Below are 57671 nucleotides of genomic sequence, written 5' to 3' on the forward strand. Positions count from 1 at the left end.
GGGCCAGCCGCGCCAGGCCGGGTGCGAGGGACACGCCGACCCCGATGACGAGGCTGGTGGTGCCCGGTCCGGCTGCGGCGACCAGCAGGATGACCAGAAGGATCGACGGGAAGGCCAGGGCCAGGTCGACGACGCGCATCAGTACCTGTTCGACGATGCCGCCCGCGTAGCCGGCGAGCAGGCCGATGCCGGTGCCGAGCACGGCGGCCAGCGCGGTGGAGGCGAACGCCACGAACAGCAGTGGCCGTGCCCCGTGCACCAGCCGGGCCAGTTCGTCCCGGCCCAGGTCGTCCGTGCCGAGGAGATGGCCGGGCGAGCCGAAGGGCAGCATCGCCGAGGAGGTCTGCCGGACCGGGTCGGCGGAGATCAGCAGCGGCCCGACGAGCGCGACGAGGACGATCGCGACCAGGAACACCCAGGACACCCGCGCGGGCCAGGAGGTGCCGATCCCGCGCTGCCTCAGCCTCGCCATCCGGCCCGGGCGGGCGGGGGCCGCCGTGGGGCCGCCGCCCGGGCCCGTGACGGCCCCCGCGTGGGCCCCGGCGTGGGCCCCCGCGTGATCAGACACTGGCTTTCTCCATGAAGCAGCGGTGGTTTCCGAGGGCCGCGGTGTTGATGCCCTTCACCTTGGCTCCGCTGACGACCAGGTTGGTGGAGCAGGCCAGCATGGCGATCACCATGTACTCCTCCGCCCAGCGCCGCTGGATCTTCGAGTAGGCGGCGGTGCGCTTCTTGCCGACGGGGAGGTTCTTGGCCGTCAGCAGGTCCTCGGCCAGGGTGTCGACGCCGTCCAGCGTGTCCAGGCCGGTGATGGTGCTGCCGTAGAGACCGGCGGGGTTGGCCATGGCGCCGACCATGTTGTTGGGGTCGGGGACGTAGGAGTTGCGTTCCCAGATCATCAGGTCGTGGTGGTCGTCCTTGCCGTCGCTGAGGCGGCTGAAGTACGAGGCGGGGTCGACGGAGGTGGTCTTCACCTTGAAGCCGGCGTCCTCCAGGTTCTGCTTGACGATCTGCGCGGCCTTGGGGTGCCAGGAGTCGCTGGCCGCCATCAGCCCCAGCTCGCGGCCGACCGCCCCGGCCTCCTTGAGGAGTTTCTTCGCCTGGGCGAGGTTCTTGGTGCTGAGGTCGGCGAGGCCGGCGTCGTACCCGTCCTGGGCCGGCGGGACCGCGTAGCCGTCGGGCTCGCTGGCGACGCCGAAGAAGGCCTGCTGGACGATCGCCTTGCGGTCGATGGCCAGGTTGATGGCCTTGCGCACCTTCAGTTCGGGAATCCGCCGCGCGTCGATCATCAGGATGGCGTCGAAGCCCTCCTTGGTGTCGTGGACGGTGACCGACGGGTCCGACTTCAGCTGTGCGACGGCCGAGTAGGGGGTGAACTGGGTCGCGGACACGTCCCCGCTGAGCAGGGAGCTGACGATCGCCGAGGGGTCCTGCACCTGACGCAGCACCAGACGGTCGATCGGCGGCCGGCCGAGCCGGAAGTCGTCGAAGGCCTCAAGGGTGATGGACTGGCCGGAGGTGGCCGAGGCGAACTTGAAGGGGCCCGTCCCGACGAGGTGCTTGCCTATGGCGTCCCCGTACTTGTCGAGGGCGGCCTTGGAGATGATGCGGCCGCCGATGTCGGAGAGCTGGGCGAGGACGGTCCGGTCGGGTGCCTTGAGCACCAGCTTGACCGTGAGGTCGTCCTCGGCGGTCAGCGAGGCCACGTTGTTGCCGAGGGAGGCGAGCGGTCTGGAGGCGCCCTTCGGCAGGGTCTTGTTCTCGGGGTCGAACTGCCGGTTCAGAGTGGCCAGCACATCGGCCGAGGACAGCGTCGTACCGTCGTGGAACTTCACGCCGTCCCGGAGGGTGAAGGTGTACGTGAGCCGGTCGTCGGAGATCTTCCAGCTCTTGGCCAGGTCCGGTGTGGGTTCGTTGGACTCGAAGGAGATGAAGGTCAGACCGCGGCAGACGCAGTCCACCGCCATCCAGTCCCCCAGCGTGGTGTAGAAGGCGGGGTCGTTGACCGCGCTGGTGGAGTCGATCGCGAGGGTGAGGGTGCCCCCCTTGCCGGATCCGCCGCCGGACTCCCCGGACCCGTCGTCGGCCACCCCGCAGGCGGCGAGCAGCGGGGTCAGCCCGAAGCCCACTCCGACCCCGAGGACGCTTGCGCCGCGCAGCACGGTCCGGCGGGCGACCTGCGGTTCGGCCGGGCGGGGTGCGGGCGTTCCCTGCGACTGATCCGGCATGAGGGCCTCCTTGGGGCGCCGTTCCTCTGAGAAATCTGATGACTCTTGAGACTCTGAAAACTCTGGGGGAATGGATCTAATCTCGTACTGATTGGATCCAAAATCATCGTGTCCGGCTCGCGAGTCCGAGCCGTGTCCCGTGTGTTACGAGCACATGAAACCGGGATCTTGGGTGTTATCTGCCTACATCTCTTGACAGACAGGTTCCATGACGGGGTGTTCCATGACCGGCGGTCAGGTCCCGCAGCAGTGGTCGGCGCCGGCCGACGGGTCGGGGATGTCCATGGCCGGGTTGCGGTCGAAGAAGCCGTCGGGTTCGAAGACCAGCCGCACCCGGTCGACCGGCATGACGGGCCACTGCTCGGGCCGGGGGAAGTGGTGGCTGCCCACGACCGGCCACAGCACCAACTCGGCCCCGTCCAGCGAACGGTCCTTGCGCTGCCACACCTGTACGCCGTCCTCGCCGGGCTCCGCCTGGTTCGGGTACTGCCCTCCTACGTAACTCTCGGCGGGGTCGGAGACCGTGGCCCACAGGTGCTGGTGGACGAAGGGCGCCCGGCGGGCCATCACCGACTCGGGCCGCGCGAAGGGCCGGGTGGTGTTGGGCAGCAACAGCCGGTACGCCGTCGGGTCCCCGTAACGGTTCTGCTTGTCGGCGCTCTCCACGCGCCAGTGCCGGGACGTCGCCGGGTTGGTCCGGCGGGCGGCCTGCGACTCCGACAGCAGCGGGGTGCGGACCATACGGACCGCGTTGCCGTACGGGTCGTGGCGCGGGTCGTCCTCCGCCTCGGCGTTCTCCTCCACCAGGCGGTTGAGCGGGCCGTCCACCGCGGCGTCCAGACGCAGGCCGAAGTAGTGCTGGTGGGTGGGCGTCTGGACGTTGGGTGAGACCACCCGGCCGTGCCGCACCTCCTCGCCCTCCTCGATGCCGGAGGCCGACAGCATGCCGGTCAGCTTGATCTCCAGCTCGATCCGGCCGTCCTGGTAGAGCGACCAGTAGAAGCCGTAGTCGTAGTTGGCCACCGTCTGGAAGCTGGAGATGATCAGCCGCCGGGAGCGGCGCACCTCGCTCACCCCGCGGCGCAGGTCGTTGTGCTTCCAGAGGATCCCGTCGTCCTCCTCGTGCATGCAGATCGCCTGCTCGATCTCCTGCGCGGCTCCGTCGCCCCCGAGGTGGGCCGCGTCGAAGTAGTGGATGACGCCCAGGCAGTCGCAGCCCAGCGCGAGCGAGTTGGTCAGCGGTCCGGCGCCGTACTCGCCCCAGTCGAAGAAGTTCTTGCGGAACTGCGTGCTGCTCGGGTCGAGATAGGGGACGTACATCTCGTTGCAGGCGGCCCGCTTGAGGACCGAGCGGCCCAGGAAGCCGAGGTCGTACAGGACCAGGCCCTCGCGGTGGGTGAAGCCGACGCGGAACTCCCAGCCCTGCCAGCTGACCCGGTGTCCGTCGACGGTGAAGCTGGGGCCCTCGGGCTGTACGACCTCCAACGGCTTCAGCCCCTCGCGGTCCGAGCCGAATCCGCCGGTCGCCAGCGGTCCCGGCTCCTCGGAGACCGGCACGACGCCGTGGTCCTCGACCTCCAGCACCTCCATGGTCGCCATGTCGATGATCGGGATGACGCCCTGCACGGGGCGCACATAGGCGTTGTCGTCCTCCTGGACGCGGTGCCAGACCGAGCCCCAGGTGATCCGGCGGTCCTTGTACTTCTCCGGCACGAAGCCGCCGATGGACTCCGCGTCGATCACCGTCAGCGACACGTCGTGGATGCCCCGCTTGGCCAGCGCCGCACGGAACAGCGGGTTCGCCCGGCAGGCCTGGGCCGCCGCGCGTGCCTCCGCCGAGGTGATGCCGGGCCGCCGGATGTCCACCGGCCGCCACTCCAGGCAGCGCGGCTCGGCGCCGAGCTGCACGTCGATCTCCCAGGCGCCGGGCAGATCGTGGTCCATCGCCACCAGGCCCACCCGCACCTCGCCCGCGGGCTGCCGGCCGGCCATCACCTCACGGGCGAAGGTCTCGTCCAGCACCGCGCCCCAGAACCGGGTCCGCTCACCGAGCCGGCCGTCGGCCCGTGCCACGGCGACGGCCGCGTCCATCTCCGCGGGAGACAGCGGGTCTAGGGGATGGGTGCGCGCACGCCGGGCATGGACACGGGTACTGACGCTTCCGGGACTGCCGACGTTCACGGGCGGGTTGTGCATGCTGTGCTCCGCTCATCTGCACGGTCGCGAACCTTGGATCCTGCGACCTTTAGAATGGATACATAAAGCTGTGAGGGGCGGTCACCGCCGGCCCGCGCCGTTGACCTCGCCCTTCCCGACCAGACGGAGACCTCATGGACACCGCCCCGCTCCCCGACGCGGACTCGCCCGCAGGCAAGGGCAAGGCGCTCGTCGACGACACCGCGGCCGCGATCCGCGCGCGGATCCTCTCCGGCGAGATCCCCATCGGGGCGCAACTGCGCCAGGTCGAACTCGCGGAGCTGCTCGGCGTGAGCCGCACTCCCGTGCGGGAGGCTCTGCGTCAGCTCCAGGCGGGCGGCCTCATCGAGGTGCTGCCCAACCGCGGTGCCGTGGTCCGCGTCCCCGCACCCTGGGAGGTCCGCGAGGCCTACGAGATCCGCGCCGAACTCGAAGGGCTCGCCTGCGTCCGCGCGGTCCGCGCGGTCACCCCGGAGGTACTGCGGGAACTGCGCGCGGCGAATGAGACGGTGCGTGCCGTGAGCGGCGGTCAGGCATCGAGTGAGAGCTCCCCGCCTTCCACGAGCGCCTCGCCCGCCCCGAACGCCTCGCCGTCCACCTCCGCGAACGACTGCTTCCACACACTGATCCACACCGTCGCCGGCAACAGGCGTCTCGCCCGGGCCATCAAGGACGTCAACGAGGCGTTTCCCCGTAATGTCTCCGCCCTGGTCCTCCAGGACAATCCCCGTCATCGCGAGGACAACATCCGCGAGCACGAGCGGATCGTCGAGGCGCTGGCCGCCGAGGACGCGGAGCGGGCGCGCAGTGAGATGAAGGCCCATGTCATCAGCGCGGGCGAGCAGTTGGCCCGCTGGTACGAGCAGCGGTCGGCCACGGTCTTCCGCGGCTGACCCGGCAGCCGGGCGGGTGCCGCGGGTCATCGCGTGGCTCCCGGTCCGGGGCGGTCGGTGATGCCCATCGCGGCCGGGGACAGGAAGTCCAGGTCCGGCCGCTCCTTGCCCTCCGTGAGATCCGCGAGCGCGGCGCCCAGCGCGGGCCCGAACTTGAAGCCGTGCCCGGAGCAGGCCGCCGCCACGAACACCCGTTCCTCGCCCGGGAGTCGGCCGACGGCGAAGCGGTTGTTCGGTGCCATGGTGTACCGGCAGGTGATCGTCTCCTCCACCGGTCCGTCGGCCGCCGGAAGGAACCGCGAGGCCAGTCCCAGGAGGCGGTCCCGCTCGGCCTCGGTGACCGGTCCGGCGGTCGTCGAGGGGTCCTCCGGCGGCCCGTGGTCCAAGCCGATCTTGACGCCGGCTCCGCCGAAGGCCGGGATGCCGTACAGCAGCCCGACATCCGGTACGTCGACGGAGAACGCGCCCAGCAGCGGCGGCTCCAGCAGGTGGCGCCGTGAGGAGCCGAGGTGCACGTTCACGATCCGCACCACGCTCAGCGGCCCGGCGAAGGCGGGGAGCAGTTCGCCGGTCCAGGGGCCCGCGCAGACGACCAGCCGGTCCGCGTGCAGGACGCCCTGGTCCGTGTCCACGCGTACGCCCTCACCGTCCCGGTGCCAGGCGAGCACGGTGCGGCCGTCGCGCCGGTCCACGCCGTGCCCGCGGCCGAGTGCCGCCAGTGCGGTGAGCGAGGCCTGGGCGTCGATGACACCGGCGGCCGGATCGTGCACCGCGGTGAAGCCCTCGCACAGGCGCAGCCCGGGGAAGAGTTCGGCGGCACGGGTGTGGTCGACGTTCTCGCAGCCGGGGCCGCGCAGGGTGCCGGGGGCGTCGACCGCCCTGGCGTACAGGCCGCCCGTGGTGGTCACCAGCCGTTGTCCGGCCGCGAGTTCGAGTTCGTCCCAGGCGCTGTAGGCGGTGTCGACCAAGCCGTCCCAGACCTCGGCGGGGTAGGCCCGCCGGATCATCCGCGTCCGGCCGTGCGAGGAGCCCTCGGTGTGTCCCGCGGGGAACCGGTCGAGGTGGATCACGCTCGCTCCGCGCGCCGCCAACTGCCAGGCGGCGGACGAGCCGTGGATGCCGGCCCCGACGACGATCACATCGGCCCTGTCACCGACGGGTCCCGTCGGCCGGGCGGGGGCGGGCCGGGAGACGGCCGCCGGATCGTACGGGGGCTCGGAGGGCGTCGCCGATGCGGGCGCGGGCTCGACGGCGGTCACCGGGGCGTCGGCGGCGGCGCCGGAGATTGCCGGGCCATGGGCCGCCGTCCCGCCGCCCCTGCGCCGGCGTTCCCGTGCGGTCAGCGCCGCGACGAGCGCGTCCACGTCGTCCTCGCTGTTGTAGACGTGCAGCGAGGCGCGCGCGACCCGCTCCAGACCGCGTCTGCCCAGGTCCCACTGGCCGTGCGAGGCGGGCACGGTCGTCAGTCTGAAGCCGGTGGCCCGCAGGTCCCGTACGGTCCGGCGGGGGTCCTCGTCCTCGCGCAGGAAGGTCACGATGCCCGAGGCCGCCGCCGACGGGTCGGTCCGCCGGATGCCCGGTACGTCCGACAGTCCGGCCCGCAACCGCTCGGCCAGCTCCGTCACATGGTCGCGGATACGTGCGACGCCGAGGCCGAGTGCCTCGTCCAGGGCCGTGCCCAGGCCCAGTCGCAGGGCATGGGAGGACTCCCAGGTCTCGTACCGGCGCGCCCCCGGCACCACCTCGTACCCATAGGCCGACGACCACTGGGCACCGCGTACGTCCGGAGCGGCGGGCCGCGCTCTCTCCCGCAGCTCCCGGTCCACGTACAGCAGACCCGTGCCGCGCGGGCCGCGCAGGAACTTGCGGCCGGTGGCGACGACGATGCCGCAGCGCATCTCCTCGACGTCGACCGGGAGTTGGCCCAGCGACTGCGTCGCGTCCAGCAGTAGCGGCACCCCCGCGCGGGCGGCCAGCTCGCCGACGGCGGCCACCGGCTCCACCAGTCCGGAGGACGTGGGGACATGGGCGACGGTCACGAGCGCCGCCGGTTCGCGCAGGGCCGTCTCCAGCGCGCCGAGGTCGACCTGTCCGCTCGCGTCGGCGGGCAGGACCTCCAGCACGATGCCGTGCGAGTCGCGCATCTCCAGCAGGTGCAGGGCGGAGCTGACATAGGTGGAGGGCGAGGCCAGGACGCGATCGCCCGCCTTGAGACGCAGGGCTCCCAGCGCCCGTTGCCAGGCGGTGGAGGCGCTGTCCATCAGGGCGATGTCCTGGGGCGCCGCGCCGATCAGCCGGGCCGCCGAGTGGTACACCGCCTCCGTGCGGTCGGCCAGCGCCTCGGCCGCCTCGTAACCGCCGAGCAGGGACTCCAGGCGCAGATGGTCGGTGACGGCGGCCAGGGTCGCGGCGCTGGGCAGCGCCGATCCGGCCGCGTTCATGTGGTGGGCGTGGCGCATACCGGGGGTGGCGGCGCGCAGTGCCGCGACGTCGAGTGCGGGCCCGCCGGGCCGCGGAGGGGGGACGGTGACCGCGGTCGTGCCGGTGCCGGGGGTCGTGTCGGTACCGGGAGTCATGTCGGTGCCGGAAGTCGTGTCGGTGCTCATAGTGCGACGACCACCGCCTTCCGCTCGCAGTAGGAGTACAGGGCGTCGTCGCCCAGGTCCCGGCCCAGGCCCGAGTCGCCGACGCCGCCGAAGGGCAGCGCCGGGTCGAAGATGTTGTAGGTGTTGATCCAGACCGTTCCGGCGCGCAGCCGCGCGGCCATGCGGTGGGCGCGGGAGAGGTCCCTGGTCCATACGCCGGCGGCGAGCCCGTAGGAGGTGTCGTTGCCGATGGCGACGGCTTCGTCGTCGTCCTCGAAGGGGATCACGCCCACCACGGGGCCGAAGATCTCCTCGCGGGCGATCCGCATGCTGTTGGTGACGTTCGTGAACAGCGCGGGTTCGACGAAGTAGCCCGGCCGGTCCGGTACTTGACCGCCCGTCACCAGTTTCGCGCCTTCGGCGACACCGGCCTCGACGTAGGACAGGACCTGGGTCCGCTGTTCCTCCGAGACCAGTGGGCCGACGGTGATCCCGCCGTCCAGGCCGTTGCCGACGGGGACCTTGCGCACCGCGTCGGCCAGGCGCTCCTCCATCTCCGCCAGGACGGAACGCTGGACGAGCAGCCTGCTGCCGGCCGTACACATCTGTCCGGAGTGGCCGAAGGCGGCGCGCATCGCGGTGACGACGGCGGCGTCCAGGTCGGCGTCGGCGAAGACGATGTGGGGGCTCTTGCCGCCGAGTTCGAGGGTGAGGCGCTTGACGGTGGGGGCGGCGGCGCCCATCACGGTCCGGCCGACCTCGGTGGAGCCGGTGAAGGACACCTTGGCGACCCCCGGGTGCGCGGTGAGCGCGGCACCCACCTCGCCGTCGCCGGTGAGGACGTTGAGCACGCCCGCCGGCAGACCCGCCTCCTCGCACAGGGCGGCGACGCGGAGCATGGTCAGCGGGGTCTGCTCGGCGGGTTTGACCACGACGGTGCAGCCCGCGGCGAGGGCGGGCGCCAGCTTGAAGCAGCCGGTCATGACGGGGAAGTTCCACGGCAGGATCAGCGCGGCCACCCCGACGGGTTCGGGCACGGTGTAGACGTGGTGGCCCTGGTCGAGGGGCACGACCGTGCCGGCCAGCCGGGCGGGGGCGCCCGCGAAGTGCCGGAACGTCCTGGCGCTCATCGCGGTGTCGGCGCGCGAGCGTTCGATCGGTTTGCCGTTGTCGAGGGTCTCCAGCACCGCCAGTTCCTCGGCGTGCTCCTCGATCAGCTCGGCGATCCGGTGCAGTACACGGCTCCGCTCGGCGACGGGCAGAGCGCGCCAGCGGCCGTCCTCGTGCGCCCGGGAGGCCGCGGCCACGGCGTCGTCGACGTCCTGCGGGGTGGCCTGGGCGACCCGGCTCAGGACGGTCTCCGAGGCGGGGTCGACGACGGGGAACGTCCGGCGGTCGCCGGGAGCGATCCACCGTCCGTCGACGAGGAAGGGTTCCAGCGGCGCGGGCCGGGCGTTGAAGGCGGGTCGGGCCTTGATCGTGGTCATGGCGTCTTCCGTGTGGGTCGGCCGGCCACGGAGGACCGGAGTGCGGTGCGGAGGCGGTCGGCGTGCGGCATGTGGCATGCCGCACGCGGCTCAGACGAGGTCGAGGTATTCGCGCTGCTCCCAGTCCGAGACATGCGCCAGGTAGCGCGCGAACTCCGCGCGTTTGATCGTGGTGAGCCAGGAGACGACGTCCTCGCCGAGCGCCTCGGCGAACACCGGGTCCGCGTCGAGCGCGTCCAGCGCCTGGGCGAGCGAACCGGGCAGACCGCGGGCCCCTGGGTCGTACGGATCGGTGGTCGGCGGGCCCGGGTCGAGCCGCCGGGCTATCCCGTCCATCCCGCTGACCACCTGCGAGGCGATGTACAGGTACGGGTTCGCCGCCGGCTCGCCGGATCTGTTCTCCAGCCGGGCGCCTCCCCCTCCCTGTGCGCCGACGACCCGCACCATGGCGCCCTTGTTGTCGATGCCCCACACCACCCGGTCGGGGGCCAGGGACATCGGCAGGTACCGCTTGTAGCCGTTGACGGTGGGCGTGGTGAAGACGGTGGCGGCGGGGGCGTGTTCCAGCAGTCCGGCGAGGTAGTGCCGGCCCACCGGTGACAGCGCTTCCCCCTTCCATGACTCCCCCGGCTGCGGGCCGGGCGCCGGATCGAAGGCGGCCTCGCCGGTCGCCCGGGAGCGCAGCGACTGGTGCAGATGCCAGCCGCTCGACGCGGTCCCCGCCACGGCGGGCCGCGCCATGAACGTCGCGTGGTAGCCGTGCCTGCGGCAGATCTGCCGCACCGCCGCACGGGCCAGCAGCGCGTCGTCCGCCGCCCGCGCCCCGCCCCGCGCGTCGAGAGTCAGCTCCAGCTGACTGGGCCCGAACTCCAACTCCAGGGAACGCAACGGCAGATCGAGTCCCGTGAGCCCCCGGTGGAGCAGGTCCACGATCTCGTCGAGCCGGTCCAGCCCCTCCTCGTGCAGCAGTTGCGAGCCGCCGCTCAGCGGCTCGACCTCCGGTGCGGGGCCGGGGGCGCCCGGCCGTCCCACACCCACCGCCGCGGCCCCCGAAGCACGGGACACGGGGCGGTACACATGGAACTCCAGCTCCACACCGACCGTGAGGTCGTACCCCGTGTCCGCCAGCGCGGCCAGCCTGTCGCGCAGCAGGCCTCGGGAGCAGAACGCCGCCGGGGTGCCGTCGGGGTGGTAGAGGTCGCACAGGATCCACCCCGTGCGCTCGGCCCACGGCAGCACCCGGAACGTCGTCATGTCCGGCACCAGCACGATGTCGCCGGCCCCGGTGAAGCGCCCGCCGGCCAAGCCGTCGCCGCCCGCGAAGACGGGAAAGACCGTCCGGCCGGAGGTGTCCTTCAGCAGCAGGGAGGACGGCGCGGTGACACCCGAGCGCAGGGCGCCGGGCACCGCCTCCCGTGTCAGCGTCTTGCCCCGCAGCACGCCGTGCTGGTCGGCGAAGGAGAAGCGCACCTTGTCCAGGCCGAGTTCGTCGATCACCCGGCGTACGTGTCCGGCGGCCACGTACTGCCGCTCGTCCCACAGGCCGTGCCGCTCGACGAAGCCGCCCGCTCCGGCGGAGGTCAGCGGGCGGGCACCGGGGCCGTCGCCGCCCTGTGCCCGCGGCCGCTCGTCAGCGCTGCGCACGGGGCACCTCCCGCCCGGCCCACGGGGATCTCGCGCGCCGCTCCGACTCCCGTAGCCGCCACGCCTGTTCCCAGCCGTCCGCGGGCGTGATGGTGTCGATGGCCAGGGGCCCGGTCAGTTCCTCGGCCTCCCGCGTGTCGAGCGGCAGACCGGGCACCGGATTGCCGCTCTCGAACGAGGTGATCGCCTTGAGCAGGAGCCTGCGGTTGGCGGTCACGGCGCGGTCGGACACCCCGAGCCGCTCGACGGTCCGGTCCTGGACGGGCCCCATGCTCTCCACGGCCCACTGGTCATGGACGTTGATGTCAAGACCCATACCGGTGTACGTGAGTTCCCGCTGCTCCGCGGGGTCGAAGCCCCAGTCGTTCGTACGGTTGCGCAGCGGCCGGTAGTCGGGGAGCGAGACCTCGGCCAGGCGCTGGGCCAGCAGCGTCTCCTGGTCGGTGACCTCCTCGAAGTCGTAGAGGATCATGAACCAGTAGTGGTTCTCGTCGTCGATCGGGACGTGCCACTGACAGAAGGCCTTGCCGTTGCCGAAGGGCACCACGAAGGCGTTGGGGAACACCAGGTTGGTGATCCGTACGTGCCTGACGTCGTCGGTGAGGTCGCGCAGCGCGAAGACCCGCAGTCCGTGCTCGGCGCTCTCCACCTCGATGTCCGGGCGGAAGCTGTCCCCCACGAGTTCCGAGAGCTTCTTCCCGGTGCCCTCCACCTCCTCGCTGAACTGCTGCCCGTACACCTCGCGCGGGTCCTCGCCCACGAAGCGGTGCAGGAAGGAGACATGGCTCGGGTCGATCCCGCCTTCCACCCCCTGCAGCCAGTTGCACTCCCACCAGCCCTTGAAGGCGAAGGTGTACTCCTCGGGGGCACGGAAGCAGTCGTACGCCGGGAAGGGCGGCGGGTCGCCGGTGCCGAGGTAGGCGAAGACGATGCCGTTGCGCTCCACGCAGGGGTAGCTCGGGATGCGCACCTTGGCGGCGAAGTTGCTGTGCTCCGGCTCCGCGGGCTGTTCGAGGCAGCGGCCGTCCGGCCCGTACAGCCAGCCGTGGTAGAGGCATCGCAGCCCGCCGTTCTCCCGGCGTCCGAAGGAGAGGTCGACGCCCCGGTGGGCGCAGTACCGTCCGACGAGCCCCCACCCGCCGGTCCCGGCCGCCTCCTCCGTGGCGTTCGCGTCGTCCGCGTCGTCCGCGTCGTCCCGGCGGAAGAGGACCAGGTCCTCGCTCATGATGCGGATCGCCTTGACCGGTCGCTCGTCGGACATCTCCGAGACGAGGGCGACCGGCTGCCAGTAGGCGCGCATGAGCTGCCCGAGGGGCGTGCCCGGACCAGTGCGCGTCACGCGCTCGTTGTCCTCGCGTCTCAGCATCGCTCACCTCGTGCATCCGATTGCTTATTGATTGGATCCAATGCTTACACATCGAGATCCAAAGCGACAGGGTCAAATTTTCGAGAGCCACACCGGGTCCGCCTCGATCGGGCGACCGGACCCTCAACTCCGTTGCTATGATGACGACTTGGGCGGGCGGCTCACCGTCTCGCCGACACCGGCGTCAGGGCAGCCCGAGCATGACGGCCATCGCGGTGACCATGAGCGCAGCGCCCGCCTCACCCAGCAGGAGCGCGCGCCTGCCCGGCGGGAGCACGCGCCTGCCCGGCCGGAGCGCGGTGGTCCGGGGCGGCCAGGCCTGCCGGACGAGCACCACGCCCGCCCGCGCCACGCTCCAGCACGCGACGGAGAACAGCACGGGCCCCAGCGCCAGTTCGGCCGGTGCGAGTTCGGCCGACGTGAAATCGGTCGGCGTGAAATCGGCCGACGCGAGGCCGGTGGCACCTGCCCCGCCGTGGTGACTTTGTCCTACAACCGCGGCGGCCGCCGTCAGCAGCGCCATCGCGGCCAGGTTCACCGATTCGGCGGCCCTGCGGAACGCGCACCCCGCCCGCAGCTCCCACAGGGCGGCGCCGACGAGCGCGGCGGCACCCGCCGCCAGAAGTCCCCGGCCGCCGGCTCCCGGAGTCATCGCCGCCATGCAGGCCAGCGCGACCGCGTGCGGCAGCCATTGCCGCACGGGTGACGGCAGATGGCCGGCGAGGCACAGCACCCCGCCCACCAGCCCTGTCACCCACAGCACCTCATGCATGGGGCGCGCACCGGGCGGACCGGTCCACCCCCGCGAGGGCGACGGCGGACTCCGGCCGAGGGAGAGAGATACGCACCCCGGCCCGGGCTTCACTCCCACAGGGAAGTTCGCTGTCGTACCGGAGAAGGAACGAAGGTGATGACGTGCTCACGGCCCTCCTGATGTCACTCGCGCGGGACGACGCCCTCGCAGACACGGACAAACCTGAGCGATACATGTTTCGTACCCGACCGGCTCCTGTTTCTCAGCGGTAACAGCTGTCACCTCGCCTGGGCGAGCCGGACCGCGTCCGGGCCCGCGGGGAAGCGCAGCTGGCCGGTCGTGTCGTGCACGGCCCGCCACACCGTCTCAGCGACGTCGCTCTCCTTGGTGAACACGTCCTGGCTCGTGAAGTCGCCCATGACCTTCTCCGCCCACGGCGCGTAGGGCGCGGGGATCAGTTCGTCCAGTGCCCCGCCGCCGGTCGCCCTGGCCGCGAAGTTCGTCGTCAGGCAGGCGCCCGGCTCGACCGTCTTCGCCTGCACACCGAACGGCGCGAGTTCCAGGGCGAGGGACGCGGTGAATCCCTCGACGGCCATCTTGCTCGCCTTGTAGACGGCCGAGAGCGGCATGTGTCCCAGCACCACGCTGGAGGTCACGTTGACCACCACGCCGGAGCCTCGCTCGCGGAAGCCGGGCAGCACCGCCTGCGTCACGGCCATCACGCCGAACGTGTTGGTCTCGAAGACCTCCCGTACCCGGTCCATGGGCGTGCCCTCGAACACGCCGATCAACGGGACACCCGCGTTGTTGACCAGGACGTCGAGGGGTCCCGCCGCCTCCAGCGCGGCGGTGACGGTCTCGGGCTTCGTCACGTCGAGTTCCACGACCTGGAGGCGGTCCGACGGGGGCAGGACGTCCGTCCTCGGGGTGCGCATCGTGGCGATGACGTTCCACCCCTGTGCGTGGAAGTACCGGGCGGTCTCCCGTCCGTACCCGGATGAGACACCGGTGATCAGTACTGTCCTCATGCTGTGCTCCTTGGGGATGACGGGGCCGCGAGGGAGAGGCATTTTCCTGCTCCCGGCGGAAGAACCGACATTCCCAGTGAAGCGCTGTGAACTGCGAAGACGTTAGAAGTATCCTCGCCTCCTCTTGCACAATCCTCCCGGCGCTCCTCAGCTCCGCCCGCTCAGGGAAGGACGCCCGCGGGAGCGTCCGCCGGAGTGCGTACGGCGTCGCGCAGGCGGGCCGCGTCCTGGCTCGGGGGCGCGCCGAACTGGCGGCGGTACTCACGGCTGAACTGTGACGGGTTGTCGTAGCCGACGCGCCGGCCGACTCCGGTGACCTCGCCCGGGTGGGTGGCGAGCAGCAGCCGGGCCTCCTGCAGCCGGATCTGCTTCTGGAACTGGATGGGACTCAACGCCGTCACCGCCTGGAAGTTGCGGTAGAAGGCGGAGGCGCTCATGCCCGACATCCGTGCCACGTCCTCGACCCGGAAGGGTTCCGCGTAGTGCTCGCGGATCCAGCCGACAGCCCGGGAGACATGGCTCAACCGGCTGTCGGCGAGGCCGAGTTGACGGACCGTCGCACCCTGCTCGCCGGTGATCACGCGCCACAGGATCTCGCGCTTGACGAGCGGGGCCAGTACGGCGCGGTCGCGGGGCTCGTCGAGCAGGCGCACCATCCGGACCACCGCGTCGAGCAGCGCGGGCGAGGCGTCGCTGACGGCCATCGCCGACGGCGCTCCACCGTCCGAGCGGGGGTTGCCTCCGGGACCGGCCCGCAACAGCAGTTCGGCGACGGCGGACGGTTCCAGGGTGAGCCCGAAGCCGAGAGCCGGCTGATCCGGTTCGACCCGGAGGAACTGTCCGGTGACGGGCAGATCGACGGACGCGACAAGATACTGCCCGGCGCCGTACTCGTAGACCCGGTCGCCCAGCGCGAGGCGTTTGGCGCCCTGGGCGATGACGGCGAGCACCGTGCCCGACATGGAGGGCGCCGGCGGATCCGGCCGGTCGACCTTCGAGATCAGGACGCCGTCGATGGCGGTGGTCCAGTCGGGCCGTGCGTGCCGCGCCAGCAGAGTCCGGAGCTCTTCGAAACACATGGGTCCATTGCAGCACCATTCGGCCTCCTCGCTCCGGCCGCCGCGAGGATCGTGCAAGCAGCGACGAGCATCGTTCTAACGTTTCCGCAGGTCAGCTCGGTTCAATGGAATCACCGCAGCACACCGTGCTCCATCGACCGAGAAGCTTAGAAGCACGAGAAGACCGAGAAGACCGGAAGGAAGCCGTCCGATGATCGCCACCTACGGGTTCAACGCCGTGCTGACCGCCAGGCCCGGCATGGGAGACCGACTGGTCGACCTGCTGCTCACCGGCCTCGACGAGGGCAGTCCCGGCGCGAGCGAACACTGCCTCGTCTACCTCGTCTGCCGTTCCGCGTCCGACCCCGATGTCGTCCAGGTCACCGAGGGATGGAGCAGCGAGGAGGACCACCACCGGATCTTCGCCGGTGAGGCCGCGCAGGCCATCGTGGCGCAGATCGACGGGCTGCTGGCCCACGAGTCCGCGTACACCGACTACGTCCCGGTCCGCGGCAGGGCCGCCTTCTGACGCGACCCCACGCCGCCCTGCCTGGCACCACCCACCAGCCCGCGCCACACGAAAGGCAACAACCATGACCACCACGGCCCGACCCGACCTCGACCCCGAACTGCGCGCCCTGCTGGCCGACATGCCACTGATCCCGCGGCTCACCCCGGAGGTGCTCGCACAGCTGCGCCAACTCCCCGCGCCGCCGGTCGAGTCGCTTCTCGCCGACCGGCAGGTCGACCGGCGCGAGGTCACCGTGCCCGCCAAGGACGGCGTCCCGATCCCCCTGTCGGTCCTCAGCCCCGCGAACGCCGAGCCCGGCACCGCCTCGCCCTGCGTCTACTGGATGCACGGCGGCGGGATGGTCATGGGCAACCGCTTCTCGCAGCTCGACATCCCGCTGGAGTGGCTCGACGCGTTCGGGGCGGTCGTGGTCTCCGTGGACTACCGGCTCGCGCCGGAGGCCACCGGTACGACCCCGGTCGAGGACTGCTACCAGGGCCTGCTCTGGATCGCCGAGCACGCCGGGGAACTCGGCATCGACCCCGGCCGGATCATCGTCGCCGGTGCCAGCGCGGGCGGCGGCCTCGCGGCCGGGGTCGCGCTGCTGGCCCGCGACCTCGGCGGCCCGGCGATCGCCGCGCAGATACTGATCTGCCCCATGCTCGACCATCGCAACACCACTGTCTCCAGCCGCCAGTTCGCGGACGGTCCCGGCGTCTGGACCCGCGGGATGAACGAGTTCGGCTGGCATGCCGTCCTCGGACACCTCGCCGGCCCCGGGGACCCCGGGGAACTCGGGGACCTCCCGGACCTCGGCGGCGAGGACGTGCCCCCGTACGTCTCCCCCGCCCTGGTCGACGACCTCTCGGGCCTGCCGACCGCCTACATCGACACCGGCTCGGCCGAGGTCTTCCGCGACGAGGACACCGACTACGCCACCCGCATCTGGGCCGCCGGCGGCCAAGCCGAACTCCACGTCTGGGCGGGCGGATTCCACGGATTCGACGCCCTCTTCCCACAGGCGGCCATCTCGGTCACGGCCCGCCGGACCCGTACCGACTGGCTCGCCCGGCACCTGGACCGGAGCTCGCACCGGAGCCACCCGGCATAGCCGTCGACGGCCCCCGATCGACCACGGCCGAAAACATGTGCCGCGGGTGAGGAACTCCCAGCAAGCAATGGTCAATTCAAGCCGTTGTCTTGTCACATCCATGACAACCTGTGCATCGGATGTCACTCTGCTGTCGAACGTTCACCCTTCGTTCACACCGTCACACCCCCCACTCATACATCCCCCGTACCCCCACGTCTCACGCGCCGCCGAGTTCTCCGGCGCCTCCGTGTGCACCTCGTGCTGCGCTTCTTCCCGCTCCACCCCCCTTTCGGACCGGCCGTACCCCGCCGGACCGCTCACCGCCGGCGTCCACCAGACGCCGGCCGTCGCAGGAGGAGAAGACATTGTCCGGGCCCCATCGCTTTGCCCACCGGCGCAGACGCGCCGCAGCCCTCGCCCTCACCACCGCGAGCTCGCTGCTCGTCCTCGGCGTCCAGGGCGCACCCGTGTCCGCCGCGCCCGCCGACCCCGGCTCCGGCCCCTCGAAGATCGTCGCCACACCGCGCGCCGGGGCCGCCCAGCCCGCCCTGTCACCCGCCGCGCGCACCGCGCTGCTCAAGAGCGCCACCGCCGAGTCCGGTGACACCGCGAAGCAACTCGGCCTCGGCTCCCGCGAGAAGCTCGTCGTCAAGGATGTCGTCAAGGACGCCGACGGCACGACCCACACCCGGTACGAGCGCACGTACGCGGGGCTTCCGGTCCTCGGCGGCGACCTGGTGCTGCATGTGAAGAAGGGCCGCACCACCACGTCCAAGGCGACCGGCGCCACCATCACGGTGCCGACAACCACGCCGAAGATCTCCGCGACCGGCGCCGCCGACAAGGCACTGGCCGTCGGCAAGGCGGCCGACGTGGAGAAGTCCGCGATCGAGGGCAAGCCCCGGCTCGTGGTGTGGGCCGCCGGATCCGCCAAGCCTGTCCTGGCGTGGGAGTCCGTCGTCGAAGGGGTACAGGACGACGGCACGCCCAGCGAACTGCACGTCGTCACCGACGCGAGCACCGGGAAGGTCGCCGCCGAGTACGAGGGCGTGCACACCGGAGCGGGTCACGGCCAGTACAACGGCGACGTGTCCGTCGGCAGCACGCTCTCCGGCTCGACGTACCAGCTCGTCGACGGCGACCGCGCCGGACAGCGTACGTACGACCTGAACCAGGGAACGTCCGGCACGGGCACCCTCTTCACGGATGACAACGATGTCTGGGGCGACGGAACTCCGGGCAACCGGCAGACCGCCGGCGTGGACGTCGCCTTCGGCGCGGCGGCGACCTGGGACTACTACAAGGACGTCCACAACCGCAACGGCATCCGCAACGACGGTGTGGCCGCCTACAGCCGTGCCCACTACGGCAACAGCTACGTCAACGCCTTCTGGCAGGACTCCTGCTTCTGCATGACGTACGGGGACGGCGCGGGCAACGCGGCCCCGCTGACGTCGCTCGACGTGGCGGCCCACGAGATGAGCCACGGTGTCACCGCGGCGACCGCAGGCCTGGTGTACTCGGGTGAGTCGGGCGGCCTCAACGAGGCGACCTCGGACATCTTCGCCGCGGCCGTCGAGTTCAACGCCGGTCTTGAGGCGGACGTCCCCGACTACCTGGTCGGCGAGAAGATCGACATCAACGGCAACGGTACGCCGCTGCGCTACATGGACAAGCCCTCCAAGGACAGCCGCTCCCGCGACTACTGGGACGCCTCGCTGGGCAGCATCGACGTCCACTACTCCTCCGGTCCCGCGAACCACTTCTTCTACCTGCTGTCCGAGGGCAGCGGCGCGAAGACCGTGAACGGGGTCGCCTACGACAGCCCGACCGTCGACGGCGTGCCGGTGGCGGGCATCGGCATCGAGAACGCGGCCGACATCTGGTACCGCGCGCTGTCGACGTACATGACCTCGACGACCAACTACGCGGCCGCCAGGACCGCGACGCTGCAGGCCGCGACCGACCTCTTCGGGGCCTACAGCGACACCTACCTCGCCGTCGCCGCCGCCTGGGCGGGCATCAACGTCGGCGACCGCATCGCGCTCGGGACCAACCTCTCCCCGATCGGCGACCAACTCTCCGGCGTCGGCCAGGACGTGTCCCTGCAGATCGAGGCCTACACCACCAACTCGGACTCGCCCCTGACCTACGAGGTCACCGGCCTGCCCGACGGTCTGACCGCGAGCGACGGCGGACTGATCTCCGGCGTGCCGACCGCCACCGGCACCAGCGAGGTGACCGTGACGGTCACCGACGGCACGGGCTCGACCGCCTCCGACACCTTCGAGTGGCGCGTGGCGAACATCTACGGCAGCTCCACCCGTGTCGACATCCCCGACAACGGTGCCGCGGTCGAGTCGCCCATCACCATCACGGGCCGCTCGGGCAACGCCTCGGCGACCACCGAGGTGTACGTCAACATCGTCCACACCTACCGGGGCGACCTGACGGTCGATCTGGTGGGCCCCGACGGAACCGTGTACTCGCTGCTGAACCGCAGCGGGGGTTCCGCGGACAACGTGGACCAGACCTTCACGGTGAACGCCTCGGCGCAGCCGGTCGACGGCACGTGGAAGCTGCGGGTGCGTGACGTGGCGGCGATCGACGTGGGCTACATCCAGCAGTGGCGCATCACTCCCTGACGCCCACTGACACCCTGGGCGCCCTCTGACGCCCTGTCGACATGACAGCCCGCCCGCTCGGACCGTGCCATGGTCCGGGCGGGCGGTGCCGTGTGTGCGGGCCACCGGCTCCTACCTCCGCGCCCCGAGCCGTTCCGGTGCGGTCGTGTAGGGGAGGCCGTCGAGCGGGAGGTCGGTGAGGAAGCGCAGGACCAGGTCCGCGTACTCGGCTTCCCGTTCCAGGTGGACCATGTGGTCGGCGTCGCGGACCAGCAGGAAGGTCGAGTCGGCGATGGCGGCCGCCACGGCACGGTTCTCGTCCGGTGTGCTGACGTCGTCGTGCTCGCCGGTGAACACCAGCGCGCGCACCGCGTCGACGGTCTCGGCCGGAAGCGGGTCCGAGGCGAGCAGACGGCGGTGGCAGACGGCGTGGCGGCGGGCCTCGGCCGGGGTGATGCGGGCGAACTGCCGGTGCAGCATCCGTGCCACGGTGGCAGCTTGGGAGACCTGGTCCCGCAGGGCGGTGTTCAGCAGCGTGGCGACGGCGCGGCCCGCGATCTCCTGCGAGCCGGAGTCCGAGAGCGACCCGTCGATGTCGTCCGCGAGCGCGGCGCGGGCACTCCACACCTCCTCGCAGTCGGAGACCAGGCGCGGGTTCATCCGGTGCGTGGCACCCGCCAGGACCAGCCGTGCGACCCGGGCCGGCCGGCTCAGGGCGGCGCGGTAGGCGATCGGCGCGCCGTACGAGGCCCCCAGGAGGTTGATCCGGTCGAACCCGAGCCGGTCGGTGACCCGCAGGGCGGCCTCGGCGAGCGCGTCGAAGCCCTGTTCGGCGGGCAGGTCGTCGGCCGTTCCGACGCCGGGCAGGTCGACGAACACCAGCGGCATGTGCGCGCTGAGTCTGCGCTCCAGCCGGGGCCACGCGTACATGTCCTGGAGGGCGCCGCCGAGCAGGAGCAGGGGTTCGGTGACCGGGGGCCGGTCCGAGGTGATGACGCGGCAGGTGTAGCGCAGGCCGCGCCATTCCAGGGGTACCAGCTCCTCCCTGGTCTCCTCCGGCGCGGTCCACTCGGGCGCATTCCACACGGAGGGGACGGTCGCCATCACGGCTTCCCGGCGGCTCGGCTCGCGATGAGGTCGGCCAGGGCGTTGACGGTGGGGGCGCACGACAGTTCGTCCTCGGTGAGGAACAGGCCCATGCGGTCCTCCAGTTGCATGGACAGCACGGTCACGGCCATGGAGTCGATGCCGGCGTCGGCCAGGGTGGCGTCGGCGGTGATGGGCGCGGGGGGCAGGCCCGCCTGCGCCGTGAGGATGCCTTTGAGTTCTTCCAGCACGTGCTTCGTTTCCTTACGTTCCTGGGCAGATGGATCTCTACAGCTCCGCGGTGATGCCCGGGGGCCATACGAGGCTGGTGGCGGCCCAGGCGAGCCCGCTGCCGAAAGCGACAACGAGCACGCGGTGCCCAGGTTTCAGCTGCCCCTCGTCCGCGGCGTGGGCGAGCAGCAACGGGACGGAGGCCGCCGCGGTGTTGCCGACGTGGGCGATGTTCGAGGGGGTTCGCTCGGGCGGGATGCCGAGAGCGTCGGCCACGGAGGCGGCGATGCGCCCGTTGGCCTGGTGGACGATCAGCCGGTCGACCTCGTCGAGCGTCCAGCCAGCGGCCTCCACCGCCTCCCGGGCGGCCTGGGTCATACGGCGCACCGCGTGCCGGAAGACCTCGTTTCCGCGCATGTGAACGAAGAAGTCACTCGCGGGCGCGGTGTCCCGCCGGTCGCGTTCGCGGGCTCCGCCGGCCGGGATGACGATGGCGTCGGCGAGCGAACCGTCGCTTCCCCAGGCGAAGGATCCGAGGCTGCCGTCCTGTCCCGCGAGTCCGGCCTCCAGGACCATGGCTCCGGCGCCGTCGCCGAAGAGCGGGGCCGTCGCGCGGTCGTCGGAGTCGATGATGGCGGACATCGTCTCCGCGCCCACGACGAGGACCCTGCGGGCGCTGCCCGCGCTGATGAGGCCGGCGGCGACGGCCGACGCGTACACGAATCCCGCGCAGCCCGCGGTGACGTCGAAGGCGATCGTGTCGCCCAGTCCGAGCCGGTGGGCGACCGCGGGCGCGGTGGCCGGGCAGTGGTGGTCGGGGGTGGTCGTGGCCAGGACGAGGGCGTCGACGTCCGTGACGCCGGCCGACCGCATCGCGCGTCGCGCCGCCTCCACGGCCAGATCTCCCGTGGACACCGCCGTGTCCGCGCGGCGACGCTCCTGGATGCCGATTCTCTCCCGGATCCACGCGTCGCTGCTGTCCAGCCGGGAGCACAGCTCGTCGTTGGTCACACGGCGGGGTGGAAGATGGGAGCCCACACCCGTCACCACGGCGGCCGGCCCCTGCGGTTCACGGAGTTCCGCACTCGAAACGTTCATTTACTAAGCGTACTTGAGTGAAGGCGGAGAGTTATCTGCGGCCCCGGCCCCTCACGGGGCGGGAGAGGGACGAGGGAAGGGGCTGGCGCGTCGGAGCGGCCGGCGCAAGGGAGTTCGAACCATCATGAACGGGTTCATATAGGCTGCGTACGCCGCCCTTTGTAGCCCTGTCCATCCCCGGGAGAGTCTTTCAGTGACCGTAGTGACCGCTCAAACCGAACCGGCCGTTCCGCCCGTCGACCAGGTGCCCGGACAGGCTGCCGCAGACACCGGGGAGTTCTGGGTCGAGCCCGGGACGTCCGCCGACGAGGTCCCGGCGGACGGGGCGCGCGAGGAGAGTCCGGCCGCCGGGGCGCACGCCGAGGTTCCGGCGGACGAGACGCACGCCGAGGTTCCGGCGGAGAAGGCGCGTACCGAAGCCGCCGAGGACGAGGCGCACGCCGACGTCACGCCGGAGGACGTGCCCGCCGAGGTCGCCCAGGACGCCCAGGACTTCGGGGCGTACGTGCGGGCCGGCGGCTGGGCGTTCGCGCTGAAGGTGGCGCGCAGCGTGCGGCCCGGCGGCGAGGCGCCGGGCGAGACGCTGAAGGTCTCAGCGAAGGTCTTCGCCGAGCTGGCCGGGTGCTCGCCCGAGCGGGTCATGCGCTACTACAAGGCGTGGGACAAGGCGGCCGACGACGGTCTCGTCCCGTACTTCGAGGCGCTGGCACCCGGCCAGGACGTGGAGTTGCCGGACTCCGACGTGTGGCACGCGTACTACGTCTCCCGGTCCAGCGCCTCCTCCGAGCGCGGCACGGCGATCACCGCGGCGGCCGAGGCCGAGGGCATCCGGCCGACGAAGGCCCTGGAGGTCGCCGAGAACCCCACCGCGCTGCGGGCGGCGATCCTCGCCGACCCCTCCACGGCGAAGGCGGCCCGCGCGGCGCTCCTCGACCGGCTCCAGGAGGACCCGTCGCTCCAGACGGAGTGGGCCCGTGACATCGCCCGCACCGACGACCTGAAGAAGGCGGTCGCCACCGAGACGCAGGCGGCCAGCCGTATCGGCTACGTCCGCGACATCGTGGAGAACGGCCAGGTCAAGACTCCCGCCGGGCAGACCATCGACGCCCCCGCCGAGCTGCGCGCCGAGGCCGAACGCCACCTCTCGCTCATCGACGAACTGGACGAGAACGAGGACACCAGTGAGTGGGCCTCCGAGGCGTTCGACTCGATGAAGGACATCGTCGCCCAGACCATCCAGGCCGATCCCGAACTCCGCCTCCAGGAACGGCGTACGAAGTTCTACAGCAGCCTGCAGAAGGCGACCAAGGTCTTCGAGGAGCTGACCTTCGACGACGCCGACGACCTCGACACCATCTACGAGGACGACATGCTGCAGCGCCTGGAGGAGCTCCAGGAGGCCATCAGCACCTGCATCACCACCCTGCGCAAGGCGGCGCCGGGCAAGTGAGCGTTCCGCCCCGACGGGGCGGAATCCTGTCGGCCGGCCGCCTCTCCGCGGCCGGCCACACTTCTCGAACAGTCGTCACTTCTCAAACAGTTGTCACTTCTCGAACGGTCGTCACTCCTCGAACGGCGCGGCGAGCAGGAGATCCTCCACCGTGGGCACCGGGAATTCGGGGAGGTGACGGCGGCCGACTTCGGCGAAGGGGTGCATGAGCACCGACATGGGTTTGGTGCGGCACAGCGAAAGAATGTTGTCGAGCGCGTCCTGCTTGAACCCTTCCCTGGGGAAGGCCGTCAGTATTTCCTCAAGGGCGTCGGGCGGAATGCGCTGAAGTTCGTTCCCCGAGAAATCCATTCCCGAGCCCACGCAGACCACCGCGATCTCCGGCCTCTTCCGCATGGCGATACCCGCGTTGGTGTGCAGGGCGATCGCGTCCCAGACGACCGCCACGCGTTCGGCCGGCATGTGCTGTTCCCGCAGGAACCGCTGTGCGGCGTCGGCGCCGTCGACCTCGAAGCGCTCGTCCGGGGTCTGGTACGCCTTGACCAGCCCGAGGTCGTGCAGGGCGGCGGCGACGAACGCGAGTTCCCTGTCGTAGGGGACGCCGCGTCGGTCGTACAGCAGGGAGCCGAAGAGGTAGGACCGCATGACGTGGTTGTAGAGCGTCCCCGAGGACACGCTCCGCACGAACTGCGCTGTCTTCTGCGCCAGTTCACCGGTGGGGATGCGCACTCCGGCCACGGTCCTGGGCAGGGCGTGCGGGGAATTACCGGCAGGGGAATTGCTCTTGTCGGACATACGGACAGCCTTCTCGTCGGCGGTTGATGCCACGAGCCTATGGACGGCGCCGCGGAGCAAACAGCGGCGAAAATGCCGATCGGCTCCGGATTCTCGCCAGAACGGTCGTCAACCGGCCTGGTCCGTCGCGGGAATGCGGTCGAAGATGTCCTTCAGCGTGTTCCGCATCCCCAATCGGAAGATTTCCGCGGGGTGTTCGCCGAGGAACGTGGTGTGCCCGAACACCTCCAGGACGACCAGGCCGTGCATGTGCCCCCACGCGCTCATGACGAGTGCGGTCAGGACCGGGGGCAGAGCATCGTGACCGGCCGGCGGCAACTGGTCGAAGAACGCCACGAACGCGGGCGACAGTTCGGAGGCGTCGACCGCGGCCAGTTGCGCCGGGGTGAAGCCGTCGAACATCTCGCGCTCGAAGATCGCGCCCATCCGGCGCACCGCCTGGGTGGTCGCGCCCTCGACGGGAGCCTCGTAGTACCGCAACGGCGTGCCGTACAGGAGCTGGAACCGCTCGGGATGGTCGACGGCCCACCGGCGATAGCCCTCGGCCGCGTCCACCACCCGTTCCAGGGGTGAGTCCCCCTCCGAGGCGTCGACGGCGGCCTGGACGGCGTCGCCCAGGGCTTCGTACGCCTTGGTGATGAGGGCCGTGACCAGCTCGTCCCTGCTCGGGAAGTAGTGGTAGAGCGCCTGCACGGTCATGCCCAGGCTCCGGGCGACGGCACGCAGCGACAGGGCCGCGGGGCCGCTCTCGGCGATCTGGCGCTCGGCCGCGTCCAGGATCTCCTGGGTGGCGGCCGCTCGACGCCGCTGACGCAGAGAGGGCAGGGCGGGCATGTGTTCGTCGACGGGCATACGGCGACCGTACGGCGTCAACTCCGCCCGCGTACGCCGAATTTGGAAACCGAGAGGAAAATCTGACAGTGTCAGGTGTACCGCACGCCGCTCAGCCGCGCAGCTCCGCGTTGAGCCGGGCCGCCTGGCGCGTGAGGTGGTCCCGTTCGGGGAGGCTCGGCGCGGAGAGGGCGGCCTCGGCGTAGAGCCGTGCCGCGGTCGCCAGGTCGCCGTCGCGCTCGTGCAGATAGGCCGCGACGGCCGTATGGCGGGGCAGTGAGGGGTCGAGCCGCGCCAGGGCGGTCAGGCCGGCGCGCGGGCCGTCGGCCTCGCCCACCGCTACGGCCCGGTTGAGGCGGGCCACCGGGTTGCCGGTGAGGCGTACCAGCTCGTCGTACCACTCGACGATCTGCACCCAGTCGGTCTCCGCGGCGCACCGGGCGTCGGCGTGCAGCGCGGCGACGGCGGCCTGCGCCTGGAACTCGCCCAGCCGGTCGCGGGCGAGGGCCGCCTGGAGGATGCCGACGCCCTCCGCGATCAGCCGGGTGTCCCACAGCCCGCGGTCCTGCTCCGCGAGGGGTACGAGCCTGCCGTCGGCGCCGGTCCGTGCCGGGCGCCGGGCGTGGTGGAGCAGCATGAGCGCCAGCAGGCCCGCGACCTCCTCGTGCCTGGTCCCGGCCGCGAGGTGGCGGGTGAGCCGGATCGCCTCGGCGGCCAGGTCGACGTCACCGGAGTAGCCCTCGTTGAACACCAGGTAGAGCACGCGCAGGACCGTGGCGACGTCACCGGGCCGGTCGAAGCGGACGTCCGAGACGGTCCGCTTGGCCCGGCTGATCCGCTGGGCCATGGTCGCCTCCGGCACCAGGTAGGCCCGGGCGATCTGCCGTGTGGTCAGGCCGCCGACCGCGCGGAGCGTGAGGGCGACGGCCGAGGCCGGTGTCAGGGCAGGGTGCGCGCACAGGAAGTACAGCTGGAGCGTGTCGTCGGCCGCCTCGCCAGGGCCGGGCACGGGCTCGCGGTCGACGCGTACCTCCCTGTTCCGCCGGGAGGTGTCGGCGCGGACGGCGTCGAGGAACTTGCGCCAGGCCGCCGTGACCAGCCAGCCCTTGGGGTCCCGCGGCGGGTCGTCCGGCCACACGCGCACGGCCTCGACGAGGGCGTCCTGCACGGCATCCTCGGCCGCCGCGAAGTCGGCTCCGCGACGGACGAGGACGGCGAGCACGGCGGGCGTGAGCGTCCGCAGCAAGGACTCGTTCACGGTCCGTCAGTCCGTGATGGTCACGCACGGGGACAGGAACGGGCGTACCTCCAGCCACTCCTGGACGGGTTTCCCGCCCGCGCCCGGGGCCGCGGACAGTTCGCCCGCCACTTCGAGCGCCCGCTCGTAGGTCTCGACGTCGATCACCATCCAGCCGGCGATCAGGTCCTTGGTCTCCGCGAACGGACCGTCGGTGACCGGTGGCCGTCCCTCGCCGTCGTGGCGCACGAACGTGCCCTCCGACGACAGGGCCTGGCTGTCGACGAACTCGCCGGAGTCTTCGAGCCGCGCCGCGAGATCACTCATGTACTGCGCGTGGGCCGAGACCTCCTCCGGCGTCCACCGGTCCATCGGCACGTCGTTGAGGGATGCGGGCCCGCCCCGGTAGTGCTTGAGAAGCAGGTACTTGGCCATGGTGTTCTCCCTGGTGCGGTACGGCCCCTTGCGGCCGCGTTCACTGCGAGGACGGAGCCGCGCGCGGGTTCTCGACATCACCCGCAGAAATTTTCTCCCGGACTTCGGGGACACCGCGGAAGGAGGCTACAACCGGCCGTCGATCCGGCGTGCGGGCCGGATGTCGGGCCGACAGGTGGCTGGGGGCTGTCGAGCCGATGGCGGTGAGTGGGATCGGCGTATCGCCGACGGGGGTTCAGGAGCCGGCCAGGGCCTTGCCGGCGGCATCCACGAATGCGTCGAGGTCCTTCGGCGTCCGGGAGGTGACCAGGGTGTAGCCGTTCGCGCTGTCGCTCACGACCTCCTCGTCCACCCATTCCTTGGCGCCCGCGTTGCGGATGTCGGTGCGCACGGAGGGGAACGACGTCAGCGTCTTGCCGTTCAGGACGCCGGCCTCCACCAGGGCCCAGGGGCCGTGGCAGATCGCGGCGATCGGCCGGCCCGACGCCGCGAACGCCTTGACCGTCTCAAGGGCCTTGCTCTGCAGTCGGAGCTGGTCGGCGTTGATGGTGCCGCCGGGGAGCAGCAGCAGCTCGTACGCGTCGGCGTCCATCGCGTCGAGCGTCGTGGTGGGCTCCACCGTCTCTCCGGGGTCCTTGTCGCCCACCAGCGTCCGGACGGGATCCGCGCTCACGGCCGCGACGGTGACGTCGGCCCCGTTCTCCCGGAGCCGGCGGACCGGTACCACCAACTCGTCCTGCTCAACTCCGTAGTTGGTGACGAGCACCAGGACCCGGTGACCGTTGAGCGGCTTGTCGGACATCTCGGTGGGCCTTTCTCTCGTGGCGAAGGTGGCGTGGTGTGTCCGTCAGGCCTTCGAGGCCTTCTCGGCGGCGCCCGTCTCGGTGGTGGCGTCGGCCGTGCTGAGGGTGCCGCCCGCGGTCTCCAGGTGCGCCCGTACGAACCACTGGAACTGCTCCAGGTCACGCAGCTGCTCGATCAGCAGGTCCTCGGTGGCGGGGTCGAGGTCGCCCGACGTCCCGACCGCGGCGCGGACGTCCTCGATCAGACCGGTGTACACGACGTCGAGCGCGCCAAGGTGGGCGATCGCGTCGGCCCGCTCCACGCTGTAGTCCTTCCACGAGCGCTCCTCGACCAGCGTGCCGGGAGTGCCGTGGGCGACGCCACCGAGGGCCGCGAGACGCTCCGCGACGTCGTCGGCCATGTCCCGCACGCGGTCGACCTGCGGGTCGAGCATTTCGTGTACGGCGATGAAGTGCGGCCCCACCACGTTCCAGTGGACGTGCTTGAGCGTGAGGTGGAGATCGTTGAGGGCGTGCAGCCGCAGTTGCAGCAGCTCGATGAGCGTGGAGGCGTTCTCCACCGTGAGGCCCGGGACGGTGTAGCGGGGGGTGGCCTGGGAAGCCATGTCGGTGTCTCCTGTCTCGTGACTTCTGTACAGTCCGTACGTTTCATGTGGCGTGCACATCGCGTACGGCTCATAGGTTGCGTACGGGTACGTCTCATACGGAATTGCCCCCTCCCGGTACCCCTGCTGTGCGAACGCAATCCACCCCGGCCCCATCCGAACCGTCGGGCACGGCGGCGGCCCCGGGGCACGGGGAGACGCGAGGCCGCGATGATCAACGCTTCTCGGGTGCCGTAGCCTCGAACGGAGATCACTTCTTGAGGGAGGCCGCGTGGACGAGGCGGAGTCCGGGAGCTGTTGCGCGCCCTCGGTCGACCGGGGCGCGGCGGGACTCTCCCTCGGGCCGACGGTCCGCGCCACCGCGGACCGCGCACCGGACGGGGCACCGGACGGGGCACGGGACGGGGTACGGGGCCAGGACCGGAGCCGGGACCGGGGGCAGAGCCCGCGCGGGAGCCAGGGCCAGGAGGACCCGGGCCGGGAGCGGGACGCGAGCGTGCTGCTGGGCGGCGGCTCCTTCCTGATGGGGACCCAGGACACGGACGGCTTCCCCGACGACGGCGAGGGACCGGTGCGCGAGGTCGTCCTCTCGCCCTTCCGGATCGACGCCTGCGCCGTGACCAACGACCGGTTCGCCCGGTTCGCCGAGGCGACCGGTCACGTCACCGAGGCGGAGCGCTTCGGCTGGTCGTTCGTCTTCGCCGGATTCCTGCCCGCCGCTCTGCGGCGCGGCGCGGCCCGGCCGCCGCAGACGCCCTGGTGGTGCGGGGTCGAGGGCGCGACCTGGCGGACCCCGGAGGGGCCGGGCAGTTCGGTGGCCGACCGCGGCGACCACCCCGTGGTGCACCTCTCCTGGAACGACGCCGTCGCCTACTGCCGCTGGGCCGGGGCGCGGCTGCCCACCGAGGCCGAGTGGGAGTACGCCGCGCGGGGCGGCCTCGTACAGAACCGCTACCCGTGGGGGAACGAGCTGACACCCGAGGGCGAGCACCGCTGCAACATCTGGCAGGGGCACTTCCCGACCAAGAACACCGCCGAGGACGGCTACCGGGGCACGGCTCCGGTGGACGCGTACGAGCCCAACGGCCACGGGCTCCACAACATGGCCGGGAACGTGTGGGAGTGGTGCGCCGACCGGTGGGGCACGCGGCACTCCGAGCGTCCGCGCACCGATCCGAAGGGCCCCTCGCAGGGCACGTCGCGCGTCATGCGGGGTGGCTCGTACCTCTGCCACAGCTCGTACTGCAACCGCTACCGCGTCGCCGCCCGTACGGCCAACACGCCCGACAGCAGCACGGGGAACCTCGGCTTCCGCTGCGCGTGGGACGCCTGAGGACCCGGCCCGGGCGACCTTGCACGACGCGGCCGGCCCTCGCCCGGTGACCGCAACATTGCAGCCTCATGAAACGTGACCGTCTCACGGAACGACCCTCAACACCCCTCTGAACTGCATGTTCATGGCCGTGCGGAGCCCGACCCCAGGTTCACTGATTTATTCCGGACTGTTGACGTAAAAGCTGCGGAGTCCGCATCCTGTGCCCCATGGCACACGACCACGAGGGTCCGCTGGCACGGCTGCGCCGTGGTCACGAGGAACTCGTCCTGCGGCAGATGCGCACCCACGGCCCGCTCAACAGGGCCGACCTGGGGCGGCTGACAGGGCTGTCCCGTACGACCCTGTACGACATCGTGTCCGCCCTGGTGGACAGCGGAGCGGTCGTGGCCACGGCTCCCGTCCCCGCCGAGCGCCGCCGCGGCCGGCCGGTCGAGACCCTGACCCTCCACCGGGACGCGGGCCAGGCCATCGGCATCGACTTCGCACGGCGCGCTGTGCACGTCGCCGCGGTCAACGTCGCCCACGAGGTGATCGGTTCCGCGAGCGCCCCGCACGGTGCGGGTCTGTCCTGGGAGAAGCGGGTCGACCTCGCCGCCCGGCTGGTCGGCGGACTCGCCGGGGGCACCCTGCGCCTCGGGGCGCTCAGCGGCATCGGCGTGGGCGTGGTCGGACCGGTGCACGACGCCCTCCCGACCGATGCCTCCGCCACCGACGGCTCCTCGGTCACCGGCGCCGCGAGCAGCACGCCCCGGCCCCACGAGGACCTGCCGGTGCTGCTGCGCAAACGTTTCGGCGTACCCGTGCTGCTCGACAACAACACCCGGCTCGCGGCGCTGGCCGAGGCGACCTGGGGAGCGGCGGCCGGTGTCCAGGACGTGCTCTATCTGCGGTTGTCGCACGGCGTCGGCGGAGGGCTGGTCGTCGGCGGCGCCCTGCACCGGGGTGCCCGCGGACTGTCCGGCGAGTTCGGCCACATCACGGCCGAACCTGACGGGCGCCGATGTTCGTGCGGCAAGGACGGCTGTCTGGAGACGGTCGCCTCGATCGGCGCCGTCCTCGACGCGCATCCCGGCGCCGGTGATCTGGACGCCTTCCTCGCGGCGCTGGCCACGGATCCGGCCGCACGCCGAGTGCTGGACGGCGTCGGCACCCGGGTGGGGACCGTCCTCGCGGCCGTGTGCAACGCGGTCGGCCCCCATGTCACGGTGCTCGGCGGCGAACTCGCCGAGGCCGGACCCGCCCTCTTCGAACCCGTCGAGCGCGCCCTGTCCGCCCATCTGATGCCGGTCTCCCGGCCGGACATCGATCTACGGCCGGCCACGCTCGGCGAGGTGGGCGGCGCGCTCGGCGCCATCGCGCTCGTCCTGCACGACTCCCCTCTGCTCACCCGCTATCACACACCGAACTCCGTGGAGTGACCGTGACCGTCCCCGCACCGACGAGGTCGCCATGACCGTGCTCACCGCACCCGACAAGCGCCCGGAGAAGACGCCCGCCGCGTCCGGCCGACGACACCGGCCCCGGACCGTGCCCCCGTTCGTGCTCAACCTGGCGGCACTCGCCCTGGGCATCGCCGTATGGGCCGTGGCCACCTCGGCCCAGCTGGTCGACGTGCCGGGCCCGCTGTCGGTCGGCTCCCGCGCCCTGGACATGGCGGGCGACGGCACACTCGGCGAGGACGCGCTGGCGAGCCTGCGCCGGGTCTTCCTCGGCTTCACCCTGGGCACCCTGCTCGCCGTGCCCGTCGGGTTCCTCATGGGCTGGTACCCGCTGGCCCGCGGCCTGCTCGAACCGTACGTGCAGTTCTTCCGGACCGTGCCACCGCTGGCGATCATCCCCCTCGCCATCGTGACCATGGGCATCGGCGAGACGCCCAAGGTCTTCGTGATCTTCCTGGCGGCGTTCCTGTCCAGTGTGGTCGCCGCGTTCCAGGGGGTGATCGGCGTGGACAGCACGCTCGTCAACGCGGCCCGGGTGCTGGGCGCCCGGGACCGCGTGATCTTCCTCAAGGTGGTCGTTCCGGCCGCCACCCCGTTCCTGCTCGTCGGTATGCGCATCGGACTCGGGGCCTCCTGGGCCACGGTCGTCGCCGCCGAACTCATCGCCGCGGACAAGGGCCTCGGCTACGAGATGATGCACGCGCAGACCTACTACGACCTGCCGACGATCTTCGTCGGGCTGATCAGCATCGGAGTGATCGGCCTGGTGATGGACCGCCTGCTGCTGCGCGCGGAACGCCATCTGACGGCCTGGCAGGAGCGACGATGAAGCCCTCACTCGGTAAGTCCGGCGTGTCCAGCACGTCCGGTGCCAAGATCTCCTTCCGGGCCGCCGGGAAGACGTTCCCCCTGAAGCAGGGGGAGTTCACGGCCCTCGACGAGGTGTCGCTGGACATCGCCGACCGCGAGTTCGTCACGGTCGTGGGCCCTTCGGGCTGCGGCAAGTCGACGCTGCTGAACCTGGCCGCGGGTCTCGCCGAACCCACCACCGGGCAGGTCCTCGTCGACGGAGCCGTCGTGACGGGCCCCGGCCCCGAGCGCGGTGTCATCTTCCAGCAGTACGCGCTCTTCCCCTGGCTCACCGTGCGCGGCAACGTCGAGTTCGGTCTCAAGCTCACCTCCCTGTCCGCCGCCGAGCGGCGCCGCAAGGCCGACCACGCCATCGAGCTCGTCGGACTCAAGGACTTCGCCGACGCGCTGCCCAAGACGCTGTCCGGCGGTATGAAGCAGCGCTGTGCGATCGCCCGGGCCTACGCGGTCGACCCCGAAGTCCTGCTGATGGACGAGCCGTTCGGCGCCCTGGACGCCCTCACGCGGGTGCAGATGCAGGACCAGTTGCTGGACACCTGGACGCAGGAGCGGCGGACCGTCCTCTTCGTCACCCATGACGTGGACGAGGCCGTCTATCTGGCGCGACGTGTCGTCGTGATGGCCGCTCGGCCGGGGCGTGTCCATCGGGTGATCGACGTGGATCTGCCCTATCCGCGGACCGAGGAGCTGCGGTTGTCCCCCGAGTTCGCCCGCATTCGGAACGAGGTCTGGCATGCGGTGTACCACCAGGAACCCGTGGCTCCGAAGGCTCCGGTGACCTGACCAGCCGTCGGCTGCGATTCTCCTCGCCCCCGCCGCCCCTACCCGTTCCCGTCAACGACTCGGGGCCGGCCCCCGAACCCCCGGTCCTCAGACGCCGGGCGGGCTGAAGACACTCCGCGCTCGTCCTCAGGCTCCCGGACGGGCCGTAACGAAATCCAACAGAACGAAAGGCTCAGCGCCATGAGCATGTCCCGTCGCACCCTCCTCACCTCACTCTCCGCCACAGCGCTCGCGCTCTCCGTGTCCGCCTGCTCCTCGGACGACGGCGACAGCGGTGGCGGGACCAAGATCCGTTTCGGGTACATCGCCGACTACAACGGGGCCAGTCTGCTGGCCATCGCCGACGACCAGGGTCTGTGGAAGAAGCACGGGCTGTCCGCCTCGTACAAGACGTTCGTCAATGGGCCCATTCAGATCCAGGCGCTGGGCAGCGGGGATCTCGACTACGGGTACATCGGTCCCGGTGCGCTGTGGCTGCCCGCCTCGGGGAAAGCCAGGGTGGTCGCGATCGACACGCTGACCTATGCCGACCGTGTGATCGCCAAGCCGGGCATCACCTCGATCGCCGGGCTCAAGGGCAAGAAGGTCGGCGTTCCGGAAGGGACGTCCGGCGAGATGATCCTCCAACTCGCCCTGCGCGACGCCGGGATGACGATGGACGACATCAAGAAGGTCGCCATGGACGCGCCGACGATCGTCTCGGCGTTCTCCTCCGGGCAGATCGACGGGGCAGGCATCAACTATCCGCTCATCGACACCATCAAGCAGAAGGTGCCGGACCTGGTCGAGGTGGCGAGCACCAAGGACATCGGCGGTTCGTTCCCCACCGCGTTCGTGACCGGCGGGAAGAAGGGGCCCGCCGAGGCGAAGGTCGTCAAGGTCCTCCAGGAGGCCAACGACTGGCGTGCCGCGCACCCCGAGGAGTCGGTCAAGCTCACCGCCGCGCTGCTGAAGCTGCCGGAGGACAAGGTGAAGGCGGACGCGAGTCACGTCGAGATGCTGACGACCGCCGAACTCGTCGCGAAGACGAAGGACGGCACGGTCGGCGAGTGGCTGGACGGCATGAGCGACTTCTTCGTGAGCACCGGCCAGTTGAAGAAGGCCCCGGCCGCGACCTCCTTCTACGCGGGTGACGTCTACACGAAGGCCGCCGCGTGAACCTCCTCTTCCTGATGACCGACCAGCACCGCGTGGACACACTGGGCTGTTACGGCAATCCGCATGTCGCCACCCCGAACCTGGACCGGCTCGCCACCACCGGCACCCGCTTCGACCGCTTCTACACGCCCACCGCCATCTGCACCCCGGCCCGGGCCAGTCTGCTCACCGGCCAGGCCCCCTTCCGGCACAAGCTGCTCGCCAACCACGAGCGCAACGTCGGCTATCTGGAGGACCTGGCCGAGGGCGCCTTCACCTTCCCCGCCGCGCTCGCCGAACGCGACTACCAGCTGGGCCTGGTCGGCAAGTGGCATGTGGGCACCCACCGCAACGCCGCCTCCTACGGCTTCGAGGGACCCGACCTGCCGGGCTGGCACAACCCCGTCGACCACCCCGACTACCTCGCCTACCTGAAGGAACGGGACCTGCCGCCGTACCGCATCACCGATCCGGTGCGCGGGACCACACCCAACGGCAACCCGGGCAACCTGCTCGCCGCGCGCCTCCAGCAGCCGGTGGAGGCGACCTTCGAGTACTACCTGGCGACCCGTGCCATCGAACTCCTGGAGAAGTACGCGGCCGACGGCCGCCCCTTCTACCTGGCCACCCACTTCTTCGGCCCGCATCTGCCGTATCTGCTGCCGGACTCCTACTACGACCTCTACGACCCGGAACTCGTCGAACTGCCCGCCTCGATCGCGGAGACCTTCGAGGGCAAACCGCCCGTGCAGCGCAACTACAGCGCGCACTGGACCTTCGACACCATGCCGCTCGACGTCACACGCAAACTCATCGCCGTCTACTGGGGTTACGTCACCCTCGTCGACCAGCAGATCGGCCGCATCCTCACCCGGCTCGACGAACTCGGCCTGGAGGACGACACCTCGGTCTTCTTCACCGCCGACCACGGCGAGTTCACCGGCGCCCACCGGCTGCACGACAAGGGTCCGGCGATGTACGAGGACATCTACCGCATCCCCGGAATCGTCCGTGTGCCGGGCCAACAGCCGCAGGTGCGGCGGGAGTTCGTCAGTCTCACCGACTGCACGGCGACCATCCTCGAACTGGCGGGCTGCGACCCGGAACCGGCCACCGACAGCCGCAGTCTGCTGCCGCTGGTGCGCGGTGAACACCCCGAGTGGCCCGAGGAGTTGCTCGCCGAGTTCCACGGCCACCACTTCCCGTACCCCCAGCGCATGCTGCGCGACGACCGCTACAAGCTGGTCGTCAATCCCGACTCGGTCAACGAGCTGTACGACCTCGAAAGCGACCCGCACGAGCTGACCAACCGCTACCCGGACCCCGAACTGGAGTCCGTCCGGCTGCGTCTGATGCGGCGTCTGTACGACCTGCTCCGGGAGCGCGGCGACAACTTCCACCACTGGATGACGTCCATGTACGACATCGGCGCCTCCGACTACGACCCGACCCTGAGCTCCTTCGAATCCCCTTCGAGCAGTGAGGTCTCACCCCCGTGAACAGAGTGAACCGCGTGAACCGAAGAGCGAGTCGCACCGCGCAGGTCGTCACCGTGCTCGCCGGTCTCCTGCTCGCGGTGCTCCCGCCCGCCGGGACCGCCACCGCCTCCCCCGCACGGGCGTCCACGTACACCAACCCGGTGACGGCCGGCACCGTCGACACCTTCCCCGACCCGGCGGTGATCCGCGGCAAGGACGGCTACTGGTACGCCTACGGCACCCAGAACCCCGTCTTCCAGACCCAGGGCCAGACCGCCGAACGCATGCTGCCGATCCTGAAGTCGGCCGACCTCACCCACTGGACGTACGCGGGCGAGGTGTTCACCCCGCAGACCCAGCCGGCCTGGCACGGCGGCTCCCGGCTGTGGGCGCCCGACATCCGGTACACGGACGGCCACTACAACCTCTTCTACTCGGTGCCGAACCAGGACACCGTCGGGGTGGCCACCGCGCCCACGCCGACCGGGCCCTGGACCGACGCGGGCGCCGTGCTCCCGGCGGAGAGCGGCTGCGCGACCGGTGACATCGACCAGGCGCAGTTCACCGACGTGGGCGGACAGCCGTACCTGTACTGGGGCAGCTACGACACCATCTGCGTGGCGCGCATGAACGGCGACCGCACCCGGATCGAGGGCACGGTCACCGAGGTCGCCCAGGGGCGGCGCATGGAGGGCGGTTTCGTCGTCCGCCGCGACGGCTACTACTACCTCTTCTACTCGGACGCGGGCTGCTGCGACGGCGCGTACAGCGGCTACCAGGTCAAGGTGGGCCGCTCCACCAGTCCGACCGGGCCGTTCACCGACGACCGTGGTGTGGACCTGATGTCCCCCGTCAGCAAGGGCGGCATCGTGGTCGGTTCGAGCGACCGCTGGATCGGGCCCGGCCACAACGCGCTGCAGACCGACCTGTCCGGGCAGGACTGGCTCGTCTACCACGCGATACCCGCCGACGATCCCGACCTCGACCTCGTACCGGGCATCGACCGCACCCTCAGCAGGCGTCCGATGCTGGTCGACAGGCTCGACTGGATCGACGGCTGGCCCGTCGTCCGGGCCGGCGCCGGCCCGTCCTCCGACGGCACCGAGGTACCCGTCACCACCTGGAAGGCGGGCAGCACCTTCAACGACGGGTCGCTGGACGGCTGGCAGGCGCAGGGCTCCGGTACGAAGGCCTGGGCGACGGCCGGCGAGCAGGACCCCGGCACCTTCGTCACCCACTCCGGCAGCGCCACCGATCCGGCCTACCTCGTCACCTCGGACAACGCCCCCGCCCGGGTACGCGCCGAAGCCGATCTCCGGGTCGGCGCGGCAGGCGGATCGGCGGGTCTGGTCCTCGCCTACAAGAACCCCGCGAACCATGTCGTGGCCTGGCTCGACCGGACCCGCAACGCCCTGGTCACCGACGTGCGGGTGAACGGCGTCAGCGCCGGGCAGCAGGTGACCGCGCTCCCGTCCGGCTACCAGTGGGGCGCCTGGCGCAACGTGGCGGCCGAGCTGCGCGGCAACCGCCTCACCGTCGAGGTGAGCGCGGACCGGCTGCACGACGCCGTGGCCACCCAGACCCGTAGCGTACCGGCGGCTGCCGCGCGGGCCGGGAAGGTCGGCACCGCCGCTCTCGGGGACGGAGCGGCCGCCGACAACGTGGGCGCCGTGAAGTTGTACGAGCCGGTCACTCGGCGCGTCGCCGACCCACGGCCGGGCACGCGACTGCGCGCCTACAGCGACGAGTTCGACTCCGCCACCCTGTCCTCCGACTGGAGCTGGGTCCGGGGACCGGCGGCGGGTGCGGCGACCGGCGGGGGCGTCCTGTCCTGGCCGACGCAGAACGCCGAACTGCATCTCGGCACCAACACCGCGTCGGTCCTCACCCGGCCCGCACCGGCCGGTGACTTCACGGTCGAGACCAAGCTCGACCTGGCGAACGGTCCGGGCAACCAGCAGGCCGGGCTGGTGCTGTACGGGAGCGACGACCGGTACTTCAAGCTGGTGCACTCGGTGCTGCCGGTGAGCCACACCGACGGGAAGGTCACCCATGTGACCGAGTTCGCGAAGGAGGGCGCCCGGCCCACGACCACACCGCCGACCGCCGTGGCCTACGGCCCGATGTTCGGCGGGCCGCCCGCGCGGACGCTCTGGATGCGGCTGGCGTACCACGCCGACAAGGCGGGCGGCGAGCACGAGGTACGGGCCGCCACCAGCACCGACGGCGTGCACTGGACCTGGACCGGCGTGTGGGCCCTGCCGGACGAGCAGGCGCTGCGCATCGGTCTGGTGTCGCTCAACACGGCCGGGGCGACGGCCCGTTTCGACTACGTACGCACCTATCGCGGCTGACACGGCGACTGACACGGAAGTGGTCCGCATCCCGAGTTCCCGGGGTGCGGACCACTGCCGTGTCACAGCATGGCGAGGCCCGGCTCCCGCAGCAGGTCCGCCACGTCGGCCAGCAGGCGCGAGCCCTGCCGGCCGTCGGCGAGCCGGTGGTCGAAGGAGAGGGCGAGTTGGGCCGTCCACCGCGGCTCGATACGTTCTCCCGCCTGGTCGTGGACCACCCACGGGGTGCGTCGTACGGCCCCCAGGGCGAGGATGGCGGCCTCCCCCGGGTTGAGGATGGGCGTACCGGTGTCCACGCCGAACACACCCACATTGGTGAGGGTGACCGTGCCGCCGGCCAGGTCGCGTGGTTCCGTCCGCCCCTCACGGGCCGTCGTCGCCAACTGAGCTATTGCGCGTGCCAGTTCGGGCAGGGAGAGCAGATCCGCGTCCTTGATGTTGGGTACCACCAGGCCCCGGTCGGTCGCGGCGGCTATGCCGAGGTTGATGTAGTGCTTGAGCACGATCTCCTGACGGGACTCGTCCCAGACGGAGTTCAGCTCCGGTGTTCCGCGCAGGGCGAGCAGCAGGGCCTTCGCCACGAAGAGCATCGGTGAGATCCGCATTCCTGCGAACTCGCGCCGGGCTCCGACCAGTTCGCGCAGTCTCATCGTCTCGCTGACGTCCACGGTGACGAACTCGGTGACGTGCGGGGCGGTGAAGGCCGAAGCCACCATCGCGGCGGCCATGTGCTTGCGTACGCCGCGGATGGGAATCCGGGTTTCTCCGCGGGAGTTGGCACCCGCGCCCGGGGAGGGCGACTCGCGCGGAGGCGGAGACGGCGGCCCGGCCGCGAGATGGACGTCCTCCCGGCTGATCGTGCCGTGCGGTCCGGTGGGCAGCACCGTGCGCAGGTCGACGCCGAGGTCCTTGGCCAGCTTGCGCACCGGCGGCTTGGCCGAGGGACGGGAGACGGTCCCGGTGGACGCGGAGACGGTCCCGGTGGACGCGGAGGCGGCCCCGGTGGACGCGGCAGGGCGAGCGGTACGCCGACGGGCCGTGCCCGCGTCGCGCGGACCGTAGCCGACGAGGAGCGCGGTGCGTCCCCCCGCGTCACCCTGGTCGGAGCCGGCCGGCCCCGCCACCGCGTCAGGCTCGACAGGTTCTCCAGGTCCGCCGACGGCGATGGTGATCAAGGGAGCGCCGACCGGCACGGTGTCGCCTTCGGCGGCGTGCAGTGCGGCGACCGTGCCCGCGTACGGGGAGGGCAGTTCGACGGCGGCTTTGGCCGTCTCGATCTCGACGATGATCTGGTTCACCTCGACCGTGTCTCCGAGGGCCACGGTCCACTGGAGGATGTCGGCCTCCGTGAGGCCTTCCCCGACGTCGGGCAGGCAGAAATCTTCGGTGGTGGGCATGGCTGTCCTGCCTTTCGAAGCTGATGTGCGGCGCGCGCTTTCAGTGGGCGAGGCTGCGGTCCACGGCGGCCAGCATGCGGTCCACGCCCGGCAGCCAGTCCTCCTCAAGGCGGCTCGGCGGATACGGCGTGTCGTATCCGGTCACCCGCAGGACGGGCGCCTCCAGCGCGTAGAACGCCTCCTCCTGGACCCGGGCGGCGATCTCGGCACCGATGCCGTGCGTGCGGGAGGCCTCGTGGGTGACGACGAGCCGGCCGGTGCGGAGCACGGAGGCCATGACGGTGTCCGTGTCCAGCGGTGCGAGGCTTCTCAGGTCGATGACCTCGACGCTGTGCCCCTCCTCCCCCGCGATACGGGCCGTCTCCAGCGCCGGTGCGACCAAGGGTCCGTAGGCGACCAGGGTGAGGTCCGAACCCGTACGGACGGTACGGGCCCGGTGCAGGTCGAGTGCGGGCGCACCGGAGACCTCGCCCTTCGTCCAGTACCGGCGTTTGGGCTCCAGGAAGATGACCGGGTCGTCGCTGGCGATGGCCTGGCCGATCATGTTGAAGGCGTCGTCGGGGGTGGCACAGGTGACGACCTTGAGGCCCGGGGTGTGGGCGAAATAGGCCTCCGGGGACTCCGAGTGGTGCTCGATCGAGCCGATGCCACCGCCGTACGGGATGCGGATGACCACCGGCATGGCGATCCGGCCGCCCGAGCGGTGCCGGTACTTGGCCAGCTGGCTGATGATCTGGTTGACGGCCGGATAGACGAAACCGTCGAACTGGATCTCGCACACGGGACGGTATCCGCGCATCGCGAGACCCACGGCGGTGCCGACGATCCCGGCTTCGCCCAGCGGGGTGTCCACGACGCGTGAGGTGCCGAAGTCGGCGCAGAGTCCGTCGGTGACGCGGAAGACGCCGCCGAGGCGGCCGATGTCCTCACCGAGCAGCAGGACCGCCGGATCGGTCGTGAGCGCGTGCCGCAGTCCGTCGTTGATCGCTCCGGCCAGTGTCGTCGTGGTCATGCGCGCTCTCCGCTCGGGCCGGATATCTCCTGCAGCGAGGCGAGGTGGGCCCGGTGTTCGGCCAGTTGGCGACTGAGCTCGGGGGTCATCTCGGCGTAGGTGTGCTCGAACGGCAGGGACGGATCGGGCTCGGGCAGCGCACGGCAGCGGGCACGCAGACCTTCCGCGAAGGTCTGCGCCTCGGCCTCGATCTCCGCGAAGTACGCGGAGTACGCGGAGTCGGCGGCCCCGGTGGCCACGAGGTGGGCGTGCAGCCTGGCGAGGGGGTCCTTGGCCGCCCACTCCTTCTCCTCCGCCGTCTCCCGGTAGCGGGAGGCGTCGTCCGCGGTGGTGTGGGCGTTGCGGCGGTAGGTGAACGCCTCGATCAGGGTGGGGCCGCCGCCGGTACGGGCCGTGTGGAGGGCCCTGCGGGTGGCGGCGAGGCAGGCCAGGACGTCGTTGCCGTCGACACGGATACCAGGCAGTCCGAAACCGGCGGCGCGCTGCGCGACGGGGACAGTGCTCTGCACGCTGTACGGGGCCGAGATCGCCCACTGGTTGTTCTGGCAGAAGAAGACCACGGGCAGGGACTGGGTCGTGGCCCAGATGAACGCCTCGTTGGTCTCGCCCTCGCTCAGGGCGCCGTCGCCGAGGAAGGCGAGGACGGCGGGGGCGGCGGGGGCGGCAGGGGTGGCAGGGGTGGCGAGGACGGCGGAGGCGGCGGCTGTGGAAGCCGCGGAGACGGCCGGGCCGACCGGGTCGCGGACGATCCCCATCGCGTAGCCGACCGCGTGCAGGGTCTGGGCCCCGATCACCAGCGTGTACAGGTTGAAGTTGACGTCCCTGGGGTCCCAGCCGCCCAGGGTGGTGCCCCGGAAGAGGCCGAGGAGGGACGCCGGGTCGAGTCCGCGGCACCATGCCACTCCGTGCTCGCGGTAGGTGGGGAAGACCATGTCGGAGGGGAGCAGGGCGCGGGCGGCACCGATCTGCGCCGCCTCCTGCCCGAAGAGGGAGGGCCACAGCCCCAGCTCGCCCTGTCGCTGGAGTGCGATGGCCTCGGTGTCGAGGCGGCGGGTCAGCACCATGTCCCGGTACAGGGCGGGGAGATCCACGTCGGCCGGGTCGAACGGCAGCCGGGCGTCGCTGACCGCCTCGCCCTGCGGAGTCAGCAACTGGATCGGGTCCTGTCGGTCGTTCGTCTTCGCGGACGTCTTCGCGGACGTGCGGGGCATTTCCGAACTCCTTCGAGATGGCGGCCGTACGGCCCGGGGTGATGAGCGGCCGACAGACGTGCGGCCGGCCGGCGCGGCATCAGCGCGCCGTGCGGGCGAGGGCGCGGCTGATGAGCAGGCGCTGGATCTGGTTGGTACCTTCGAAGATCTGCGTGACCTTGGCCTCGCGCATGTACCGCTCGACCGGGTGGTCGCGGACGTAACCGGCGCCGCCGAGGATCTGGACGGCGTCGGTGGACACCGACATGGCGGTGTCCGAGGCGAGGAGTTTCGCGATGCTGGCCTCCTGGCTGTAGCCGAGGCCCGCGTCCTTGCGGCGGGCGGCCGACAGATAGGTGGCGCGGGCGGACGCGGTCGCGGCGGCCATGTCCGCGAGCAGGAACCCGACTCCTTGATGGTCGATGACCGGACGTCCGAACGCCTCGCGTTCCTTCGCGTACGCCACCGCGTGGTCCAGGCTCGCCTGCGCGATGCCCGTGGCGACGGCGGCGATGCCGAGGCGCCCGGCGTCGAGGGCCGACAGCGCTATGGACAGGCCTTGTCCGGGCCGTCCGACGAGGTGGTCCCCGGAGATCGGCGCGTCATCGAAGGTGATCGTGGCGGTCGTCGAGCTGCACAGGCCCATCTTGCGCTCGGGTGCGCCCGCCGAGAGGCCGGGGGTGTCCGCGGGGATGTGGAAGCAGGAGACGCCGCGCCTGCTGTCGGAGTCCGTGCGCAGGAAGGTGGTGTAGTAGTCGGCCTGTCCCGCGTGGGTGATCCATGCCTTGCTGCCGCGGGCGCGCCAGCCCTCCGGGGTGCCGGTGGCTGCGGCCCGCATGGCGGACGGGTCGGACCCGGCGTGCGCCTCGGACAGCGCGTAGGCCCCGAGGAGGTCTCCGCCGAGCATGTCGGGGAGGAGGTCGGCCTTCTGGCGGTCGGTCCCGAACGCGTTGACCGGGTGGCAGGACAGGGCGTGCACACTGATGCCCACGGCCACGGCCGCCCAGCGGGCGGCGATCTCCTCCAGGACCTGGAGGTAGACGGAGTAGGGCTGCGCGCCGCCGCCGAACTCCTCGGGGAACGGCAGGGTGAGAAGTCCCGCCGATCCCAGCAGGGTGAAGACCTCACGGGGGAAACGCCCGGCCTCCTCGAACTCGGCCACGCGCGGGGCGAGTTCCTTGTCGGCGATCTCGGCGGTGAGCCCGATCAGTTCATGGGCCTCGTCGGACGGCAGTTCACGCTCGACGCTCACGGTGATGCCTTTCGGTGACGTGCGGATGCCGAAGCCAGGCGGCGGACGGGCGGCGGCTACTGGGTGTCGGCCGGTGCCCGGTGGCTCGACGGCGCGTGGATGCAGGCGGTGCGGTGCGATCCGTCGTGGACGTAGGGCGGCGGGGCCTTCGCGCAGGCGGCCTCGGCCTCCGGGCACCTGGGCTGGAAGGGACAGCCCGTGATCACGTCGAGGGCGCCGGACGGTTCGCCCTCCAGTGCCGGCGGACGCGGTTCGGTGCCGCGGCGCCGCAGGTCGGGTGCGGCCCGCAACAGGGCCTGCGTGTACGGGTGTCGTGCCCCGCCGAAGATCGTCTCGGCCGTTCCCTCCTCCACCACCCGGCCCGCGTACATCACCGCGACCCGGTCGCAGAGCGTTCGGATGATGCCGAGGTCGTGGGAGATGAAGACGATCGTCAGCCCGAGTTCGGCACGCAGATCGGCCAGCAGGTTGACCACGGTGGCCTGGGCGGACACGTCGAGGGCGGACACCGCCTCGTCGGCGACCAGCACGTCGGGCCGTACCGCCAGGGCCCGTGCGATGGCGACACGCTGGCGCTGGCCCCCGGAGAGTTCGCGCGGTCGCGCGTCCAGGACGCGCGGAGGCAGGTTCACCATCTCCATGAGCGAGTTGAGCGCGGAGGTCATTCCGGCGTCCGGGACGAGGTCGTGGCAGTCGATGAGTTCGGCCAGTACGGAACGGACCCGCCGTCGGGGGTTGAGTGAGGCGACGGGGTCCTGGAAGACCATCTGGATCCTCCGGCGCAGCTCCTTCGACCTGCGGGCTGCCATGTCCTGGCCGTCGTAGCGGACCAGTCCGGCGGTCGGCTCCGTCAGCCCGACGAGGACGCCGGCCAGGGTCGACTTGCCGCAGCCGGACTCGCCGACCACGCCGAGGCACTCGGAGCGTTCGACGGCGAGACTGACTCCGTCGACGGCGCGCAGCGTCGTGGGCGGCACGGACCTGTGCGTCCTGACCTTGAAGTGGACGGAGATGTCGTCCAGTTCGACGAGGGCGCTCATGGCTGTTCTCCAGCGTTCGTGACCGGCTGCCGTACGCACGCCGTGGCGCGGTGCGGGCCGATGGCCAGCAGCGGGGGGTCCGCGTCGAGGCAGACGTCCGCGGCGTGGGGACAGCGGGGGGCGAAGCGGCAGCCGGGGGGCAGCAGTCCGGCGGTGGGAGGGGATCCGCTGATGGTCCTCAACCGCGAGGGCGGTCCGTGCAGTTGGGGCATCGAGTCGATCAGCGCACGGGTGTAGGGATGGCTCGGGTCGTCGACCAGGTCGTGGGTGGGACCTTGTTCGACGATGCGGCCCGCGTACATCACGGCGGTGCGGCCGGCGATGCGGGAGATGACCGAGAGGTCGTGGCTGACGAAGATCAGGGCCAGTCCGCGCTCGGCCCGCAGCCGTTCGACGAGGGTCAGGATCTGGTCCTGGACCGTGGTGTCCAGCGCGGTCGTCGGCTCGTCGCACAGGAGGAGCGAGGGTTCCACGGACAGCGCCATGGCGATCATCACGCGCTGGCGCTGGCCGCCGGAGAGCTGGTGCGGCCATGCGCGGGCCCGTTGCTCCGGGTGCGGCACACCGACCTCGGCCAGGAGTTGCAGGGCCCGGTCCGCGGCGGCCCGGCGGGACATGCCGAGGGCCCGCGGGCCGGCGGCGACCAGGTCGCCGATGCGCATGGTCGGGTTCAGTGAACTCATGGGCTCCTGGAAGATCATGGAGACCCCGTGTCCGCGCAGCTCACGCGGTGCGACGGACCGCAGCCCCTCGCCCGGCTTCCGCTGGAACCGTGTGGTCCCCCTGGTCTGTTTCAGCGTGGGCGGCAGCAGACCGAGTACGGAGCGCAGGGTGAGGCTCTTGCCGGATCCGGACTCGCCCACGATCCCGAGGCAGCCACCGGCGTCGACGTGCAGGGACACGTCGTCGACCAGGGTGACTCCGCCCTGTGCCGCGGCGATCGACAGGTTCTCGATCTCGATCACGCGTTCTGTACGGGTCATGACTTGATCCGATCGTCCAGGCCGTCCCCGATCAGGGCCAGGCCCATGCCGATCAGGGCGATCGCCGCTCCGGGGGCGGCGATCAACCACCAGTTGGTCTGGATGACGCCGCGGCCCGACTGGATCATCGAGCCCCATTCGGGGGTTCCGACGGGGATGCCGACGCCGAGGAAGGACAGGGTGGAGATCGCGACGACGGCCAGCCCGACGTCGACGAAGAAGTAGACGATGCTCTGGCCGATGGCGTTCGGCACGATGTGCCAGGCGATCACTCGCCGGCGGGGCAGGCCGCCGAGTCGTGCGGCCCGGATGTAGTCCATGGAGCGCACCCTGCGTACTTCGCTGCGCAGCAGCCGGGCGTACACGACCCAGGAGATGACCGTGAAGCCGATGATGAGTGGCAGTTCGCCGGGGCCGAGGAACAGGAATCCGGTGCCGGGGCCGAGCAGGCCGACCAGGGCGATGAAGAAGATGAACAGCGGGAGCGAGACGACGATGTCGGAGGTGCGCATGATCGCCGCGTCCAGCCACTTGCTGCCGAGGCCCGCCGCGATACCGATCAGGCTGCCCAGGACCGCGGGGATGAGGGAGCCGAGCACCGCCACGCGCAGATCGATGCGGATCGCGTACACCAGCCGGGTCCATTCGTCGCGGCCGAGCTGGTCGGTGCCGAGGAGGTGGGCCCGGGAGGGCGGGGCGAGCCGGTTCAGCAGGTCCTGGTCGGCGGGGTGTCCGCTGGTGATGAGCGGTGCGAAGAGCGCGGCCAGGACGAAGAGTCCGACGATGACAGCGCCGACGGCCATCTTGCCGTCGCCGCGTCGGCGCAGGCGCCGCGAGGGTTCGGCGGGCGGCGCGGAGTCCTCGACGACAGGCGTGTCGATCATGTGCTCACCGTCCTCGGGTCGAGCAGCGAGACGACGGTCTCGCCGAGGATGTTGGCCATCACGACCCCCGTGGCGAACAGCAGCGTGATGCCCTGGACGGTGTAGACGTCGCGTTTGGCGGACGCCTCGACCAGGGCGCTGCCCAGGCCGGCGATGTTGAAGGTGGCTTCCAGGATGACGACTCCGAAGAAGAGGTAGCCGACGTTGAGGGCGAGGAGGGTGAGGACCGGGCCGAGTGCGTTGCGCAGCACGTGCCGGACGATCAGGGTGGGGCCGCCCACGCCGAGGGACCTGGCGACCGCGATGTACTCGGAGTCGAGCACGTCGATCAGGCTGGACCGCAGGCTCCGTACCAGGACGGGTGTGAGGATGATCGCGCCGGTCACGGAGGGCAGGACCAGCGAGCGGAGCAGTTCCGCCGGGCTCGACCCCAGGTCCGCGACGGGGAACCAGCCGGTGGGGATGGCCACCAGTCTGATGAGCAGGAAGCCGACCCAGAACGCCGGGAGGAACAGGGCCAGGAGTACGCCGAGCCTGATCACGTGGTCGACGGGGCGGTCCCTGAACCAGGCGGCGGTCCAGGCGAGGACGAGTGAGGTCGTGACCGCGAGCACCAGGGTGCCGAGCAGGAGCCACAGGGTGTCTCCGATGCGCTGGCCGATGACGCCGCTGACGCTCTGTCCGTCGATCGACGTCCCGAAGTCGCCGTGCAGGACTCTGGTGACGTAGTCCAGGTACTGGTGCGGGAGGCTGCGGTCGAGGCCCAGTTGGTGGCGCAGTTCGCTCACCGCCTCGGGCGAGGCTCGTGGTCCGAGGCGCAGCCTGGCCGCGTCGCCGGGCGCGATCTGGGTCAGCACGAACACGACCAGTGTGACCGCGAGCAGGACGAGCACCAGCTGGATCAGCCGGGCGAGCACCGTTCTCATCGCTACCACGAAACTCCCTCCCTTCCTTGGAGAGTGCCGGACACGGTGGTCAGCTCCTGATGTTCAACTCATCCGCGCAGTACGCCTGATAGGGCGCCGGGACGAAGCCCTGCACGCGGTCGGCGACCGCGTCGAGCGCGTTGGGCACGGCCAGGGGAAGCACGGCGTGAGTGGCGTTGGCGGTGGCTTCGAAGTCCTGTACGGCGGCGGTCACTTCGGACGTGTCGCTCGCCGCGTGGACGGCGGCCAGTGCCTTGTTCGCCGGGCCGGGGTCGGACTGGGAGAAGACGATGCCGGTCGCCCCGAGGAAGCCGAGGGGGTCGATGGGGGTGGGTGCGAGTGCGCTGTAGGTGACCATGCCGAGCTGGAAGGAGCCCTTGCCCAGGTCGTCGATCAGGGAGCTGGTCGGGAGCGGACTGACGGTGGCCTTGATGCCCGCCTCGGCCAGCATCGGGGTCAGTGCCTGGGCCGCGAGTTTTCCGGGGCCGCCGTCGCTGGGCACGATCAGCTCGATGGTCCGGCCGTCGTAGTCGGAGGCGTCGACCAGTTTCTTCGCGGCGTCCACGTCGGTGGTGGACCAGGTGCACTTGGGGCATTTGGTGACGCCGGGGACCTGTTGCGGCAGCAAGGATGTGGCCACACCGGCCTCACCGACGTATCCGCCGCGGACGAGCTTGCGGTAGTCGATGGCCAGCGCGATCGCCTTCCTGAGGCGGACGTCGACCAGGGGCCCGGACTTCGTGTTCATGGTGAGGACGCTGACGCCGGTGGACGGCGCGCGGACGATGCTGTTCTTGGGGTACTGGGCGGCCGCTTCGAGTTCCACGCCGTTGACGACGTCGAGGGAACCGCTCTGGAACTGCAGGAGTTGCTGTCCCCCGTCGGCGACGACCTTGTAGTCGACCTTGTCGAGGTAGGGCAGGCCGGAGCGGTAGTAGTGCGGGTTGCGGGTGAGGGCGATGGACCGCCCCACGGTCTCACCGCTGATCATGAAGGGCCCTGCCCCGACGGGTTTCTTCCAGTACGCGGCGGCGCTCCGGCCGCCGTACTTGTCGGGGAAGATCGCGGCGTTGGCGGTCGACAGGACGGCGGGGAGCGTCTCGTCCGGTTCGGAGAGGTGGAAGACGACGGTGTTCTTGGACGGCGTGTCCACGGACTTGATGGAGGAGAAGTAGCTGCCGTACAGCTCTCCCTTGCTCCACAGGCCTTCCGAGAACTTGACGTCCGCGGACGTGACGGGTCTGCCGTCACTGAACTTGGCGTCCGGGCTCAGGGTGAACGTCAGCGTCCTGGTCTTGGGGTCGGCCTTGTAGGACGAGGCCAGGGCCGGTTGGAGGGTCTTGCCGTCGGGCGTGGAGCGCAGGAGCGAGGCGTAGACCTGGGGGAACACCCGGTAGCTCTGGGTCGCCAGTGCCTTCTGGGGGTTCCAGGTGTCGATCGCGCTGCTGAGCGACATGGCGAGCGAGCCGCCCCGTTTCGCGGGCGAAGAGGCGGTCCCGGAGGCGGACGAGTCCGTGGCGCCGGAGCTGCATCCGCTGAGGAGGAGCGCGGTGGCCAGCAGCGCCGTACAACACGCGGTGGCCCCGGCTGTCGACTTGCGCATAACTTCCCTCGCAGTTTCGTAAGTTATCTACCAAGTGACGTTCTCAATCTACGCCGGGTTCCGTCACTCGTCTAGGTGGCTGGAAAAAGCGGGTGCCGACGGGGCGGACTTCGCATGAACATCTACCGTCTGACCTGGGCCTTTGAGTGGGCCCTTCCGGCTTCGGGATCGACACGTCAGCCGTCCGCGCCACCCTGCCGGGCCTGATCGCGCCCCTGCACATGCCGAACCATCCAGTCGACGAGCGCCTCGTTCTGCGCTCGCCGGGACGGCACAGGTCCCGAGATCGCCCCTTCGTGGGAGGCGTCCGGCAGCATCAGCAGCTCTGCGACACAGCCGGCCCGGCGCAGCACCGAATAGAACTGCTTGCTCTGCTCGGGCGGGCACCGGTGGTCGGCCTCGCCCTGGATCAACAGGGTCGGCGTCGTGCACAGGTGGGCCGTGGTGATCGGCGACAGCCGCCGGTAGCGCTCGAAGTCGGTCTGCGGCAGCGCGTCCAGCACCGCGGGCAGGAAACTGAGCCCGACGTCGCTGGTCCCGTACATGCTCCAGAAGTTCGTCACGGGATTCTCGATCACGGCGGCCCTGAACCGGTCGGTGTGGCCGACGATCCAGCTGGACATGTAGCCGCCGTACGAGAGTCCGGAGACCCCCAGCCGGTCCGGATCGGCCCAGCCCTCGCCCACGGCGAAGTCCACCGCGGCCATCAGGTCGTGGAAGTCCTTGTCGCCCCAGTCGCCGATGATGGCGTCGGCGAAGTCCGTGCCGTAGCCGCGTGAGCCGCGGGGGTTCACCATCAGCACCCCGAACCCCGCGCCGCACAGGATATGGGCATCGGTGACATAGGCCTCGCCGTAGGCCGACCTGGGGCCGCCATGGATGAGCAGGACGGTCGGCAGCGCACCGACGGCGTTCGCGGGCCGCAGCAGTTTCGCCTGGACCGTGGCGCCGCTTCCGATGGGGACCCGGAAGGTGGTGACCGTGCACGGCACGGCGCAGGACCGGTTGTGGGTGGCGGTGTCGGTGACGCGTACGTCGTGGCCCGTGTCCAGGTCGCGGAGCCAGAGGTCGGGCGGACCGGCGAGAGTGCCGTGGCCGTACAACAGGCGCTGCCCGGCGACCGCCAGCGGGTAGAAGCAGCCCGTGCCGGCCAGCACCGGATCGGCCTTCGGCTCACCGTCCAGCGCGACACGGTGCACCTCCAGACGGTCCTCGACCTGCACGCGCAGTACGACGTCTCCCGCGTGCAGGAGCAGCCTCGTGTCCGGGTCCATGAACGGAACCGCCACATCTCCCAGGACGTCTCCGTTGAGATCGAGGTCCAGACCTGCGGCGCGGTCGGTCCGCTGCCACTGCACAGGGTCCGCGGCCGTACCGTCGACGGCCCGCAGCGTCCACAACTGCCCCACGGAGTGCGGTTTGGCGCCGGAGGACGTCACCGCGATCCGCCCGTCGTCCAATGCGCCCACAGAGAAGATGTCGAGCGCGCGCAGATGCTCGGCGGGAGTCGCGTCGGTCCCGTCGACGGCGATCGAGCGGACGGCGGCCACGCTCTGCTGCCATTCGTCGGGCCCGAGGCCCGCCCGGTAGGCGATCCGCCAGGACGACGGAGGATCGGCCCCGTCTCCGGCCGCCCCCGAGGGCGGCGACCACGTGGGCTGGCTGTTGACCCACTCGTCGTCCGTGAGCCGCGTGTGCGTCCCCGTGTCGAGGTCGAAGACGAAGATGTCCGCGATCGCGTCGTCGACGAGGCCGAGCCCGTCCACCCAGCCGATCACACGGGTGATCCGGTACGGCGCCCCGGGCACGCGCGTGCGCCGCGTCGCCGCGTAGGCGATACGGCGGCCGTCGGGACTCCACGCCGGCCGTCCGAAGACCGAACGGTCCGGCGCCTTCGGGTCGACGAGCACCTCGAACGCGAAGTCGGGTGCGTCGGAGGGACGGACGAGGACGATGCGCGTGACCGGCCCGTCCTGCGAGAGGAACGCCAGACGGCTGCCGTCCGGCGAGAACAGGGGGGTGTGGTCGCAGTCGCCGAACTCGACGGCGACGGAGTGCGCGTCGACGGAGGCGGCGGCTACGGAGGCGGCGCCCTGCGCCACCTGGCTCAGGCGCAACCCGCGCCGCTCGGCGTCCCCCTCGATACGGGACGAGGACCACGCGACGAGCGTGCCGTCCGGGCTCAGATCGGCACTGTGCACCAGCTCCATGGCCTCGACGGCCTGGGTGATCGCCCGGTCGGATCCGATGTCGGTCGGGGACATGACTACTCCTCGGGTCGAAGTTCGTAAAAATATTACCAGTTACAAAAAATGTATGTACACTCCGAACATGGTCACTCTTCAGGCTTCAGGCAGCGAGCGGGGCGCGTTGCGCATCGGCTCCGGCGCCGGTTTCGCCGACGACCGCATCGAGCCCGCCGTGCAGCTGGTCGAATCCGGCGACATCCAGTACCTCGTCTTCGAATGCCTGGCCGAACGCTCGGTCGCCCTGGCGGAGTTGGAGCGGCGCCGCGACCCCGCCCGCGGATACAACCCGTGGCTCCCCGACCGCATGGCGGCCGTCCTGCCGGAGTGCGCGCGCCGGGGGATCCGCGTCATCACCAACATGGGCGCGGCCAACCCGCGGGCGGCGGGCGCGCTCGTCGCCGGGCTCGCGCGGGCCAGGGCACTGCGTGGGCTGTCGGTCGCCGTGGTGACGGGCGACGACGTACTCGATCGCATCCTTGAGCGACCCGATCTCCCGCTCCTGGAGCGTGAGGGAACCGTCGGCTCCCTCGGCGACCGCGTGGTGTCGGCCCACGCCTACCTGGGGTGCGAAGGGATCACCCACGCTCTGAGCCAGGGCGCCGATGTAGTGATCACGGGCCGAGTTGCAGACCCTTCGCTATATATTGCACCCCTTGTCCATGAATTCGGCTGGGACACCAGCGACTGGAACCTGATCGCCAAGGGCGCCTGTGCGGGGCACTTGATGGAATGCGGGGCCCAGGTAACGGGCGGCTATTTCGCGGACCCGGGATACAAGGACGTTCCCGGTCTCGCCGATCTGGGCTTCCCGATCGCCGAGGTGCACGCCGACGGGACCTTCAGGATCGGCAAGGTGCCGGGGTCGGGCGGTCTGGTGACGCCCGCCACGTGCACGGAACAACTGCTCTACGAGGTGCACGATCCCTCGGCGTATCCGTCGGCGGATGTGGTGGCCGACTTCTCCGAGGTCCGGTTCGAGGAGTCCGGCCACGACACCGTGCTGGTCCGGGGAGCGCGTGGCCGGCGGCGCCCGGACAACCTGAAGGTCTCCGTCGGCTACCGCGACGGCTTCACCGGGGAGGGCCAGATCTCCTACGCGGGCCCCAACGCACTGCCCCGGGCCCGGCTGGCACTGGACGTCCTGCGAGCGCGGATCGAGAAGCAGGGCATCACCTCAGGGGCGGCGCGCTATGAACTCATCGGGGTCGACTCCGTGAGCCGCGGCCTCGGTCCCGGTTCCCACGGCGGTCCCGATCCCGATCCCGATCCCGGTCTCGGTCTCGGTCTCGGTCTCGGCACGGGTGATCCTGACCGGCTGAACGAGGTCCGTGTCCGGGTAGCCGGCCGGACCGACTCCGAGGACCGGGCCCGCCGGATCGCGCACGAGGTGAGCGCGATGTGGCTCAACGGCCCCGCCGGCGGGGGCGGTGTGGTCACCTCCGTCACCGAGCGGATCGCCATCGCGTCGGTCTTCCTGCCCCGCTCCGACGTCACACCGTCGGTCACGTTCGCGGAGGTCTAGATGCTCCTGCACGAGCTCGCCCACGCCCGGTCCGGTGACAAGGGAAACGTCTCGGACATCACCGTCATCGCCTACGAGGCACGGGACTTCGCCCTCCTGAGGGGACTCGTGACCGCCGAGAGGGTCCAGCGGCATTTCTCCGCCTTCCTCGAAGGTGGCGAAGGCGCGGTCCGGCGTTACGAGCTGCCGCACCTGGGCGCGCTGAAGTTCGTCCTCGACGGCGCGCTGGACGGCGGGGTCACCCGCAGCCTCAACCTCGACACGCACGGCAAATGCCTCGGCTCACTGCTCCTCGGCATGGACATCGGTGATGTCCATGCCCCCGAGCCGGAGCCGGAGCCGGAGCCGAGTCCGGAACCGAATCCGAATCCGGAGCCGGAGTCGTCGGGGACCAGAAGTTCGCACGGCACACGGAGGTAGCACGATGGGTTCGATCGAGCGTCCGGCAAGCCCGCGGCGGGTCCTGTTCCGGGGCGGCCTCGTCGCCGACGGCACAGGCGCGGAGCCGCGGCACGGGGACGTGGTCGTGGAGGGTTCCCGGATCGTCGACGTCGGGACCGGTCTGGACGGCGATGTGGAGGTGGACCTGGCGGGGAAGTCCCTGCTGCCGGGTCTCATCGACTGCCACGTCCACGTGATGATCGGCAGCATCGACACGGTGGACCGGCTGCAGACCCCATTCTCCTATCCGTTCTTCCAGGCCGCCCGGCATCTGCGCACCCTGCGCCGGATCGGGATCACCCACGCCAGGGACGCGGCGGGCGCCGACCTGGGCGTCAAGACGGCGCTGGAGGACGGTCTGATCGACGGGCCCCGGCTGCAGATCGCCATCTCGATGCTCAGCCAGACCGGCGGGCACTCGGACGGCTGGCTGGCTTCGGGGAACTGCGTCGAGAACAGGATCGCCCATCCAGGGCGGCCCCGTGGGGTCGTCGACGGCGTCGACGAGATGCGCAAGGCGGTCCGCGAGGTCGTCCGGGCAGGCGCCGACGTCATCAAGGTCGCCGCCTCCGGCGGAGTCATGTCGCCGCGCGACAACCCGCACCACGCGCACTTCGGTCTCGACGAACTGACCGTCGCCGTCGTGGAGGCACGCGCGGCGGGTCTGCCGGTGATGGCCCACGCCCAGGGCTCCGTCGGCATCAAGAACGCGCTGCGGGCAGGGGTGCGGTCCATCGAGCACGGCATCTTCCTCGACGACGAGGCCATCGAGCTGATGCTCGAACACGAGGCGTTCCTCGTGCCCACCCTGCTGGCCCCGAAGAGTGTGCTGGAGGCGGCCGCCAACGGCGCCCGGCTGACCGACGCCACGCTCGCGAAGGCCCGCGAGGTCGCCGACGCCCACCTCGCCTCCTTCAAGAAGGCGTGCGAGGCGGGCGTCACCATCGCCATGGGCACCGACGCGGTCGGGCTCGCTCCGGGCCGCAACCTGGAAGAGTTGGAGCTGATGGCGGCGGGCGGCCTGAGCCCCGCGAAGGTGCTGCGGGCCGGCACGCTGGACGCCGCTCGGCTGCTGGGTGTCTCGGACCGGTACGGCAGCATCGAGCCCGGCAAGCGCGCGGACCTGGTCGTCGTGTCCGGCGACGCCTCCGACTTCAGCTGCCTGGCCCACCGCATCGACGCCGTCTACATGGACGGCGCGCTGGTGGAGTCGCGGTCCGGTTGACCGGCCGCCGCCTCCTCGCACCACAGGACCGACCGGTGTTCGCGGCGGTACCGACCACTGTTCCAAGTACGAGCAGCACGAGCAGTACGACAGGAGTTCCCGCATGACCGACCAAGCCGAACACGCCGAACACGCCGGCCGAGGCGACCGAGCCGCCAATGGCGACCGCGCCGCCCACGCCCATCACGTCGTCAACTTCATCGACGGCGCCCGCAGCGACGCCGCCGGGCGGTCGCCCCTGACCGATCCGCGTACAGGACAGGTCCGCGGCACCGCCGTGGTCTCCCGGGCCGACGAGGTGAACGCCGCCTTCGACGCGGCGGCCGCGGCCTTCGCGGCCTGGAGACACAGCACGCCCGGGGAACGCCAGACGGCGCTGCTCGCCATAGCGGCCGAGATGGAGGAACGCGCGGACGAATTCGTCGCCGCCGAGTGCGGGGAGACCGGCAAGCCGACCGATCTCTTCCGGTCCGAGGAACTCCTGCCCATCATCGACCAGTTCCGGTTCTTCGCCGGCGCGGCCCGCATGCTGGAGGGGCGCGCCGCGGCGGAGTACGTGGCGGGCCACACCTCCATGGTGCGGCGTGAACCGGTCGGTGTGATCGCCGCGATAGCCCCCTGGAACTACCCGCTGATGACGGCGGTCTGGAAGCTGGCTCCGGCCGTCGCGGCGGGCAACACGGTGGTCTTCAAGCCCGACGCGGCCACCCCGTCCAGCGCGCTGCTGCTCGCCGAGATCTGCGGACGCCACCTCCCACCGGGCTGCGTGAACCTCGTCTGCGGGGACCGGGAGACGGGCAAGCTGGTGGCCCGGCATCCGCGCGCGGACATGGTCGCCCTCACCGGCTCGACCCGTGCCGGCAGCGAGGTGGCACGCGCCGCCGCCCACGACCTGCGCCGCACGCACCTCGAACTGGGCGGCAACGGGCCCGTCCTGGTCTTCGAGGACGCCGACGTGGCCCACTGCGCGCAGCTGATCGCCGAGGCCGCCTTCTACAACGCGGGCCAGGACTGCACCGCTCCGTCGCGCGTACTGGCGCACTCAGACGTCCATGACGAACTCGTACGGGCCCTGGCCGACCACGCCCGGTCGTTCGCGCTCGTGGAGCAGGGGAACACCCGGGACGGCAGGAGCCCGCTGATCAGCCGGGCCCAGCTGGAACGGGTGGCGGGGCTCGTCGAACGCCGGCGCGGCACCGCCCTGGCAGCCGCCGGCGGGAAGGTGGAGGCCGGACCTGGCTTCTTCTTCGAGCCGACCGTCATCACCGGGGTCGAGCAGGCGGACGAGATCGTCCAGGAGGAGATCTTCGGTCCCGTGCTGACCGTGCAGTCCTTCGACGACGAACGGACGGCGATCGCCCTGGCGAACGGCGTACGCCAGGGTCTCGCGTCCAGCGTGTGGACGCGAGACGTGGGCCGCGCCCTCCGTGTCACCGGCGCGCTCGACTTCGGTGTCGCCTGGGTGAACACCCACATCACGACGGCCGCCGAGATGCCGCACGGTGGCTTCAAGGAGACCGGCGACGGCAAGGACCTGTCCCTGTACGGCCTGGAGGCCTACACCCGGATCAAGCATGTGATGCTCGCATGGGCGTGAACCCCGACATCCTGGAGCTGTTCCCCGAGGGGACGACCGTCGAGGCGGACCGCGGCCTGACCGTCGGCGGCGTCGCCCTGTCCGAGGTCGCCGACCGGTTCTCGACCCCCGCGTACGTCGTCGACGAGGCGGGCCTGCGCGCACGGATCCGACGCTACCGGCAGGCGTTGAGCGCCCAGTGGCCGAACTCTCGGCTCGTGTTCGCCTCCAAGTCCTTTCCGTGCGTGGCCGCGTACCGGTTGATGGCGCAGGCGGGGGTCGGCGTGGACGTGGCCGGGCTCGGTGAGCTGGCCGCCGCGCTCCGCGGGGGCGTCGAGGGCCGCAATCTGGTCCTGCACGGCAACGCGAAGACCGGTGCCGAGATCGAGAGGGCGGTGGCCGCCGGCGTCGGCCTGGTCGTGGTGGACAACTTCGACGACATCGACCGCCTGGAACGCGCGCTGGAGCACTCGGTGGCCACCCGTCAGGACGTCCTCGTACGTGTACTGCCCGAGGTCCGTGCGGACACCTACGAGGCGGTGGCCACCGGACAGAAGGGCTCCAAGTTCGGCCTCCCCCTGGACCAGGTGCCGCGGGCGATCGAGCGCATACGTGCCAGCGCGAAACTGCGTCTGGCCGGAGTGCACACGCATGTCGGCAGTCAGATCCTCGACGTGGAGCCGTTCGCCGCCGCGGTCCGGGCCCTGGCCGGTCTCGGGGAGTTCGAGACCTACAACCTCGGTGGCGGCCTGGGCGCGCGCTACACCTACACCGACCACCCGCCCGAACCGGAGGAGTGGATCGCCGTCATCACCGACACCGCCCGGCGCTATCTGCCGGGTTCCGCGCGGCTGATGATCGAGCCGGGCCGCAGTCTGGTGGCCCGCTCCGGGGTGACCCTGTACCGGGTGGTCAGCGTCAAACGAGGTGACCGCGTCACCGTCGCCGTGGACGGCGGCATGGCGGACAACATGGAAGTCGCCCTCTACGGACAGCGGTTCGAGGCCACCCTGGTCGACCGGGTCGGCGGCGGTGAACGCGTCGACATCGTGGGGCGGCACTGCGAGTCGGGCGACCGGATCAGCTCCGGCGTCACCCTGCGCGCACCGCGGGTCGGCGATGTCGTCGCGATACCCGTGACCGGGGCGTACTGCCACACCATGGCGAACAACTACAACGGGGCGCTCAAGGCACCGGTCGTCTTCTGCGCGGACGGCGAGGCACGCGAGGTGGTCCGCCGCGAGACGCTCACCGACTTCTTCGCCCGTGACACCTCGGAGTGGATCGACGCGTAATGACGCTGACGCGCAGGTCCGGGTCGGTCCTCACAGTCCCGACGGAACGGCGACCCCCCGATGGTAAAATTCTTACGATCTCGCGATACGGAGTACGCTGGCCGCATGGTGGATACCCCGAAAGATGGCGCGACGAAGTCGACGCGCACGAAGTCGACCGGCCCCAAGCGTCCTCAACGCCGGCACCGCCCCCGCGAGGAGACCCGAGCCATGCTGCTCGACGCGGCGACGAACCTCGCCATCGAGCGCACACGCCCCGAGTCGGCGAAGCTGCACAACCCCCTCGCGGACATCCGTATCTCCGACGTCCTCGTCGAGGTGAACCGGCGCAACCCCGACGACAAGAAACTGACGACGGGCGCCTTCTACCAGATCTGGCAGGATCAGGCCGCTTTCCAGCGGGAACTGATGAGCCATGTGATGGACGAGATCGCCACGCCCGGGGCAGGGCAGATCCAGGCGCTCGCATTCGAGTTGGTCGCCGACGGAGAAGCACCCGAGGAGATCTTCCGTCAGATCAGCGAGGCCGATTTCCGCTGGACGAGCGCGTCCCCTGAACTGTTCCTGGCCCTCGGGCTGGGGGCGCTGGCCCCGGTCGACATGGTGCGGGACGCCCAGGCCGGCGCGAACGAACGCTATGTCAACGCGACGGACCACCTGCTGGGCATTCTGCTGCGGTACGCGCGCCGACGCCTGAGGGCCGACCGCACCATGGAGGACCTGATCTGGGCCATCGAGGCCCTGTCCGTGGGTTATCTGCTGCGTTCGCGCACCCATCCCGACATTCCCAAGCGGACGGACCGTGACGGGTGGACCGTCCAGGCGAGCGCGTATCTCGGCGTGGTCCACGCGTTCAGCGAGCCGATTCCCGACGACATTCCGGACGGCATTCCCGACAGCACGGAAGAACCCGAAAGGCCCCGATGAATTCGGTGAGATCGCTGCCGGAACAGACAGACACCGTCGTGATCGGCGGTGGCACGGCCGGCTGCGTCATCGCGGCACGGCTCGCCGCGGCCGGACGGACGGTGCTCGTCCTGGAAGCCGGCCCCGACTACGGCCCGCTCGCGGACGGCGACTGGCCCGCGGAGCTGCTGGACGCGGCCGAACTGCCCACGACGCACGACTGGGGATACGAGGGCACGGGGGCGGCCGGACAGCCACTGGCGTACGACCGCGCACGGGTCATCGGCGGGTGTTCCGCACACAACGGATGCAGCCAGAGCGTCGGTTGGGCCGGTGACTACGACGCCTGGGCCGCCGCCGGCTGTCCGGGCTGGGGCGCCGCCGACCTCGCTCCCCTGTTCACGGCCGCCGCCGAGCAGCTGCGGTTCCGCCGCTACACCCAGGAGGAGATCCAGCCGTTCCAGCGCGAGTTCATCCGCGCCTGCCGGCAGTCGGGCATACCGGCCCTGGACGACCTCGACGATCTCGGAGCGTCGCAGAGCGTGGGCTGCGCGCCCGTGAACGTCCGCGATCTGACCAGGATCAACACCGCGTTCGGCTACCTGGACGCGCAGCGTGCCCGGCCGAACCTCACCGTCGCGGCCGACGCGCTGGTCGACCGGATCCATTTCCGCGAAGGCGCCGTCGAGGCCGTCACCGTCACCCGGCACGGCCTGACCTCCAGGGTGGGCGCCC

At 70.8% G+C, this 57671-nt stretch carries 48 protein-coding genes (2 of these 48 only partly in view); 19 read left to right on the forward strand and 29 right to left on the reverse strand.

The features are described 5' to 3' along the window. The 3 genes from J8N05_RS23160 to J8N05_RS23170 all read right to left on the reverse strand — a co-directional run. Positions 1 to 568, reverse strand: partial view of an ABC transporter permease gene (locus tag J8N05_RS23160; protein ID WP_247706420.1) — the 5' portion only. The gene continues 362 nt to the left of window position 1, outside the view; only the first 568 of its 930 coding nucleotides appear in the window; the start codon lies at positions 566 to 568; the stop codon falls past the left edge of the window. Then, positions 561 to 2228, reverse strand: a complete 1668-nt coding sequence (locus tag J8N05_RS23165) for an ABC transporter substrate-binding protein (protein WP_210885482.1) — start codon at positions 2226 to 2228, stop codon at positions 561 to 563. The genes J8N05_RS23160 and J8N05_RS23165 overlap by 8 nt, the downstream gene beginning before the upstream one ends. A 234-nt stretch (positions 2229 to 2462) precedes the next feature. Next, complete coding sequence (locus J8N05_RS23170; RefSeq protein WP_210885485.1) at positions 2463 to 4424, reverse strand: primary-amine oxidase; 1962 nt, start codon at positions 4422 to 4424, stop codon at positions 2463 to 2465. A gap of 134 nt (positions 4425 to 4558) precedes the next feature. Between J8N05_RS23170 and J8N05_RS23175 the strand changes: the two genes are divergently transcribed. Next, positions 4559 to 5317 carry a GntR family transcriptional regulator gene (locus J8N05_RS23175; protein ID WP_210885487.1) on the forward strand — a complete coding sequence of 253 codons (759 nt, stop codon included), beginning with the start codon at positions 4559 to 4561 and terminating at the stop codon, positions 5315 to 5317. 26 nt (positions 5318 to 5343) lie between these two features. Here the strand turns inward: J8N05_RS23175 and solA are convergent, their stop codons facing one another. The 7 genes from solA to J8N05_RS23210 all read right to left on the reverse strand — a co-directional run bounded on the left by solA (position 5344) and on the right by J8N05_RS23210 (position 15260). Beyond that, positions 5344 to 7923, reverse strand: coding sequence for an N-methyl-L-tryptophan oxidase (solA, locus tag J8N05_RS23180; RefSeq protein ID WP_210885490.1), 2580 nt, complete (start codon positions 7921 to 7923; stop codon positions 5344 to 5346). Continuing rightward, positions 7920 to 9389: an aldehyde dehydrogenase family protein gene (locus J8N05_RS23185; protein WP_210885492.1), complete on the reverse strand. Its 1470-nt coding sequence runs from the start codon at positions 9387 to 9389 to the stop codon at positions 7920 to 7922. Before J8N05_RS23185 ends, solA begins: the two co-directional genes overlap by 4 nt. A 90-nt stretch (positions 9390 to 9479) precedes the next feature. Next, complete coding sequence (locus J8N05_RS23190) at positions 9480 to 11033, reverse strand: glutamine synthetase family protein (protein WP_247706421.1); 1554 nt, start codon at positions 11031 to 11033, stop codon at positions 9480 to 9482. After that, a complete protein-coding gene (locus J8N05_RS23195) occupies positions 11020 to 12372 on the reverse strand; it encodes an aromatic ring-hydroxylating dioxygenase subunit alpha (protein WP_247706422.1) in 1353 nt (450 codons plus the stop codon). The genes J8N05_RS23190 and J8N05_RS23195 overlap by 14 nt, the downstream gene beginning before the upstream one ends. 211 nt (positions 12373 to 12583) lie before the next feature. Further along, positions 12584 to 13153: a hypothetical protein gene (locus tag J8N05_RS23200; RefSeq protein ID WP_210885495.1), complete on the reverse strand. Its 570-nt coding sequence runs from the start codon at positions 13151 to 13153 to the stop codon at positions 12584 to 12586. A gap of 278 nt (positions 13154 to 13431) precedes the next feature. Then, a complete protein-coding gene (locus J8N05_RS23205) occupies positions 13432 to 14181 on the reverse strand; it encodes an SDR family oxidoreductase (protein ID WP_210885497.1) in 750 nt (249 codons plus the stop codon). Between the two features lie 161 nt (positions 14182 to 14342). Further along, on the reverse strand, positions 14343 to 15260 hold the full coding sequence (locus J8N05_RS23210) for an AraC family transcriptional regulator (RefSeq protein WP_210885499.1): 918 nt from the start codon (positions 15258 to 15260) through the stop codon (positions 14343 to 14345). Between the two features lie 190 nt (positions 15261 to 15450). Here J8N05_RS23210 and J8N05_RS23215 point away from each other — a divergent pair, with 190 nt between their 5' ends. From J8N05_RS23215 to J8N05_RS23225, 3 genes are all read left to right on the forward strand, one after another. After that, complete coding sequence (locus J8N05_RS23215; RefSeq protein ID WP_210885500.1) at positions 15451 to 15768, forward strand: putative quinol monooxygenase; 318 nt, start codon at positions 15451 to 15453, stop codon at positions 15766 to 15768. A gap of 64 nt (positions 15769 to 15832) precedes the next feature. Then, a complete protein-coding gene (locus J8N05_RS23220; RefSeq protein ID WP_210885502.1) occupies positions 15833 to 16861 on the forward strand; it encodes an alpha/beta hydrolase fold domain-containing protein in 1029 nt (342 codons plus the stop codon). Positions 16862 to 17208: 347 nt separating this feature from the next. Then, positions 17209 to 19488 (forward strand): M4 family metallopeptidase, encoded by a 2280-nt coding sequence (locus tag J8N05_RS23225; protein WP_247706423.1) that lies wholly within the window; start codon positions 17209 to 17211, stop codon positions 19486 to 19488. Between the two features lie 111 nt (positions 19489 to 19599). On the opposite strand, the gene J8N05_RS23230 is transcribed toward J8N05_RS23225, so the two are convergent. Genes J8N05_RS23230 through J8N05_RS23240 form a run of 3 tightly spaced genes read right to left on the reverse strand, consistent with a single transcriptional unit; the run spans position 19600 to position 21882 of the window. Continuing rightward, positions 19600 to 20571 (reverse strand): alpha/beta fold hydrolase, encoded by a 972-nt coding sequence (locus J8N05_RS23230; RefSeq protein WP_210885504.1) that lies wholly within the window; start codon positions 20569 to 20571, stop codon positions 19600 to 19602. Continuing rightward, the gene (locus J8N05_RS23235; RefSeq protein WP_210885506.1) at positions 20571 to 20804 is read right to left on the reverse strand and encodes an acyl carrier protein; all 234 of its coding nucleotides are present in this window, start codon (positions 20802 to 20804) and stop codon (positions 20571 to 20573) included. The genes J8N05_RS23230 and J8N05_RS23235 overlap by 1 nt, the downstream gene beginning before the upstream one ends. 37 nt (positions 20805 to 20841) lie before the next feature. After that, on the reverse strand, positions 20842 to 21882 hold the full coding sequence (locus J8N05_RS23240; RefSeq protein WP_210885508.1) for a beta-ketoacyl-ACP synthase III: 1041 nt from the start codon (positions 21880 to 21882) through the stop codon (positions 20842 to 20844). Positions 21883 to 22075: 193 nt separating this feature from the next. On the opposite strand from J8N05_RS23240, the gene J8N05_RS23245 reads away from it, so the two are divergent. Further along, positions 22076 to 23332, forward strand: coding sequence for a hypothetical protein (locus tag J8N05_RS23245; RefSeq protein ID WP_210885509.1), 1257 nt, complete (start codon positions 22076 to 22078; stop codon positions 23330 to 23332). A gap of 111 nt (positions 23333 to 23443) precedes the next feature. Here the strand turns inward: J8N05_RS23245 and J8N05_RS23250 are convergent, their stop codons facing one another. The 6 genes from J8N05_RS23250 to dps form a co-directional block, all read right to left on the reverse strand. Further along, positions 23444 to 24127, reverse strand: a complete 684-nt coding sequence (locus J8N05_RS23250) for an HD domain-containing protein (RefSeq protein WP_210885510.1) — start codon at positions 24125 to 24127, stop codon at positions 23444 to 23446. Between the two features lie 108 nt (positions 24128 to 24235). After that, positions 24236 to 24979, reverse strand: a complete 744-nt coding sequence (locus tag J8N05_RS23255; protein WP_210885511.1) for a TetR/AcrR family transcriptional regulator — start codon at positions 24977 to 24979, stop codon at positions 24236 to 24238. A gap of 91 nt (positions 24980 to 25070) precedes the next feature. Further along, entirely contained in the window at positions 25071 to 26216 is a 1146-nt protein-coding gene (locus J8N05_RS23260) for an RNA polymerase sigma factor (RefSeq protein WP_210885513.1), read from the reverse strand. 6 nt (positions 26217 to 26222) lie between these two features. Next, complete coding sequence (locus J8N05_RS23265) at positions 26223 to 26630, reverse strand: YciI family protein (protein WP_210885515.1); 408 nt, start codon at positions 26628 to 26630, stop codon at positions 26223 to 26225. Between the two features lie 235 nt (positions 26631 to 26865). After that, complete coding sequence (locus J8N05_RS23270) at positions 26866 to 27432, reverse strand: type 1 glutamine amidotransferase domain-containing protein (RefSeq protein WP_210885517.1); 567 nt, start codon at positions 27430 to 27432, stop codon at positions 26866 to 26868. 45 nt (positions 27433 to 27477) lie between these two features. Next, positions 27478 to 28038: a DNA starvation/stationary phase protection protein Dps gene (dps, locus tag J8N05_RS23275; RefSeq protein WP_210885520.1), complete on the reverse strand. Its 561-nt coding sequence runs from the start codon at positions 28036 to 28038 to the stop codon at positions 27478 to 27480. A gap of 496 nt (positions 28039 to 28534) precedes the next feature. On the opposite strand from dps, the gene J8N05_RS23280 reads away from it, so the two are divergent. From J8N05_RS23280 to J8N05_RS23310, 7 genes are all read left to right on the forward strand, one after another. Then, positions 28535 to 29371 (forward strand): formylglycine-generating enzyme family protein, encoded by an 837-nt coding sequence (locus J8N05_RS23280; protein ID WP_247706749.1) that lies wholly within the window; start codon positions 28535 to 28537, stop codon positions 29369 to 29371. 209 nt (positions 29372 to 29580) lie between these two features. Then, entirely contained in the window at positions 29581 to 30792 is a 1212-nt protein-coding gene (locus tag J8N05_RS23285; RefSeq protein WP_210885524.1) for an ROK family transcriptional regulator, read from the forward strand. Positions 30793 to 30823: 31 nt separating this feature from the next. Further along, positions 30824 to 31642, forward strand: coding sequence for an ABC transporter permease (locus J8N05_RS23290; RefSeq protein WP_210885525.1), 819 nt, complete (start codon positions 30824 to 30826; stop codon positions 31640 to 31642). Beyond that, the gene (locus J8N05_RS23295; protein WP_210885527.1) at positions 31639 to 32466 is read left to right on the forward strand and encodes an ABC transporter ATP-binding protein; all 828 of its coding nucleotides are present in this window, start codon (positions 31639 to 31641) and stop codon (positions 32464 to 32466) included. Before J8N05_RS23290 ends, J8N05_RS23295 begins: the two co-directional genes overlap by 4 nt. 180 nt (positions 32467 to 32646) lie before the next feature. Then, entirely contained in the window at positions 32647 to 33624 is a 978-nt protein-coding gene (locus tag J8N05_RS23300) for an aliphatic sulfonate ABC transporter substrate-binding protein (protein ID WP_210885529.1), read from the forward strand. Then, positions 33621 to 35102 (forward strand): sulfatase-like hydrolase/transferase, encoded by a 1482-nt coding sequence (locus J8N05_RS23305; protein WP_210885533.1) that lies wholly within the window; start codon positions 33621 to 33623, stop codon positions 35100 to 35102. Before J8N05_RS23300 ends, J8N05_RS23305 begins: the two co-directional genes overlap by 4 nt. 14 nt (positions 35103 to 35116) lie before the next feature. Beyond that, on the forward strand, positions 35117 to 37435 hold the full coding sequence (locus tag J8N05_RS23310) for a family 43 glycosylhydrolase (protein WP_210885536.1): 2319 nt from the start codon (positions 35117 to 35119) through the stop codon (positions 37433 to 37435). Positions 37436 to 37497: 62 nt separating this feature from the next. Here the strand turns inward: J8N05_RS23310 and J8N05_RS23315 are convergent, their stop codons facing one another. From J8N05_RS23315 to J8N05_RS23360, 10 genes are all read right to left on the reverse strand, one after another. Beyond that, the gene (locus J8N05_RS23315) at positions 37498 to 38832 is read right to left on the reverse strand and encodes a dihydrolipoamide acetyltransferase family protein (RefSeq protein ID WP_210885539.1); all 1335 of its coding nucleotides are present in this window, start codon (positions 38830 to 38832) and stop codon (positions 37498 to 37500) included. A 40-nt stretch (positions 38833 to 38872) separates the two neighbouring features. Next, positions 38873 to 39844, reverse strand: coding sequence for an alpha-ketoacid dehydrogenase subunit beta (locus J8N05_RS23320; RefSeq protein WP_210885541.1), 972 nt, complete (start codon positions 39842 to 39844; stop codon positions 38873 to 38875). Next, positions 39841 to 41055: a thiamine pyrophosphate-dependent dehydrogenase E1 component subunit alpha gene (locus J8N05_RS23325; protein WP_210885543.1), complete on the reverse strand. Its 1215-nt coding sequence runs from the start codon at positions 41053 to 41055 to the stop codon at positions 39841 to 39843. Before J8N05_RS23325 ends, J8N05_RS23320 begins: the two co-directional genes overlap by 4 nt. Positions 41056 to 41134: 79 nt before the next feature. Continuing rightward, complete coding sequence (locus J8N05_RS23330; protein ID WP_210885544.1) at positions 41135 to 42286, reverse strand: acyl-CoA dehydrogenase family protein; 1152 nt, start codon at positions 42284 to 42286, stop codon at positions 41135 to 41137. Positions 42287 to 42342: 56 nt separating this feature from the next. After that, complete coding sequence (locus tag J8N05_RS23335) at positions 42343 to 43326, reverse strand: oligopeptide/dipeptide ABC transporter ATP-binding protein (protein ID WP_210885546.1); 984 nt, start codon at positions 43324 to 43326, stop codon at positions 42343 to 42345. Next, positions 43323 to 44309 carry an ABC transporter ATP-binding protein gene (locus tag J8N05_RS23340; protein ID WP_210885548.1) on the reverse strand — a complete coding sequence of 329 codons (987 nt, stop codon included), beginning with the start codon at positions 44307 to 44309 and terminating at the stop codon, positions 43323 to 43325. Before J8N05_RS23340 ends, J8N05_RS23335 begins: the two co-directional genes overlap by 4 nt. Then, positions 44306 to 45193 (reverse strand): ABC transporter permease, encoded by an 888-nt coding sequence (locus tag J8N05_RS23345; protein ID WP_210885551.1) that lies wholly within the window; start codon positions 45191 to 45193, stop codon positions 44306 to 44308. The genes J8N05_RS23340 and J8N05_RS23345 overlap by 4 nt, the downstream gene beginning before the upstream one ends. Beyond that, complete coding sequence (locus tag J8N05_RS23350; protein WP_210885554.1) at positions 45190 to 46119, reverse strand: ABC transporter permease; 930 nt, start codon at positions 46117 to 46119, stop codon at positions 45190 to 45192. Before J8N05_RS23350 ends, J8N05_RS23345 begins: the two co-directional genes overlap by 4 nt. Before the next feature lie 49 nt (positions 46120 to 46168). Continuing rightward, complete coding sequence (locus tag J8N05_RS23355; protein WP_210885557.1) at positions 46169 to 47722, reverse strand: ABC transporter substrate-binding protein; 1554 nt, start codon at positions 47720 to 47722, stop codon at positions 46169 to 46171. Positions 47723 to 47898: 176 nt separating this feature from the next. Beyond that, a complete protein-coding gene (locus tag J8N05_RS23360) occupies positions 47899 to 49986 on the reverse strand; it encodes a S9 family peptidase (protein WP_210885560.1) in 2088 nt (695 codons plus the stop codon). Positions 49987 to 50053: 67 nt separating this feature from the next. Here J8N05_RS23360 and J8N05_RS23365 point away from each other — a divergent pair, with 67 nt between their 5' ends. The 7 genes from J8N05_RS23365 to J8N05_RS23395 form a co-directional block, all read left to right on the forward strand. Further along, on the forward strand, positions 50054 to 51493 hold the full coding sequence (locus J8N05_RS23365) for an acyclic terpene utilization AtuA family protein (RefSeq protein ID WP_210885564.1): 1440 nt from the start codon (positions 50054 to 50056) through the stop codon (positions 51491 to 51493). Continuing rightward, complete coding sequence (locus J8N05_RS23370; RefSeq protein ID WP_210885566.1) at positions 51494 to 51913, forward strand: AtuA-related protein; 420 nt, start codon at positions 51494 to 51496, stop codon at positions 51911 to 51913. 4 nt (positions 51914 to 51917) lie between these two features. Further along, entirely contained in the window at positions 51918 to 53159 is a 1242-nt protein-coding gene (locus J8N05_RS23375) for a metal-dependent hydrolase family protein (RefSeq protein ID WP_210885570.1), read from the forward strand. Between the two features lie 103 nt (positions 53160 to 53262). Further along, positions 53263 to 54756 (forward strand): aldehyde dehydrogenase family protein, encoded by a 1494-nt coding sequence (locus J8N05_RS23380; RefSeq protein WP_210885573.1) that lies wholly within the window; start codon positions 53263 to 53265, stop codon positions 54754 to 54756. Further along, positions 54747 to 56030, forward strand: coding sequence for a diaminopimelate decarboxylase (gene lysA / locus J8N05_RS23385; RefSeq protein WP_247706424.1), 1284 nt, complete (start codon positions 54747 to 54749; stop codon positions 56028 to 56030). The genes J8N05_RS23380 and lysA overlap by 10 nt, the downstream gene beginning before the upstream one ends. A 105-nt stretch (positions 56031 to 56135) precedes the next feature. Beyond that, on the forward strand, positions 56136 to 56957 hold the full coding sequence (locus J8N05_RS23390; RefSeq protein ID WP_210885575.1) for a hypothetical protein: 822 nt from the start codon (positions 56136 to 56138) through the stop codon (positions 56955 to 56957). 5 nt (positions 56958 to 56962) lie between these two features. Further along, positions 56963 to 57671, forward strand: partial view of a GMC family oxidoreductase gene (locus J8N05_RS23395; RefSeq protein ID WP_247706425.1) — the 5' end (the start) only. It continues 806 nt past the right edge of the window; only the first 709 of its 1515 coding nucleotides appear in the window; it begins with the start codon at positions 56963 to 56965; its stop codon lies beyond the right edge, outside the window.

The sequence above is a fragment of the Streptomyces liliiviolaceus genome, from assembly GCF_018070025.1.
GTDB lineage: Bacteria > Actinomycetota > Actinomycetes > Streptomycetales > Streptomycetaceae > Streptomyces > Streptomyces liliiviolaceus.

What these genes read in the sequence shown, in the direction of transcription:
- J8N05_RS23165 (WP_210885482.1), bottom strand. Translation starts at nt 2,228, where the DNA reads ATGCCGGATCAGTCGCAGGGAACGCCCGCACCCCGCCCGGCCGAACCG.
- J8N05_RS23170 (WP_210885485.1), bottom strand. Translation starts at nt 4,424, where the DNA reads ATGCACAACCCGCCCGTGAACGTCGGCAGTCCCGGAAGCGTCAGTACC.
- J8N05_RS23175 (WP_210885487.1), top strand. Translation starts at nt 4,559, where the DNA reads ATGGACACCGCCCCGCTCCCCGACGCGGACTCGCCCGCAGGCAAGGGC.
- solA (WP_210885490.1), bottom strand. Translation starts at nt 7,923, where the DNA reads ATGAGCACCGACACGACTTCCGGCACCGACATGACTCCCGGTACCGAC.
- J8N05_RS23185 (WP_210885492.1), bottom strand. Translation starts at nt 9,389, where the DNA reads ATGACCACGATCAAGGCCCGACCCGCCTTCAACGCCCGGCCCGCGCCG.
- J8N05_RS23205 (WP_210885497.1), bottom strand. Translation starts at nt 14,181, where the DNA reads ATGAGGACAGTACTGATCACCGGTGTCTCATCCGGGTACGGACGGGAG.
- J8N05_RS23210 (WP_210885499.1), bottom strand. Translation starts at nt 15,260, where the DNA reads ATGTGTTTCGAAGAGCTCCGGACTCTGCTGGCGCGGCACGCACGGCCC.
- J8N05_RS23215 (WP_210885500.1), top strand. Translation starts at nt 15,451, where the DNA reads ATGATCGCCACCTACGGGTTCAACGCCGTGCTGACCGCCAGGCCCGGC.
- J8N05_RS23220 (WP_210885502.1), top strand. Translation starts at nt 15,833, where the DNA reads ATGACCACCACGGCCCGACCCGACCTCGACCCCGAACTGCGCGCCCTG.
- J8N05_RS23230 (WP_210885504.1), bottom strand. Translation starts at nt 20,571, where the DNA reads ATGGCGACCGTCCCCTCCGTGTGGAATGCGCCCGAGTGGACCGCGCCG.
- J8N05_RS23240 (WP_210885508.1), bottom strand. Translation starts at nt 21,882, where the DNA reads ATGAACGTTTCGAGTGCGGAACTCCGTGAACCGCAGGGGCCGGCCGCC.
- J8N05_RS23250 (WP_210885510.1), bottom strand. Translation starts at nt 24,127, where the DNA reads ATGTCCGACAAGAGCAATTCCCCTGCCGGTAATTCCCCGCACGCCCTG.
- J8N05_RS23255 (WP_210885511.1), bottom strand. Translation starts at nt 24,979, where the DNA reads ATGCCCGTCGACGAACACATGCCCGCCCTGCCCTCTCTGCGTCAGCGG.
- J8N05_RS23265 (WP_210885515.1), bottom strand. Translation starts at nt 26,630, where the DNA reads ATGGCCAAGTACCTGCTTCTCAAGCACTACCGGGGCGGGCCCGCATCC.
- J8N05_RS23270 (WP_210885517.1), bottom strand. Translation starts at nt 27,432, where the DNA reads ATGTCCGACAAGCCGCTCAACGGTCACCGGGTCCTGGTGCTCGTCACC.
- dps (WP_210885520.1), bottom strand. Translation starts at nt 28,038, where the DNA reads ATGGCTTCCCAGGCCACCCCCCGCTACACCGTCCCGGGCCTCACGGTG.
- J8N05_RS23285 (WP_210885524.1), top strand. Translation starts at nt 29,581, where the DNA reads ATGGCACACGACCACGAGGGTCCGCTGGCACGGCTGCGCCGTGGTCAC.
- J8N05_RS23290 (WP_210885525.1), top strand. Translation starts at nt 30,824, where the DNA reads ATGACCGTGCTCACCGCACCCGACAAGCGCCCGGAGAAGACGCCCGCC.
- J8N05_RS23295 (WP_210885527.1), top strand. Translation starts at nt 31,639, where the DNA reads ATGAAGCCCTCACTCGGTAAGTCCGGCGTGTCCAGCACGTCCGGTGCC.
- J8N05_RS23300 (WP_210885529.1), top strand. Translation starts at nt 32,647, where the DNA reads ATGAGCATGTCCCGTCGCACCCTCCTCACCTCACTCTCCGCCACAGCG.
- J8N05_RS23315 (WP_210885539.1), bottom strand. Translation starts at nt 38,832, where the DNA reads ATGCCCACCACCGAAGATTTCTGCCTGCCCGACGTCGGGGAAGGCCTC.
- J8N05_RS23320 (WP_210885541.1), bottom strand. Translation starts at nt 39,844, where the DNA reads ATGACCACGACGACACTGGCCGGAGCGATCAACGACGGACTGCGGCAC.
- J8N05_RS23325 (WP_210885543.1), bottom strand. Translation starts at nt 41,055, where the DNA reads ATGCCCCGCACGTCCGCGAAGACGTCCGCGAAGACGAACGACCGACAG.
- J8N05_RS23335 (WP_210885546.1), bottom strand. Translation starts at nt 43,326, where the DNA reads ATGAGCGCCCTCGTCGAACTGGACGACATCTCCGTCCACTTCAAGGTC.
- J8N05_RS23340 (WP_210885548.1), bottom strand. Translation starts at nt 44,309, where the DNA reads ATGACCCGTACAGAACGCGTGATCGAGATCGAGAACCTGTCGATCGCC.
- J8N05_RS23345 (WP_210885551.1), bottom strand. Translation starts at nt 45,193, where the DNA reads ATGATCGACACGCCTGTCGTCGAGGACTCCGCGCCGCCCGCCGAACCC.
- J8N05_RS23350 (WP_210885554.1), bottom strand. Translation starts at nt 46,119, where the DNA reads ATGAGAACGGTGCTCGCCCGGCTGATCCAGCTGGTGCTCGTCCTGCTC.
- J8N05_RS23355 (WP_210885557.1), bottom strand. Translation starts at nt 47,722, where the DNA reads ATGCGCAAGTCGACAGCCGGGGCCACCGCGTGTTGTACGGCGCTGCTG.
- J8N05_RS23360 (WP_210885560.1), bottom strand. Translation starts at nt 49,986, where the DNA reads ATGTCCCCGACCGACATCGGATCCGACCGGGCGATCACCCAGGCCGTC.
- J8N05_RS23365 (WP_210885564.1), top strand. Translation starts at nt 50,054, where the DNA reads ATGGTCACTCTTCAGGCTTCAGGCAGCGAGCGGGGCGCGTTGCGCATC.
- J8N05_RS23370 (WP_210885566.1), top strand. Translation starts at nt 51,494, where the DNA reads ATGCTCCTGCACGAGCTCGCCCACGCCCGGTCCGGTGACAAGGGAAAC.
- J8N05_RS23375 (WP_210885570.1), top strand. Translation starts at nt 51,918, where the DNA reads ATGGGTTCGATCGAGCGTCCGGCAAGCCCGCGGCGGGTCCTGTTCCGG.
- J8N05_RS23380 (WP_210885573.1), top strand. Translation starts at nt 53,263, where the DNA reads ATGACCGACCAAGCCGAACACGCCGAACACGCCGGCCGAGGCGACCGA.
- lysA (WP_247706424.1), top strand. Translation starts at nt 54,747, where the DNA reads ATGGGCGTGAACCCCGACATCCTGGAGCTGTTCCCCGAGGGGACGACC.
- J8N05_RS23390 (WP_210885575.1), top strand. Translation starts at nt 56,136, where the DNA reads ATGGTGGATACCCCGAAAGATGGCGCGACGAAGTCGACGCGCACGAAG.